The organism is Janthinobacterium sp. GMG1 (assembly GCF_034427795.1).
Classification (GTDB): domain Bacteria; phylum Pseudomonadota; class Gammaproteobacteria; order Burkholderiales; family Burkholderiaceae_D; genus Janthinobacterium.
In genome coordinates this window covers 55,279-112,949 of sequence record NZ_JAXQNT010000003.1, presented here as the reverse complement: position 1 = coordinate 112,949, position 57,671 = coordinate 55,279, and the positions used below count along the sequence as shown (strand labels likewise).

The following is a 57,671-nucleotide window of genomic DNA, read 5'->3' as shown; positions in this document are numbered from 1 at the left end:
ACAGGCGCACCAGCAGCACGGGCATGGGTCCCGTCCTGCGCACGTCGAGCGACAGGGTGTAGCGCGTGGCCGGCTGCACGGGCACGCGTTGCAGAAGCCGCAGCAGTTCGCCATAGCCGGCGCCATAGCCGGGACTGGCCAGGCGCACATAGCGGTTTCCCAGGTTGCCGCCTTCTTCGGCATAGGCGATGCTGGCCGGCACCTCGCGCTGGGGATTGTGCCAGTAATAGGTGGCGGGAAAGCTGCCGCTGCCCATGCCGAACAGGCGGTCGCCCCAGTTGGGCGGCTGCATGGCCAGCGCTTGCCGCCAGTGACGCAAGCGGCCCTGCATGTCGAAGGCGGTGGTGGCGAAACGTTCGGTGGCGTAATAGCTGGCCGACACGGGGATGGCCAGCAGCAACAGGATGCCGGCCGCGCCCGCGAGGCTGAGGCTGGCCCGGTCCAGCCGCCACAGCGGCGGGCGCAAACGTCCGTTGCACAGCATCAGCATGGCCAGCAGCACGACCAGGCCGGCCGGCAGCAGGGCCGGCGGTCCCGCCCAGTGCCAGCCTATCCAGGCGAGATTGCATGCCAGCATGGTCCACGCCATCATCGCCAGGCCCAGTCTGGCTGCCCCTTTTCCGCTCGCCTTACTCGGCCACAACGCGCCCGCCAGCAGCACGGCGGCCAGCAGGAACAAAAAATAGGGGCCTTTCAGCCAGCCTGCCGTGTGCTGGCCAACCGGCTCCGGCCACCAGGCGGCCAGCAAGCCTTGCAGGCACAGCGCGCACAGCAGGCTGGCCGGCGCCAGGCGCCATGGCAAGGGCCGCGCCGCCAGCACGAAGCTGGCCGCGAGCAGGACGACGGCGGCGATCAGGCCCCGGTAGCCTGCCAGGTTGAACATATATAGGAGCAGGGCGGTACCGAGGCCGGCCAGCAACAGCTTGAGTAAAGGTTTGCGCCAGGACGGCTGGCCGGGCGATTGCCGCGCCGCACCGGGCGCCGTCCGCAGGGCCTGCCAGAATACCGGCAGCATGGCCGCCGCCAAGGCCGCGTACAGGCCCCGTGAAAAGGTGGTGAACGCCGCGTGCAGGGCCAGGCCCAGCAGCAGCAAGGCCAGGGCCGCCTGCCAGCGGCCGCGCGCGTGCGCCAGCCACAGGCCGGCGAAAGGCAAACTCAGGGCCAGGTAACCGTCCAGCGCGGCGCCGCCCGTGTGCATGGCGGAAAATGGCGCCGTGATGCGGTAATCGCTGGACAGGTTCAGCAGGCCGGGAAACACGGCCCGTTCCCACAGGGCGAACAGCGACACCATGGCCAGCCCGGCCAGCATGCCCGGCAACGCGTAGCGGCGCAAGGAGGAAGGGTCCGCGTCGCGCAGCAGCATCGGCAGCAGCAGCATGCTCCAGGCCCAGGCTTTACCGAGCCGCAAGCTGTTGTAGGGGCTCAGATAATTGTCCCAGGCATTCAGGTCGAGGGGCGCAAGCGGCAGGACGCCGCGCAGCAGCGCCGCCAGCCAGGCCAGGCTGCACAGCAGCAAACAGGCGCGGGCAGCGGGCGACAGCCGCGCCGCTGCCGGCTGGCCTGACCCGCCCAGGCGCCAGTAACCGCAGGCCAGCGTCAGCAACAGCAGCACGTCGATTTCTTCGAGGAAAAACCAGCCCGTCCACGGCGCCAGGTCCAGCACGGGCAGCAGGGCGGGCACGCAGAACAGCCAGCTGGCGGGACGCCAGCACAGCAGCAGGAAATACGCGGGCAGCAGGATGGCAAACAGCAGGCCGGGCCAGCCGTGGCCCAGCGGATAATGGCGCAAGGCCGCCACGCAGGCCGCGCCCGCCAGCAGGGCCAGCGGCCGCGCCGCCACGCCGGGCATGGCCGCGTGCACAGCCATGGCCTACAACTGGGTCAGCAAGGCCTGCGCTGCGGCCCGCTGGGGAAAGTCCTTGTTGGCGGCCAGCAGTTGTTCCAGTTGCTTGCGCGCGCCGCCCTTGTCGCCCGATTTCGCTAGGGCCGCACCCAGGTGGTACTGCACTTCGAGCGCTGCCGGCGCCAGGCCCGCCGCCTTGCGCAGCAGGGCCGTGGCGCGCTTGACATCGCTTTGCTCCAGCACGATCCAGCCCAGGGTGTCGAGCACGGCGGGATTATCGGGCGCCAGCTTCAGCGCCTGCTCGGCCGTGGCCTGCGCGCGCGGATCCTTTTCCTGCTGATACGCCCAAGCCAGGTCGTTCAAGGCCACCACGTTGCCCGCATCCCTGGCGACGACATACTGAAAATGCTCGATGGCGGCGCGGTATTGCTTCGCTGCCAGCCGGGTGCCCGCCAGATAGGTGCGCGTCGACAAGTCTTCCGGATGCGCTTTCAGCCAGGTGACCATGCGCGTCTCGGCTTCGCGCTCCTGTCCCGACGCCTGCAAGGCGCGATACAGCTGCACCTGCAAGGGGCCGATGGGGCTGATGCCGAAGGCGTGCTGGTACAGCTTGACGGCTTGCTGCGGCAGCTTTTGCTCCATCAGCACGTCGCCCTCGAGCTTGTAGCCGGCCGCCAGCTTCGGCTGCTGTTCCTGCACTTGCCGCGCCACGGCAAGTGCCTCGCGCTGGCGATTCAGGGTCAGCAGCATCGCCACTTCCACCACGCGCGCTTCCAGCAGGGCCGGGTCAAGCGCTTGCGCCCGCTTGACGGCTTGCAGCGCATTATGCTGGTCGCCCAGCGCCAGGTGCAGGCTGGCGATGCGCATCTGCAAGGGCGCGGACGTCGTCTGTATGCTGGCCAGCTTGTTGTAGCTGTCGAGCGCGGCCGGTGCCTGTCCGGCGCTGTACTCCACTTGCGCGCGCAGGGCCAGCGCATCGGCGTCGCCCGGATGGCCCGCCTGCAAGGTGCGCGCCAGTTCCAGCGCCTTCTCGGGCGCGCCCGTCTTCAGGTAAAAGTTACTCAGCAGCAGGGCCGGCGCGACGCTGTCGGGATTGTCGCGGTGGGCGCGTTCGAGCCAGCGCCGCGCCTCGTCCGTCTTGCCCTCTGACGCGGCCAGCTTGGCCAGCGCCGCGCACAGGTCGGCATTTTTCGGCGCCTTCGCCAGCGCTTTTTCGAAGCGCTGTTTCGCCTGCACCGGCTTTTTCTCGACCAGGTCGATCTGCGCCAGGTTGTTCAGGGCGGGCAAATACACAGGGTCCATGCTCAGGGCCTGCTCGAAGCTGGCGCGCGCAGCCGGCACATCGCGCAAGGCCAGGTAGACGCCGCCTTTCAGATTCAGCAGCAAGGGATTCGTGCCTTTCTGCTGTTGCTCCATCACCTTGACGCTGGCCAGGGCCTTGTCGTTCTGTTTGTTGCGCAGCAAGGTCATCACCAGCATGGTGCCCGCTTGCGGCGTGCTCTTGTCGAGCATGCTGGCGCGTTCCAGTTCATTGATGGCGCGGCTGTTCTCGCCCATGCCCAGGCGGCTGATGCCCAGCGCCGCGTGCAGCCTGGCCGTGTCCGGCGCCAGGGTGATGGCCTGTTCGAAATACGCCGTTGCCTTGTCGTACTGGCGCGCGCGCAAGTGGGCTTCGCCGGCCAGCGACAGCAATTCCACGTCTTCGGGAAAGGCGGCCAGCATCGGTTGCAGCAAGCCGATCGCCGCGTCGGTCTTGTTGCGCATCAATTCGATCGACGCCATCATCTTGACGGCATATAAATGCCGGGGATACACGGCCAGGAAGCGCCGCAGGTAGTTTTCCGCCTGCGGGGGCGAGCCGAGCGCCAGTTGCACGGCGCCGGCCAGCAGGATGGACGGCATGTGATCGGGCGCCGCCTTGAGCACCAGCTGCAAGCCTTGCAAGGCCGCTTTGTGCTTGCCCTGGCGAAAATCGAGCAGCGCCTGGGCTTGCAGCAAACCCAGGCTGTTGGGCGCCGACTTGCGCGCCGTGGCCAGCTGGGCGGCCGCTTCCAGGTAGCGGTTTTCCACGATGTCGAGGTTGGCCAGGTCGATGTGCGCCTGGGTATTGTCCGGTTTGATTTTGAGGATCTGCATGTAGGCGAGCCGTGCCGCGCCATTCCTGCCTTGCAGGCGCAGCAGGTCGCCCTGCAGGCGCAATGCGTCGAGGTTGGCGGGCGCGCTTTTCAACGCTTGCGCCAGGAGCAGCTCGGCCGCGGTCACCTGCTGCTGCAGCGCCGCCAGGCGTGCCAGGCCCAGCAAGGCTTCGACCTGGTCGGGATGGGCTTCGAGCAGGCGCGAGAACAGGGCGCGCGCCTCGTCCTGGCGGCCCAGGGCCAGCAAGGCGTCGCCGCGCAGGGCCAGCACGCTGGCGGGCTGCGCCGCATCGTCCGCGATCTCGGCCAGCACCTTGTCGAACTGGCCCAGCATCAGCCAGGCCTTGCCCAGCAATGGCAGCACTTGCTGCGAGGCCAGGCCCAGCGACTTGGCCTTGCGCAATTCTTTCTCGGCCGACAGCGCTTCGCCCGTGTCGATGTAGATGCTGCCCAGCAGCAGGCGCGCAGCCGCGTTGTCCGGCTCCTTTTGCAGCAGGTTCTTCAACTGGATGATGGCGGCCCGCGCTTCGCCTTTCTGGCGGTATTGCTGCGCATCGGCCAGCAGGGTCTCGCTGCTCTGCGTGCCGTGGCACGCCGTCAGCAGGGGCAGCAGCAGGGTGCAGCACAGCGCGGCGGCCGGCAAGCCAGGGAAAGGGCGGGACAGGGAACGGGCCATGGAAGTCTCCGGTAGCGGCGTGCATGAGGGATAGGCATGGCCTAGCTTAAAAAGATGGCCGCCGGTCTCCTTGATTGCGCTCAACAAGCCGCCGATTGTCAGCGCGCCTGCTGGCTGTCGCCCCGTGTTTCTTGTTCCCGCTCAAGAATGGCCAAACCGGCAACCGTAGAATTTCCCGGACGGCGCTGCTCGGGCCGCAACCCTTCGGAGCACAGGCATATGGACAGCAAAGTCGATAGCAAGGTAGATGGCAAGGCGGGCGTGGTGGCGGTGGTGGGGCTCGGTTATGTGGGCTTGCAGCTGGCCGTGGCGTTCGGCATGCGCCAGCGCACGATCGGCTTTGACTTGTCGGCCCGCAAGGTGGAAAGCTACCGGCGCCACATCGACCCGACAGGCGAAGTCAGCCATGAACAGTTGCTGGCGGCGCAAGGGCTGAGCGTCGGTTGCGATCCGGCCGAGCTGCAACTGGCCGATTTTATCGTCGTGGCCGTGCCCACACCCGTCGACAGCGCGCACAATCCCGATTTCTCCGCCCTGGCCGGCGCCAGCGCGGCCGTCGGCCGCCACATGCGGCGCGGCGCCATCGTCATCTACGAGTCCACCGTGTATCCGGGCGCCACCGAAGAAATCTGCATACCCCTCCTGGAACAGCATTCGGGCCTGCGCTGGAAGGAAGACTTTCATGTGGGCTTTTCACCCGAGCGCATCAACCCCGGCGACCGGGACCATACGCTTCAAAGCATCCGCAAGGTGGTCTCGGGCGACGATGCTGCCACCCTGGACAAGGTGGCAGCGCTGTACGAAGGCGTGGTCGAGGCCGGCGTGCACCGGGCGTCGAGCATCAAGGTGGCCGAGGCGGCCAAGGTGATCGAAAACACGCAGCGTGACTTGAATATCGCGCTGATGAACGAACTGGCCATCATCTTCGACCGCATCGGCATCGACACGCTGGAAGTGCTGCAGGCGGCGGGCACGAAATGGAATTTCCTGCCGTTCCGCCCCGGACTGGTGGGCGGCCACTGCATCGGCGTCGACCCCTATTATCTGACGCACAAGGCGGAAATGCTTGGTTACCACCCGCACGTGATCCTGGCCGGACGCCGCATCAACGACGGCATGGCCAAGTTCGTGGCGGAAAAAACCATCAAGGAAATGGTGCGCGCTGGTTTCAAGCTCAAGGGGGCACACGTCAACGTACTGGGCCTGACCTTCAAGGAAAATTGCCCGGATCTGCGCAACTCGAAAGTGGTCGACATGATCCACGAACTGCAATCGTATGGCGTGCAGGTGCATGTGCACGATCCCGTCGCCGATGGCCGCGAAGCGCTGGAAGAATACGGTCTATCGCTGGAAAGCTGGGAACAGCTGCCGCGCGCCGAGGCTATCATCAGCGCCGTCTCGCACCAGGCCCTGCTGGCCCGCCCGCTGGCCGATTTCCAGGCCAAGGTGCAGGAAAACGGCTGCTTCATCGACATCAAATCGCATTTCGACCCCCGTCCGCTGGCGGATGGCGGCTTGCACGTGTGGCGGCTGTGATGGCGGCCGATGCCTTCGAGCGGGCTGCAAACACGGCTCAAGGTGCCGCCGCTGGCGCCCCCTCTGGCGCCCCGGCTGCTGGCGCGTATGCGCTGGCCTGTGCGCAGCTGGCCGGCGCACCGCGCCGCTGGCTGGTGACGGGCGTGGCCGGTTTCATCGGTTCGCACCTGCTGGAAACCTTGCTGAAGCTGGGACAGGAAGTGCGTGGCCTGGATAATTTTCTGACGGGCCACCGGCACAACCTGGAACTGGTGCGCGCCAGCGTGGGCGAACAGGCGTGGCGGCGCTTCACCTTCATCGAAGGCGATATCCGCGACCCGCAAGCGTGCGCGTGGGCGTGCGGCGCACCGGTACAGGCCGCCAGCAGCATTGACGGCGGCGAGGCAGACGGTGGGGCAGACGGCGGGACAACTGCGGCCGACGTTGGCAGCAGCCCCAGCGGCCCCAGCGGCAGCTTGGCCGGGCGCGGTCGTGCCGGTCCGGGCGGCCCCGCCGTCGATTATGTGCTGCACCAGGCGGCGCTCGGGTCCGTCTCGCGTTCGCTGGAAGACCCGCTGCTGTGCCACGCCGTCAATGTCAGCGGCTTCCACAACATGCTGGCCGCCGCGCGCGACGCGGGCGTGCAGCGCTTCGTGTACGCGGCCTCCAGCGCCACATATGGCGACCATCCGGCCTTGCCAAAAGTGGAACAGCACATCGGCGCGCCCTTGTCGCCGTATGCCCTAAGCAAGTATGTCAATGAACTGTATGCGCAAGTGTACGCGCGCTGCTACGCCGTGCAGACGGTGGGGTTGCGCTATTTCAATGTCTTCGGTCCGCGCCAGGACCCGCTGGGCGCCTATGCGGCCGTCATTCCCCGCTGGATCGCCGCCATGCTGGACAATCAGGCCGTGCACATCCATGGCGATGGCGTCACCAGCCGCGACTTTTGCTTCGTGCACAATGCCGTGCAAGCCAATATCTTGGCCGCCACGTGTGCCGATCCGGCAGCCGTGAACCAGGTCTACAACGTGGCCGTCAACGCCCGCACCAGCCTGACGCAGCTGCACGCCACCATGCAGCAGATGCTGCTTGCCACCCGCCCGCAGCACGTGCCGCAGCCTCCGCAATATGGCGAGTTTCGCGCCGGCGACGTGCGCCACTCGCAGGCCGACATCGCCAAGGCGGCCCGCTTGCTCGGTTATGCCCCCACGCACGACCTGGCGCAAGGCTTGCGACAGACCATCGCCTGGTATGTGGCGCAGGCGGGCCGGGCTTGAGGGCCGGGCCGGCGAGAGGCACGTGCCAGCCGGTCAGTTGGCCAGCCGTGAGGCAGATGCCGGCCGGCCAGTTGGCCAGTGTGAGAAACAGGCAGCCCAGGCCGAGGTACACGCTGGCCGGACACGCTGGCCGTGCGTGAGCGTTCAGTGTTGCACGGGCGGCGCTGTCGGCGTTGCTGACGTTGTTGATGACGCTGCCGGCGCGGGCGGTTCCGGTATGCCCTCGCTCTTGCTGCGCAGAACCCGCGGCGTGCCCCGAAAATCGGCCGTATGCAGCGTGACGGGACGGCGCCAGATGCGGGCGATATACGCCAGCACCTGTTCCGCCCGTTCCAGGTCGAGGCCGCGCCCATCGCGCTGGTGATCGTGGCGCAGCACCAGGCTGCCGTCGTCGTTGAGCAGGGTGACGGCGATGCACGGCGCGCCATAGTTGTATTTGGGCGCCAGGATGGCTTCGCGGATGGCTTGCAAATCGCGGCTGGCCAGGCGCGTTTCGCCATCGCGGCGGCTTTCATGCACGAACAGGCCCAGGCGGTCGGCCAGTTCCCCGTCCAGATAGTTGCGTACAAAACTGCAGTCATCGTCGTCGCGGCAAATCTGGCGCGCCCGCGCCAGTCCTTCGCGCTCGATGATGTGTTCCCACATGCAAAAGCCCAGGTGATAGGGATTGACGGCCAGCGCCTGCTGGTGCTCGCCCGCATAGGGGCGCACCACGTCCGAATGCGACTTGATGGCGGCCAGGTACAGGGCCGGCGGCAGGAAGTCGGCTTCGCGCAGCAGCCGCGCATGCCAGTATGAGGCCCAGCCTTCGTTCATGATCTGGCAGGCGTACACGGGGTAGAAGTAAAACGACTCTTCGCGCACGGCGAGGAAAATGTCGCGTTCCCAGTCGGCCAGCTCCGGCCCATGCTGTGCAAGGAACCACAGCAAATCGTATTCGGGCTGCGGCGGCAAGAGCGGGTGCTGTGTCACGCGCGCACGCGCCGCCGCGCGCGCCGCCAGCGCGGCCGCTTCACCGGGCAAGCGCCGGTAGCGTTGTGCAAAAGGATCGTCCACGGCGGTCCTTTCCTGCTTGCTGGCCAGGCTCGCCGGCGCGGATGGTACGGATGGTACGGATGGTACGGAGTATGGCGGGCGGTGCAGCTCGGCGTGGATATCCACGTGCTGCTCCAACGCCAGTGCCGCGTCGAGCACGGCTTCCACCTGCTCCTGTCCGTGGCGTTGCAGCGCCATTTCCAGACGTTGCGCCCGCGCCGCGCTCTGTTCCAGGATGCGCTGGCCCGCCATGGCGCCGAAACGCAGGAACAGCGCATTGCGGCTGGCAAAGTCGGCGTGGCCCAGCACGTGCGCTGTGACGAGGGTGTTTTCGGCAACGGAATTGTGTTCGGCCATGTAGGCATGGCAAGGATCGCCGGGAAACATGACTTCGAACATATGCGAGTTGCCCATCTTTTGATGCACGAGCTGGTGGATATAGCGCACGCCGAACGACCAGTGGCGCATGCGCACTGGCAAGCCATAGATGGCGATCTCGGCCATGAAACTGTCCGGCACCAGTTCGAACTCGACGGGGGCGAACTCCAGCCCCAGTTCCCGCGCCAGCGCTTCGATGCGGGCCGCGTAACCGTCCAGGCCGGCTGTGTCAGCCAGCGTCATGGGACTTCTTCCGTATCGGCCGCCTCGTGCCGGAAAAAGGTGCGGATGGCTTCCCACACGTCGTCAGTCCTGCTGAGGATGCTGCTGTGCAAGGGCAAGCCGCGCCGTTCCAGCTCGGCGAACAAGCTGTGCATTTCCGTTTCCAGGCTGCGCGGCACGCCGGGGATGGTTTCCACATAGCCCATATAGTTGAGCAAGGCGGCCAGTTCGCCCAGGGCCTGGCTGGCAGCTCCCCGGTCTTCGCTGAAATTCTCGCCATCGGAGGCATAAAACAGGTAGGCGTTGTAGCGGCCCGGCGCGTAGTGTTGCTGCAGCAGTTCGCGGCTCAGGCGAAAGGCGGTGGAAGCCATGGTGCCGCCCATGCCATTGACCAGGAAGAACTCGGCTTCGGAAAATTCCCAGGCCCGTGTCGTATGGGCGATAAAGCGCGTTTCCACGCGCGCATACCTGCGGCGCAAGCCTTGCAAGGCAAAGAAAAAGAAGGATTTGGCCAGCCTGCGCTCGGCCTGCGCCATGCTGGCCGACACGTCCAGCACGAAAAACACGACGGCGTTCGTGCTGGGCCGGGGCTGTGGCAGCACCTGGCGGTAACGCAAGTCATCATTGGTGAAGGGCACGGGCTGCGCTTGCAAGGCGCGTCGCTTGATCGCTTCCTTGACCGTGCGCCGCCGGTCCAGCCGGGAACGGGCGCCATGCCGGTCCAGGCCGCTACGCACGAGCCGCACGTCGTCGGTGGCGCCCAGGTGGCGGGGTTTGAGGTGCGGCAATTCGAAGGCGTCCCACAGCCAGTCGAGTATGTCGTCGATGGGAAACTCGAGCAGCAGACGCACGGCCCCCTCGCCATCGCCGCCTTCGCCTTGCGTTCCTGCCCCGCCCGTGGCGGCGGGCCGGGCCGGGCGCAGGATATCGCCAGGCTGGCCGTCTCCCTGGCCCGCGCCCACGCTGTTGCGCGCGGGCGCCAGGCGGAAATGCGCATGTTCGAGCAGGCGCATGGGCACTTGCACCGTGCGCTGCTGCGGCCCGCCGATCAGGTCAGGCGTGGCGACCAGGTCGGGCAAGTGCGCCTGCACGGCTTCGCGCACTTTCTGGTTGTGGCGCAGCCAGTCGCGCGCGCCGCGCGAGAACAGCGCGTACCACGGCCGGGCCAAGGCTGGCGCGGCGGAAGCGGGCGAGGTCGCGACGGCCATGGCTATTCCTGCGCCAGCAAGGTGGTCACGTAATTGAGCGCTTCACGCGCGCTGTGGGCGTCATAGCCATATTCGTCGACCAGGCGCTGCTCGACGGCGGAGATTCTCGCCCGCACGTCGTCGTCGGGGCGCTTGGCCGAGCCGACGAGGCGCAGCACGTCGCGCCGCTGCTCGAACAGATATTGCTGGATGGCGTCGTGCAGTTGCGCATGGCTGCCCAGGCCAAACGCCTCGCCCCGTTTGAAGGCGCTCATGGCCTTGCGTACCACTTCTTGCCGGAACGATTGCTTGCCCGAGTCGCTGATGTGGATTTTTTCTTCCACGGCGCGCAGGAAGCGCTCATCGGGACGGCGTTCTTCGCTGGTGATGGGATCGCGGATCTGACGGTTGTCGAGCATGGCTTCGACTTCATCGAGGTATTTGTTCAGCAAGTCTTGAGCTTCTTGCTCGAACGACACGAACAGGGCCTTGTGCACGTCGGCCTTGACCCAGCGGTTATAGAAATCCTTGCGCGTGAGCACCAGGTAATCGACCCACTTGCGCTTGCGCCGCGGTTCGATGCGCGCATCGTTCTCGATGCCGTCCTTCAGGGCCAGCAGCACGTCCATGGTGGACAGGCTGTTGCGCTGTGCGGAAATGATGGCGTGCGACAGGGCATTGATGACGAAACGGGGCGACACGCCCGACAGGCCCTCGTCGGGCGATTTGTCGCGCTCGCGCATGCGGCGGATGTCGGCCGGCTGCAAGTCGTCCACATCTTCGTTGGCGTAGATGCGCAGTTTCTTGACCAGGTCGGCTTCCTTGTCGTCGCCCTCTGGCAAGCGGCTGAGGATGGCAAACACGGCCGCCGCATGCAGCACGTGGGGATCGAGGTGCACGTCGCGGAAGGCGGGGGCGGCAGCCAGGATCAACTTGCGGTAAATGCGCGCCTCCTCGCGGTAGTTGAGCGTATAGGGCACTTGCACGATGACCATGCGGTCGAGCAAGGCCTCGTTTTCGCTTTCTTGCAGAAATTTGCGAAATTCGGCCAGATTCGTGTGGGCGAGGATGGTTTCATCGAGGTAAATCAGGGGGAAACGCGACACCTTGACATTCTTTTCCTGTGTCAGGGTGAGGAGTAAATAGAGGAATTCCCGCTTCACCTTGAGGATTTCGATCATTTCCAGCATGCCGCGGCTGGCCGCATACACGGCGCCGGACCACGACCAGGCGCGCGGATCGCCCTCGTCGCCGTATTGCGCCACTTTCGACAGGTCGACGGAGCCGACCAGGTCGGCCAGGTCGGCCGTGGTGGGATCGTGCGGCGCATACGTGCCGATGCCGCAACGGCCCGCTTCCGACAGGTGGATGCGCTCGACGGGCATGCGCAGGAAGTCGCCACCGTACTGTTCTTCCAGGCGGGCGCGGCAATGGGGGCACAGTTCGCCCTGCAGCTCGGCGTCATAGCTGGCGCGAAAGTCGGCGCGCATGCTGTGCGGCACCAGATGCAGCGGCGATTCGTGCACGGGACAGCCGGCGATGCCGTACAGCGCGCCTTCGCTGCTATGGCTGTATTCTTCCAGCCCTCGCTTGAGCAGGATCACCATGGTCGACTTGCCGCCCGATGGCGGGCCCAGCAACAGCAACATGCGCCGGCCCACTTCCGAGCCGGCGGCGGCAGCCTTGAAGTAGGCGGCGACCCGGTCGATCGCCTCGTCGATGCCGAACAGCTCGTCGTCGAACAGGTGGCAGCGGAAGCGCCCGTTGTCATCCGTCTGGCCATTCCAGCGCATCATGTCCCACAGGTACTGGTGCGCGCTGCGCGTCAGCAGGGCGGCGCGGCCGGGCAGGATTTGCTCGATGAAGTCGGCAAAACTGCCGCGCCAGGGGCTGATGCGGTGCTTTGCCGCCCAGGCCGCCATGCCGTGCACAAAATCCGCATGCTGGCCTGCCTGCTCGCCCGCGGGCGCGTCGTCGTGGCGTGTCATATCAGGGCTCGTCATTGTTTCCCCATCCATACCGTTGCTGCCGTGGAGCAGGCCCAGTGCCAGCCTGTCGGCCAAGTATACGGCGGCGCCTCTGCCCGCACGCCTGATCTCGCTCAACCTTGGCGAGGGAACTATTTTTGCACTCGTTGCCGCCATGGGGGCCGGGTCGCCATGCGTGGGCGCGGTTCAATCCAGATCAATACCGGCCCGCGCGGCCCGTCCACACTGGTGGCTTGCGGCGACCCACGAGGAGAACATGATGATAGGCAACGAGAATGGTTTCAGCGCCCCGCCCGGTAGCAGCGGCAGGGGACAAAGCGCGGACGATGAAGAGGCCGTCGGCCAATTTTCCGTCCCGGGCGAAGACGACAATACGATCGAGAGCGCGTCCGTCGCGGAGGTGCCCGACGCCCTGAGCGGCGTCAGTATGGAATTGCTGGAAATCAAGCGCAGCATCGAAGACGGCATGCGCCAAAGAATTTCCCAGGCGGGCGGCGTGCGCGCAGCCGACGCCTTCAGCGACGGCGGCAATATCCAGGGCGTGTCCATCGGCCTGGGCGAGGGCGCCAGCGACAGTTCGTCCGGCGAGCCGGGCTTGCCTGCCCTGACCCTGTACGTGGCCGAGCCCACTTCCGTCGACCGCGCCAAGGCCGCCATCGTGGCGGCCATGGGCGTGCGCGCCGTGGCCAGCGACAGGGTGCCCGTCAACATCGTCGTCACGGGCGTGATCGATGCGCAACCGCACCGTTTCCGCTTGCGCCCGGCGCCGGGCGGCGTGTCGGTCGGGCATTTCCGCATCACGGCCGGCACCATCGGCTGCCTGGCCGTGGGGCGCAGCGCGCCGCGCAACAGCCGTTTGATGATACTTAGCAATAATCACGTGCTGGCCAATTCCAACGGTGGCGTGTTCAACGATTGCATCGTGCAGCCTGGCCCCATCGACGGCGGCCGCTGCCCGCAAGAGCAGGTGGCCGTGCTCGAGCGCTTCGTGCCCATCAATTTCAGCGGCGGCGTCAATTTCGTCGATTGCGCCACCGGCTGGGCCTGGCCAGACCGCGTGCGTCCCGAACTGGTCTACCTGAGCGGCGGCGTGCCGGCGTACTTCCGCATCAGCAATGCGCTGGTGGCGCCCGCGCTGGGCATGGTGGTCGGCAAGTCCGGCCGCACGACGCAATTGACGCAGGGCCGCATCACGGGCCTGGGCGCCACCATCAACGTCAATTACGGCAGCGGCAGGATCGCGCTGTTCCAGGACCAGATCGCCATCACGGGCATGAGCGGCGCGTTCAGCGCGGGCGGCGACTCCGGCTCGTCCATCTGGACCTGGAACCAGCAGCGCAATCCCGTCGGCCTGTTGTTTGCCGGCGGCGGCAATATCACGTTTGCCAACCAGATGCGGCGGGTGGTGGCGGCGCTCGATATCAATTTGTATACCTGAGCACGCTTTCAAGACCTGGCGGGGCGCCTTGCATATCGCTGCCTTTTGCACGATGATGATCTTGGGCAAGGGCCGCCGCCACGCCTGGTTCGGGCTGGCGAAGCGTGCTGCAGCGCCGGATAGGCGGGTGTATCATGGAAAGCATCAGGAGGGTGTGTCATGACTAACAGTAAATTCGCACTATCGCCATCTGCCGTCTTCGAAGACGCCGCCATGCCGTATTTGCCGGATGCGCCTCCTGGACAGGGCATGGGACAGTATGCCCCTGCCGCCCCCCAGGGCCATCTGGAAGCGGCAAAGCGGCGCAACGAGCGGGCGCTGATGGCCATCGACGGCGTGGAAGGCGTCAGCCTGGGGCAGACGGCCGTGGGCAAGGAAGCGCTCGTCGTGTACCTGCGCGACTCGTCCGTCAAGCGGCGCGTGCCGTTGCAGGTTGAAGGTTATCCGGTAGAAACGAGCATCACGGGCCAGATCGATATCCAGCGCTGGTAGCAGGCAGGCCGGGCGACTTTTGCGTCATGCCGCGGATGGCTGCGGCGGAAGGCCTGTCGCCAGGCCTTCCGGGTTGACTTTTCGCCTGCCTTATTTGCTCAGACGGGCTATCGCTTCGGCCACGCCAGCGCCATAGGCGGGGTCGCACAGGGTGCAGTTGCCGATGTGGCGTTGCTTGACTTGCTCCGACGCGCCCGAGATGGCGCGCGCCGTGTTGTCGAACAAGGCTTGCTGCTGCGCCGGGGTCATCAGTTGGAACAGGGCGCGCGGCTGCGAATAGTAATCTTCGTCGACGCGGTGGTTCCAGTGGTCGGCCGCACCCTCGATGCTGAGCGGCGGCTCGCGGAAATCGGGCTGCTCGGCCCATTCCTGCTCGCTGTTCGGTTCATAGCCCAAGGTTCCGCCCTGGTTGCCATCGACCCGCATCTGGCCGTCGCGGTGATAGCTGTGGAACGGGCACTTCGGCGCGTTGACGGGAATATGGCTGTGGTTGACGCCGAGGCGGTAGCGCTGCGCGTCGCCATACGAAAACAGCCGGCCTTGCAGCATCTTGTCTGGCGAAAAGCTGATGCCAGGCACCACGTTGGCCGGATTGAAGGCGGCCTGTTCCACTTCTGCGAAGTGGTTGTCGGCATTGCGGTTCAGTTCCAGCACGCCCACTTCGATCAGCGGGTAGTCGCCGTGCGGCCACACTTTCGACAGGTCGAACGGGTTCAGGTGATACGTGCCTGCCTCTTTTTCCGGCATGATCTGCACATACAAGGTCCAGCGGGGGAAATCCTTGTTTTCGATGCTTTCATACAAGTCGCGGTGCGAACTTTCGCGGTCCTTGCCGACCAGTTCCTCGGCTTGCGCATCCGTCAGGTTTTGGATGCCTTGCTGGGTTTTAAAGGTGAACTTGACCCAGAAACGCTCGTTTTGCGCATTCAGGAAGCTGAAGGTATGGCTGCCGAAGCCGTGCATGTGGCGGAAGCTGCGCGGCAAGCCACGGTCGCTCATCACCACCGTGACCTGGTGCAGGGCTTCCGGCAGCGAGGTCCAGAAATCCCAGTTGCTGTTGGCGCTGCGCAAGCCCGTACGCGGGTCGCGCTTGATGGCGTGATTCAGATCGGGAAATTTCAGCGGGTCGCGCATGAAAAACACGGGCGTATTGTTGCCGACCAGGTCCCAGTTGCCTTCTTCCGTATAAAACTTCAGGGCAAAGCCGCGGATATCGCGTTCCGCGTCCGCCGCGCCCCGTTCGCCGGCCACCGTGGAAAAGCGCGCGAACATCGGCGTTTGCTTGCCGACCGCGCCAAAAATCTTCGCTCGCGTATAGCGCGTGATGTCGTGCGTGACGGTAAACGTGCCGTGCGCACCGGAACCCTTGGCATGCATGCGGCGCTCGGGAATGACTTCGCGGTCGAAGTGGGCCAGCTTTTCCAGGAACCACACATCTTGCAGCAGGGCGGGGCCGCGTGGCCCGGCCGTCTGGATGTTCTGGTTATCGACAACAGGCGCGCCAAAGGCGGTGGTCAGCTTTTTCATTGGACTCTTTCTTTATAGGGGAGGTCAACGGACGAGCCAGGGCCTACCCAAACACTGGCTGGGTTGAGCGTGTACGACGTGCTCACCGAGGCTGGTCCAGAGTAACAAATTTCTAAAAAGCAAATTCAGTGTAATCGATTTCGGGGCCGGCAACAGCCCCGCCGCCGCCTTGGAGGCAGCGCGTCCATCATAGCCTCTGGGAAAGAACTAGCTCAACACGATTGCCCTGTGCCAGATTCCTGATGCTTGCAAGTGGCGCGCTGTCTTGTTTCAATGAATGGATCAGGCCGCTTGGGTCAGATCCAGCGCCGGGTAATCCGTGTAGCCGCGAGCCGTGCCGCCAAAGAAGGTGGCGCGGTCCGCTTCGTTGAACGGCGCATTCGTCGTTAACCGCTCGACGAAATCGGGATTGGCCAGCACAGCCTGGCCATACGATTCCATGTCGGCCAGGCCTGCCGCGATGTCCTCGCCCATCTGTTCGCGCGGGCGTCCAGGCCGGTTCACCATCAGCGGCTGGCGCCACAACTGGCGTATATCGGCCAGCAAGGGTTCATTGCCTTGATGCATGACGTGCAGGTAAGCCAGGTTCAGCTTGTCGAGTTCCGCCACCAGGTAGCGGTACAGCGCCGGGCCATCCTCGCCTTCGTCGATGCCCCACATGGTGGTGCCGGGCGACAGGCGGATCGCCGTCCGGTCGGCGCCGATCTCGTCGGCAATGGCGACGGCAACTTCGATGGCGAAGCGGGCGCGGTTTTGAATCGAACCGCCATACGCATCGCTGCGCACATTCGCGCTGGGGGCGAAGAATTGCTGGACCAGATAGGCATTCGCGCCATGGATTTCCACGCCATCGGCACCGGCCTCGATGGCGTGCCGGGCGGCAGTACGGAAATCCTGTACGGTTTGTCGCACTTCGTCCGTGCTCAGCGCGCGCGGCACGGGTATGGCTTGCATGCCCGTGGCCGTAAACATGTCGGTACCCGGCGCGATGGCCGATGGCGCCACCGGCTGGCGATGGTGGGGCGTATTGTCCGGATGCGCCATGCGGCCCGCATGCATGAGCTGCATGAACAGGCGGCCGCCGCGCGCATGCACTGCCGCCGTGACTGTTTGCCAGCCGGCCACATGCGCCTGCGTATGGATGCCGGGCGTGTTCAGGTAGCCCTGGCCATCGGCGGATGGCTGCGTGCCTTCCGTAACGATCAGGCCGATACTGGCGCGTTGCGCATAGTAGTCGGCGGCAAGCAGGCCGGGCGTGCCGTCGCTGTCGGCGCGCGAACGGGTCATCGGCGCCATGGCCAGGCGGTTCGGCACGCTATGGCGGCCAACATGAATGGGGGTCAACAGGGGCAACATGGTTATCCTCAAAAGGTGAAGGTTCAAGATGGGAACATCATCGCCTGCTTTTCGTTTGAGACAAATATGGTAAATTGAGAATCATTGGTGCAAAAATGGAGCAATCAAGACGATGGAGTTGCTGAACGATATGGCCCTGTTCGTGGAAGTGGTCAAGGCGAAAGGTTTTCGCGGTGCGGCGCAGGCGATCGGCATGTCGAATTCGACCTTGTCGCGCCGCATCAGCGCGCTGGAAAAGGCCATCGGCCTGCGCCTGCTGCACCGCACGACGCGCAAGGTGGAATTGACGGAAGCGGGCCAGCAGTATTTCGAGCGCTGCAAGCGCATCGTCGATGAGGCGAGGTTTGCCCATGAGGAATTGGGCGGCATGCTGGCGCAACCGACAGGCGTTCTGCGCGTGTCGTTTCCCGTGGATTTTGCCGTGACTTACCTGGCGCCGCTGATCGCCGAATTTGCCGCGCGCTATCCGGGCTTGAGCTTTGATTTCGACTTCACGCCACGGCGGGTGGACCTGGTCAGCGAACCGTTCGACGTGGCCATCCGCATCGGGCCATCGGCCGATTCGCAATTGATCGCGCGCCAGTTGGCCTTGCTGCCCACCAATCTATACGCGTCACCGGGCTATCTGGCGCACGCGGGCGAACCGCATGAGCCAACAGACTTGCAGCGGCATGAATGCCTGAGCATGATCAAGGCGGGCAGCTGGAGCTTGCAAGGTGGGGAGCAGGGCGGCGGACAAGGCGTCACGGTGCCCGTGGGAGGCCGCTTCGCGCTCAACAGCGTGGGCATGAGCCGGCGCCTGGCCGCGCTGGACATGGGCATCATCCTGATGCCCGAACAAATCGTTGCCGACGAGCTGGCGAGCGGCCAGCTGCGCCGCATCCTGCCGCTATGGCAGGGCATGCCTGCCTCCGTGTATGCCATGACGGAAACGCGCTTGCTGCCGGCCAAGACCCAGCGCTTCATCGAATTCCTGCGCGAGCGGCTGGCCTGAAACACAGGCCCGAGCGGCTGGCGCGTCAGAAACGGTTCCAGTTATTGTGCCGATGCTCCGTCGCTTCCTTCATCAGGTGGCCGGCGCGCAGGGCGTCGTCGGCTTGCACCGTCATGGCCAGTTCCTGTAGGGCGGGCGGGTATTCATGGTGGGCCGCTTCTTCCAGCAATGCACGGCCCTTGGCCGGGTCGCGCGGCACGCCGCGGCCTTCGCGGTAGGCGTTGTACAGCAGGAACATGGCGTGAGGATTACCCAGTTCGCTCGACTTGTCCAGCCAGTGCGCGGCGATCACGGGATCTTGCGGCACGCCTTCGCCATTCGCCGCTAGCAAGCCCAGCATCAGGGCCGCCTTCGCATGACCTTGCTGCGCCGCCTGCCGGTACCATAGCCAGGCCTGGGCTGGCGTGGCGGCGCGCAGCATTTGTCCCAGCTCGAACGCGGCTTCCGTGTCACCGGCGCGGGCCGCCTGTTCAAACAGGCTCAAGGCCTCGGCGCGGCGTTCGGGACGGGGTTGGTAAATCAGCGCCAGTTCGCGCTCGGCAACGGGCATGTCCTTGCCGGCCCAGCTGCGCACCTTGCGCTCGGCCTGGTGGTCGCCCGCCTGGCGCGCATGCATGGCGACGGCTTCGATTTCCGCCGCCGTGGGCGGTGGCGACGCCTGGCAGGCGGCCAGAACCGTGGCCAGCACGACGGCAGGGAGGGAGAGCGCGTGTTTCATCTTGTTCACCTTTCATCAAAACAGGCCGGCACATCGTTCGTGCCGGCCCATGGACCTTATTTGCTCAGGTCGATGCGGTACTTGGCAAATCCGCTGGCGTCGAGGCCGCCTTCGGACGCCACGTTGGCGATGCCGCTCGCTTGCGCCAGCGCCAGGTGGCCCGGTGCCGAGCGCAGGATCACGGGGCCGGCCGTGGCCGTCTTGACGAAGCTCCAGCTGCGCGCGCTGCCATTCGCCGCCAGGGTCACCTTGCCGCCCTTGGTGCTCAGCGACGCCAGGTAATTGCTGACCACGGCCTGGTTCGCATCGGGCGACTTGATGATGGTCTTGCTGCCATCGATGCCCGGCACGGCGCCGCCGCCGCCGGCACGGTAGTCGTTGGTGGCGACGATAAAGTCATCGCCATCGGCCACGGGTGCCCCCTTGTACGTGAGGTTGACGATGCGGTTGCCCAGCTTTTTCGTCACGTCGATCTGGTACGTCAGCGCATTGTTTTCCGCATAAAACACGTCATAGTTATAAATCGTGCCATACGACGGCACCAGGTCTTGCTCGGCGCTGCTGGCCGGGTCAATCTGGTTGAATTGCTTGGCCGACGTTTCCAGCCACGCTTTCAAGTCCGAACCCTTGATTTTCACGGCTTGCAGGTTGTTATTGCTATATAAATACAGGTCGCCCGGATTGCGCACTTGCAAGCCGACCGGTGCGGCAGGCGTCGCGCCGGAGGCCACGTCCGTGAAGTCCGATGGCCCGTTGCGGCCCGCCTTGAACGGCGCGCTGCAAGAAATGACGGGGATGTTCTTGTAGCTGGACAAGGTCGCATCCGTGCTGGTGGCGATGAAATTTTTCACGTAATCGAGCTGCGCCTGGTTGACCAACTGGATGGCGCTGACGTCGCCCACCAGCGCAAAATAGGCGGACATCTCGAAGTCCGTGCTGATGCCCAGCGGCTGCTTGGCGTAGGCGATGGTAGCTGCGTGCTCGGTGGCCACCAGCGGCGCGATGGCCGGGTCGGCGTTCACGAGGGTCTTGCCATCCGTGTACTTGAAGCCGCGCGATTCGACCGACGTCTTCGCTGGCTGCACCACCCATTTACCGCCCTGGTACACCATCGTCAGCTTGATGATGCCCAGGCGGCGGCCCCAGCTTTGTGCCATGACGGTGGGCACGCCGTTCACGAAGCCGTTGACGGCGTCGATCTTTGCGCTGGCCGGGAAGGCGGCAAACGAAGCGTCCAGTGCGGCCGCGCCGTCTTCCTTGCCTTTCGGGAAGATCAAGTGCGAGTGGCCGATCATCAGCGCGTCAATGCCCGTGCTGGTCAAGTGATAGCTGCCGTTTTCCATCTTCGGGCTGTAGGGAGTGGTATCGAGGCCGCCGTGCGACAGGGCCACGACGAGGTCGGCGCCCTTGCTGCGCAATTCCGGCACGTATTGTTTCGCCGCTTCCTGCACGCCCGTCACGCTGACTTTGCCGGCGAGCACTTTCTGGTCCCATTCGAGGATTTGCGGCGGCACAAAGCTCAGCACGCCCACATTGATTTTCACGGTCAGCTTGCTGCCATCGGGCGCCGTGGCGGCGAAATCGCGGGGCAGCAGGGTATAGGGCTGGAAAATCGGCTTGCCGCTGGACACGCCGACGACATTGCTCAGCACGGAAGGGAAGGCGGGCGCGCCGCAGGTACCCGTCGGCTTGGCCACGCCGGGTATGCCGAAATCCGTGTTGGTGATCTGGCTCAGGTAGGGTAAGCCGTAGTTGAACTCATGGTTGCCCATGCCGCCCGCGTCATATTTCAGCGCGTTCATCGCCTTGTGCACGGCCAAGGTGCCGGGGCAGGGCACGGGCGCGGCCACGGCTTGCAGGTCGGCCAACAAAGTGCCCTGGATGACGTCGCCATCGTCGAGCAAGACGTTGTTCGGATTTTCCGCGCGCGCCGCCTGGATCAGGGTCGACGTGCGCTCCAGGCCCAGACTCGTGTCTTCGGCCAGCGCGTAATAGTTGTAGCTGAGGACGTTCGAATGGATATCGGTGGTTTCCAGCAAGGCCACGGCGACCGTCGTGCCCTCGGGAATGGCCGGCGCCGCCGGGGTATTCGAACTGCCGTTGCAACCGACGAGACCTGCACTTGCCAGCGCCGCCAGCATGACCCAATTTGTTTTCATTACCGCCCTCGGAGAGATTCAAAGGACGCGACTGTAACGCCTGCATATGACGCCACCATGACAGTGTGGCAGGGCGCATGGCGTCGTGCCGGCGTGTCAATGCGCCGGCAGCTTTTTCAGCACCTCATTGCTGAAGTATGGTTCATCCTCCACCCAGAAAATATAGTCCAGGCCCAGGTAGTTGCGGGCAAAGTCGAGGACATCCTCGAGCGAATTTCTTTTCCCGGTGCGGGGATTGATCTGGCGCAGATTGCCGTCTTGCACGGCCATGCCTTTGACCAGATCGGCCGGATAGTCCTTGATGAAGCGGTAGCTTTGGCCCATATGGCTTTTTCGATACGGCATCAGGTCGGGGCCGCCCACGCCCATCTGTAGCGTTTGCGCTTGCGCAAACACGCTGCGCATATAACCCTTGTCGCTCCACGGCAACCATTCACCTGGCAAAAAATTCAAATACACCATGGTGGTGGTGTGAGGAAAGGCGCCGGCCAGCACCCGCATGTTTTCCTTGATGGCATCGACATACTGTTGCGGCTTGAAATCATCGGGAAAAATCGTATTTCCTTTACTGTCCTCGACACCGATGTCGATCGAACTTTCGCTGAAATTAATGCCCTCGATTTTTCCGTCGAATTCCTGGCCCAGCGCCCGGATCAAGCGCTGGTAACGGTCGCGCACCGGTTGTTCCCACATCTTTGGCGACCAGCCGTATTCATCATCCGTCACCGGTTTGTGCGGGTCGCGCTCCGGCGCCGAGAGCATGCTTTGCTTGATGATGCCGCCCTGATATAGGGGATCGCTGAGTAAATAGGCCGGCACATTATGGCGCGGCGTGAAGGATTTTTCCTGCAGTTGTATCCACAGTTTTTTGCCGATTGAATCGAGATGGGCGATGTCGTGGCGGATCGCCGCAAAATCATACCGGTCCTGTTGTGGCTCCAGGCTGCGCCAGGTGTAGACGATTTGCGCGCCACGGAAGCGGGGATCGTTTAACGCTTTATCCGAGCGGATGTTTTCCCCGTTCAGTTCACGGTGATTAAAGTAAAGATAGTGTTGGATCGGCTTTTGTATGTCTGCGGCAATGGCACTGCCCATCATTAAAACAAGTACGGCAAGAAGCCTTGTGGAGTTGCGTAAGAACATCGATTCCTTGGTGATTGTGAAAATTGAACTGTGGCAACATGGAGTATCTTCACGCGCCATGCAAGCACAATTGATCAAGCGCGACAAGAATCTAATTTTGTATCAAATCTACATCTTCTGCTGAGTTTTTGGCTAATTCAGGATTACCGCTATTATTTAAAACCCAGAGTACAAGATTGCCATTTTCAATAATTTCTTTTTTGGAATAGATTGAACTAAAATAATCCAGTAGTTTGATATGGTCTGCCGGTAACGGCAAATTTTTCATATCTTCAGGGATATCTTCGAAGTAATACCTTGATTTTTCCAATGAAGGATACTTCTTCAGTAAATAATCATTCATGGTATATGGCTCATAATTTCCAACGAATAAGTCTTTTGTTAATATTCCTGTAACTGTAATTTCATTGATATGTTTTTTTAAATATTCAAAATGCTCTTTTGTGGTCGAGAAGTCGGATTGTGAAATGGTGTTATTTTTCGACAATTGCCTGACAACAGAAAGCCGAACATGATCGCCATTGATCTCTATTACTTTGAAAATGTAATGATCCGTTTGAATGCTTTGGCTTCCACCATTCACCCCTGTTCTTTTGTTGAAAATAAAACTTCCAATTTGCAATTTATGCTCAGGGCTGTTAATGGTTTGTTTCCATATGTAGGGGTTGTAAATCATTTGCTTAAAAACATATATGGAGATGAGAGCGAGCAGGCTTATTATCAGTATTTTTTTCATTAGGCTAGGCAAGAATAAAATAGTTAAGAGCGGCTTGCTAAGGGCTAATACAATCGAAGCCAGCCGATGTGATGCTCACGCGGCCGCGCGGCTGAGAAGCACGGCTGTATGTCTGCACGAGGGGCAGAAGCAGTCTTCATCGCATCATCCAGGGGCTGCCGACAACAGTCAGCCCCCATGCGCTTACTTCGATGGCATCGCCGACGAGCTTGCACTCTAGCACGTCGAGGGCCGGGATCCTGATCCTGCTGGTAGCGCATGGATTCCTCTTTTTCACGGTGGCAGACAAAGATCGCCACACAAATGCAAGTTTGTTGCATTATAATTTGAAAACGCAATTCATTTGCATTAATGCGACCATCGCCAACTCAGCAACTCAGCCAGCCGAAGGAATCCCCATGACCCAGCGCAAACTCCCCGTCACCGTCCTGTCCGGCTTTCTCGGCGCCGGCAAGACCACCTTGCTCAACCACATCTTGCGCAACCGCGAAGGCAAGCGGGTGGCCGTCATCGTCAACGACATGAGCGAAGTCAATATCGACGCCTCGCTGGTGAAAGACAGCGCGGAAGCGGCTGGTGCGGCCCTGTCGCGCACGGAAGAAAAACTCGTGGAAATGTCGAACGGCTGCATCTGCTGCACCCTGCGCGACGATCTGTTGCTGGAAGTGCGGCGCCTGGCGGCGGAAGACCGCTTCGATTATTTGCTGATCGAATCGACGGGCGTGGGTGAGCCGATGCCCGTGGCCGCCACCTTCGACTTCGAGGATGAGCACGGCGACAGCCTGAACGACGTGGCGCGCATCGACTGCATGGTCACCGTCGTCGACTGCGCCAACTTGCTGGCGGATTTTCACAGCGAAGACAGCCTGGAGCAGCGCGGCGAGATCGCGGGCGAGGGCGACGACCGCCAGCTGGCCAACTTGCTGACGGAACAGATCGAATTTGCCAATGTCATCGTCCTCAACAAGGTCGACATGGTCGACGCAGACGAGCGCCTGCGCGTGCTGGCCATTTTAAAAGCCCTCAATCCCGGCGCGCGCATCATCGAAACCAACCAGTCCATCGTGCCGCTGGACGCTATCCTGGGCACGAACTTGTTCGACCTGGAGCAGGCGGCCGGCATGCCGGGCTGGGCCCAGGAGCTGGCCGGCACCCACACGCCGGAGACGGAAACATATGGCATCAACAGCTTCGTTTACCGGGCGAAAGAGCCGTTCCACGCGCAACGCTTGCATGACTACATTGCCCAGCCGATCAAGGGCGTGGTGCGCAGCAAGGGATATTTCTGGCTGGCCAGCCGTCCCGAATGGGTGGCTAGCCTGTCCGGCGCGGGCAAGCTGATGAATATCGAGCCCGTGGGCTTGTGGTGGGCCTCCGTGCCGAAGGAGCGCTGGCCCACGGATGCGGCCTCGCTGGCGGAAGTCAAGGCGGGCTGGAGCGAAACGTATGGCGACCGCTACCAGGAGCTCGTCTTCATCGGCCAGGACATGGACCAGGCCGCCATCGAGGCGGACTTGAGGAAATGTCAACTCAACTACACGGAAACGCGCCAGGGCATGGCCGCCTGGCGCAAGCTGCCCGACCCGTTTCCCCAATGGCAGCGCATGGAAGAACTTGAAGATTAACCATCGATAGGAATGCACTATGACAGAACTGATCCCCGTTACCATCATCACGGGTTTTCTCGGCAGCGGGAAAACCACCTTGCTCAAGCGCATATTGCAGGGCGATCACGGCGTGCGCATTGCCGTGATCGAAAACGAATTCGCCGCCGAAAGCATCGACCATGGCTTGCTGGTGCAGGATAGCAACGAGCAGATCGTGGAAATGAACAATGGCTGCATCTGCTGCAGCGTGCGCGGCGACCTGATCCGCATCCTGGGCGAATTGCACGCCAGGCGCACAGCGGGTAGCATCGATTTCGACCACGTGATCATCGAAACGACGGGCCTGGCCGCGCCTGGTCCCGTGGCGCAAACCTTCTTTGCGGAGCCGTCCGTCAGCGAGTTTTACATGCTCGACGCCATTTTGACGGTGGTCGATGCGCGCCACGCGCAGCAGCAATTGACGGCGCACAAGGAGGCGCAGGAGCAAGTAGGCTTTGCCGACCGCATCCTGCTGTCGAAGACGGACCTGGTCAGCAAGGACGAGCTGGCCGCGCTGCGCCAGCGCTTGGTCGCCATCAATGGCCGCGCCAGCATCCAGAAAGTAAGCTTTGGCAATGTGCCGCTGCGCGACATCCTGAACATTCGCGGTTTCAACTTGAACGCCATCGTCGAGCTGGAGCCGGATTTCCTGGGGGAACTGGGCCACCGCCATGGCGACGGCGTGCAATCGTTCGTCTACCACCAGTCCCAGCCCCTGGATCTGCTGCAGGTGGAAAATTTTCTGGATGCCGTGGTACAGCTGTTCGGCGCCCAGCTGATGCGTTACAAGGGCATCTTGTATGTTGCCGACATGCCATGCCGCGCCGTGTTCCAGGGCGTGCACATGCTGATGGGCTCGGAACTGGGTGCGCCGTGGCGCGACGGGGAAACGCGCGCCAGCAAGATCATCTTTATCGGCCGCGACTTGCCGCAGGATATGCTGATCCGGGGCCTGGACCGCTGCGTGACCACGCTGGCCACGGCGGACAGCCCCGGCGAGGTGGCCGCATGAGCGTGGAAGCGGGCTTGCCCGCCCTGGCGCTGATCTTTCTGCTTGGCATGCGACATGGGCTGGAACCGGACCACCTGGCCGCCGTCGATGGTCTGACCCTGCGCAGCCAGGCGGCAGCGCCGCGCTGGGCGCCGTGGATGGGGGCGCTGTTTGCACTGGGCCATGGCCTCACCGTGCTGGCCATCGTGGCCGTGGCCGCCGTCGCGTCGCAGCAATTTACGCCGTCGGAGGCCGTGTTTGGCTGGCTGGAATGGCTGCCCATCGCCTTGCTGCTGCTCATCGCCGGCATGAATGCGCGCAGCTTGCTGGCTGGCGCGCAACTGGCCGACGTGCGCGGCCGGCTGTTGCCACGCTGGTTGCGGGGCGCATCGGGGCCGCTGGCCGCCATCCTCGTCGGCATGCTGTTCGCGCTGGTGTTCGACACGGCCCTGCAGGCGGCCGCCTGGGGCTATGCGGCCGTCGCGCTGGGCGGCATGCAGCCAGCCTTGCTGACCGGCCTGGTGTTTGCCGTCGGCATGGGCGTGACCGATACCTTCGATGGCTGGGTCACGGCGAAAGTCATGCGCACCGGCCAGGCGGATATCGTGCGCGCCTTCCGGCGCCGCCTGGGCTGGCCCATCGTCGCCATCTGCGTGGCCATGGCTGGCACCATGGCGGCCGGCAAGTTTGACTCCGCCTGGTCGCTGCCGGAAAGCTGGACGGCGGCCCTCGGCGCGGCCATGGTGCTGCTGATGGCGGCCCTGTACGGCTGGACCTTGCTGGGTTTGCGCCGCGTGCGTGCCTGAGACGGGGGCGTGGGTATAATGGAAAAAAACTGCCGGATTCCACCATGCCCGCACCTGAAATCGTCATCCGCCTGCTGACGCCAGCCGACACCGCCGCGTTTTGCGCGCTGCGCCTGCGCGCCATCCTTGATTCGCCCAGCTCGTTTTCCTCGTCGCGCGAGGATGAGCTGGCGCGCACGCCGCAAGAACATGTGCAGCGCATCGCCGGCGGCCCGCTGCACAGGGCTTTCGGCGCCTTCGATGGCGAACGCCTGGTCGGTTTTGCCGGCTTGCGGCGCGAATCCATGCGGCAACTGTCGCACAAGGCCTTGCTGTGGGGCGTGTTTGTCGATGTGACGCAACGGGGCAAGGGCGTGGCGCGGCGTCTCGTGAACGCCTGCATCGAACAGGCCGAGACGGACCCTGCCGTCATGCAAGTGCATTTGAGCGTAAATGCGGAAAACAATGCTGCCTTGGGCCTGTATGAATCGCTGGGATTTATCGCGTATGGCACGGAACCGCGCTCGATGCGCGTGGGCGACTTATTCTATGACGAGCATCACCTGGCTCTATTGATCAGGTGATGTCTTTTTGAGAATTACTTGCAGCGCGGGCACAGGCCCTTGATCAGGTAATCGACTTCGCCGCCGCTGAAACCTTCCGGCAAGAGCACGGGCGGCGGCAGCTTGACTTCATTGAAGCAGGTGACGTTCGCGCATTTGGTGCACTGGAAATGCGCGTGTTCGTGCGCCTGGTGGCCGGCGCCCGCGCTGAAGCGCCACACCTGGTCGGCGCTCGCGATGCGGTGCACCAGTTCATTTTCCGTCAGCCATTCCAGCACCCGGTACAGGGTGACGGAATCGATGTCGCTGTCCTGCGACAGCGCCTGCTGGATTTCATGGTGGGTCAGCGAACGGCTTTGCGCCATTAAAAAGTCGAGCACCTTCACGCGCGTCTTGGTGACGCGGGCGTTGGTGTTGCGGATCAGCGATTCTGCTTGCGGTGTAGAAGATGATGTCAACATGATAGGCCTGCTTGCGGGGGATCGGCTGGCGGCGTCATCGCCGTGCCTTTGCCACCCTCTGGGCCGTATCTTAGCATGCGTGCCGCACTCGATGGAACGGCGTCATGGTTTGAACGTCCAATAGCGGCCGGCCACCGTATCGACGGGGTCGAGAAAGCGCTGGTCGGCGCGCGCATGGTTGCGTATCAGATAAAACATGTCGGACAGGGCGGAGCGCTTTTCCGCGAAATACGCATGTTTCATGAAACTCGTGTCGACCCCGGTGGCGTCGATGGTTTCCACGCCCGCCACGATCAGCATGCCGGCGCCGCTGTCGCCCGCGCGCGCGTAGCCGTGCACGGTTTTCGAGGCGGCCAGGGCCAGGTCTTGCGACGAGGCATACAAGGTGACGGGATTGCGCGCGCCGGCCAGTTTCGGCGCGATATCGTGCTTGAAGATGGCCGCGTCGATATCGGGCGCGGACAGGATGATTTCCGTGATCTTTTGCGCCAGCTGCGGCTGCGCGGCCAGCAAGTCGGCCACGGCCCGCGCCAGGCCACGGCTGCCCATGCTGTGGCCGACCAGATACACTTGCGCCGCCTCCGTGCTGGCAAGAAAGTCGGCCAGGAAGTCGGTGAGGTGGGGCGTGCTCCACTCGATATTGTTTTCATCGATCGTGTAGCCGGCCACCTCGCCGCGTGACGGCCAGCTGTAGAACACGGGCGCGCCGTCAAAGCCCAGGTCGTAGGCCATCTGTCCCGTGCGCCGCGCCGCATCCTCGAAACTCACGTTGTAGCCGTGCACGAAGACAAAGGTGCTCTTGCCGGCCGAAGCGCGGATCTGCGTTTTTAATGCGGCAAAGAAGTTGTCGCGGTCTTGCACCTCGGCGGACAGCAGCACCACGTGCTTGGCCGGATCGTCGCGAAATTCCAGGCGCCACAGCGACGGCGATTCCAGCTGGCCCATGCGGTGGTCGCGGGGGATGCTGATGTCGCAGCTGCCATAGCTGAGCGGACCATTACCACTCTTGATGTTGCGTTCGCCGCTGAAGCGCTGGGCCGGCGGCTTGCCCACGTCGCGCTGGCGGTCCGTGGCGAAATACACTTTGACGACGGCATAGTTCGACACGACGGCGCCTTTATCGGCCGGCGCGGGCACGGCTTCCACGTCGGGCGCCTGGGAAAAAGACCGCTGCAGCGCATCGAGCAAGCCTTGCGCGGCAAACAGGGTTCCCATGTCGTCCGGCACTTTCGCGCCGGACAGGGCGGCCGACAGGGCCAGTTGCAGCTGGGTATTGGCGGGCTCGGCTTCCAGCGCGGCGATCGCGGCCAGGATGGCGGCGGCGCCGTCGAACCTGGCGATGGCCTGCTTGAGCCGTTCATAGTGGCTGGCCACGGCTTCGGGAGCGTGGCCCGGCGCGCCATGCCCGATGGCCGCCACGACAGCGGAAGTGATCAAGTCCATGCGCCACCTGCCTTTCATGTCAATCTGGATTGAATGTCAACCCATATTGCCATAAAAGCACGCGAAAAGCGATTTGTCCAGCGCCCCGCGCAGCGGGTGCGGCTAACATCAATGCTGTTTGTCGTCGCTGAACTGCTGCGCCAAGGATTGCAGGGGCGCCACGGTCAGGCCGCCGCGGCTCACGTGCTCGGGGATGGCTACGCGCACGGGCTTGCTGTGCATATTGGCCGATGACAATACGTTCGTCGTCGTTTCCGGCGCGGCGTTCCACACGGGATCGACGATGCCTTCGAACACATGTTTCAACTGTTCGCCCCACGTGTCGCGGATCATGCGGAAATACTGGTTCTTTTCATCGATGGTGACGAAGCGCGTGACGGCCAGGCTGCCCGTCTCGTAGACGAGCAAGTCCAGCGGCAAGCCGACGGAAATGTTCGAGCGCAGGGTCGAATCCATGGAGATCAGCGCGCACTTGGCCGCTTCGTCCAGGCGCGTGAACGGGTTGATGACACGGTCGATGATGGGTTTGCCGTATTTCGCTTCGCCGATCTGGAAATACGTGTTTTCATCGTGCGATTCGATGAAATTGCCGGCCGAATACACCTGGAACAATCGGCAGCGCTCGGCGCCTATCTGGCCGCCTAATATAATGCTGACATTGAAATCGATGCCGCAGTCGGCCAGGGCCTTCGCTTCGCGCAAGTGCACGGTGCGTACGGCTTCACCCACGATGCGCGCCGCATCGTACATGCTGGCCACGTTCCAGATGCTGCGTCCGTCCGCATCGACGTGTTCGGAAACGATCTGACGGATCGCCTGCGAGATCGACAGGTTGCCGGCCGTCATCAGGACCAGCATGCGGTCGCCCGGGTTTTCGAACACGCTCATCTTGCGGAAGGTGCCCACCTGATCCACGCCGGCATTGGTGCGGGAATCGGACAGGAAGACCAGGCCTTCGTTCAGGCGCATGCCTATGCAATAAGTCATCGTCGTAAATCAAGTCAAAGGGGAAGCATTCTACACCAGCCGGGCCTTGCCACCTGCTGGCAAGGCCCGGCCAGCCTCATTCCTGGCCATTTTAGACAGGCACGATCTGCACATCGACCCGTAACGTTTCCGTGCCGCCACCCTGGCGCACGCCACGCACGGGCGCTGCCGAATCGTAGTCGCGCCCGATGGCCAGGCGGCAATACGCATCCGTCATCAGCCGTGCATGCGTGACGTCGATGCTGACCCAGCCCGCGAAATCCGTGTCTTCCGTCCATGCGTCGACCCAGGCATGGCTGGCCGCATGGCCCGTCGTGCCCGGATCGATATAGCCGGACACATAGCGGGCCGGGATGCCCCAGGCGTGGCAGCAGGCGAGGAACAGATGCGCGTGATCCTGGCACACGCCGCGCCCCAGCGCCAGCGCGTCGCCAGCCGTGGTGGTGACCATGGTGGCGCCGCTTTCATACGCCACCTTGCCGACGATGTGCTCGGCCAGGCGCAGCAAGTGGCCCGTGCCGGCCGTCACGTCCCGGTCCGGCAGGCTGGCGGCCGCCAGGTCGAGGATGGCGGGATTGGCCAGGGTCAACGGCGTCGGCATGGTAAACAGCAGCGGCGACAGGGTATCGACCAGGTTCAGCCGTCCCTTGTGCGGGTAGATGGTTTCCACCACGCCGTGCGCTACCAGGCTCAGGGAGTGATGGCTGCCGTTAATCGTCAGCATGTGCGACAGATTGCCGTAGGCATCCGTGTAGGCGTGGCACTGGCCTGGCGTGGAAATCTGCCAGGAGAGAGCCCGCTGCTGCGGCTCGATACGCGGCGTCAGGTGCAGCTGCTGGATGGTGTAGGCCAGCGGCGCACTGTAGGCGTAATGGGTTTCGTGGCGGATAGTGAGCTGCATCAGGCCGCCAAGGGAACGAGGAAGTCGCGGCTGACCCGGTTGCCCAGGTCATAGATGTTTTCGAGAAATTCCGTCAAGGTATGGTGCAAACCCGCCTTCATGATGTCGTCGATATGGCCGAATTTCAGCTCCGCATGCAATTTCCCGGCGAAACGCTCCGTATCGGCCGACACATCGTTGCGAATGTGTTTCAGGTTTTCCACCACGTCATCCATGCAGGCCAGCAGGGAGCGCGGCATGTCGCCGCGCAGCATCAGCAATTCCGCCACCCGTTCCGGGGTGATGACGTCGCGGTAGACCTTGCGGTAGATCTCGAAGCCGGAAACGGAGCGCAGCAGGGCCGCCCAGTAGTAGAAATCGCGCTGGGTGATGTCTTTCGACGTGTCGCGCGCGCCGTGGAACTTCACGTCGAGGATGCGCGCCGTGTTGTCGGCCCGTTCCAGGAAAGTGCCGAGGCGGATGAAGTGAATCGCCTCGTCCTTGAGCATGGTGCCCAGTGTCACGCCGCGCGACAGGTGCGAGCGGTACTTGACCCACTCGAAGAACTGGCTGGGGTCCGTTTCCAGCAAGTTGCTTTTCAGGCGTTTCTGCATGTCGAGCCAGGTGGCATTCTGGATTTCCCACACTTCCGTCGTCAGGGTGCCCCGTACGGCGCGGGCGTTTTCGCGCGCCCCCGTCAGGCAGGCGAGGATGGACGACGGGTTGTTCGGGTCGCGCACCATGAAGTCGAGCACGTCGCGCGTGTGGAAGCGGCCATATTTGTGGTCGTACGCGCTTTGCAGCTCGGAAATGCCCAGGGTGGCGCGCCAGCCTTGCTCCGCGTCCTGCTCGGACTGCGGCAGCATGGACGTTTGCATGTTGACGTCGAGCATGCGCGCCGTGTTTTCCGCCCGCTCCGTGTAGCGGGCCATCCAGAACAAATGATCGGCAGTGCGGCTCAGCATGTTTTTTCTCCTGCAAAAGCGGATGTGGCTTCCAGTACCCAGGTATCCTTGGTGCCGCCCCCTTGCGAGGAGTTGACCACCAGCGAGCCTTCGCCCAGCGCCACGCGGGTCAAGCCGCCGGGCACCATGGAAATCGTCTTGCCGGATAGCACGAACGGGCGCAAATCGATGTGGCGCGGCGCGATGCCGGCGTCCACATACGTGGGGCAGGCGGACAGGGCGAGTGTCGGCTGGGCGATGTAGCCACCGGGATTGGCCAGCAGGCGCTGGCGGAAATCCTCGATCTGCGCCAGGCTGGACGCGGGCCCCACCAGCATGCCGTAGCCGCCCGCGCCATGCACTTCCTTGACGACGAGTTTCGCCAGGTTCGCCAGCACGTAGGACAAATCGGCAGGCTTGCGGCACTGGTACGTCGGCACGTTGTTGAGTATCGGCTCTTGCGACAGGTAAAACTTGATCATGTCGGGAACAAAAGGATAGATCGACTTGTCGTCGGCCACGCCTGTGCCGATGGCGTTGGCCAGGGTCACCCGGCCGGCGCGGTACACGGACAGCAGGCCCGGCACGCCCAGCGAGGAATCGGAGCGGAAGGCCAGCGGGTCGAGGAAGTCGTCGTCCACACGGCGGTAGATCACGTCGACGCGCTTCGGTCCCCGCGTGGTGCGCATGTACACGGAATTGTCGTTGACAAACAGATCCTTGCCCTCGACCAGTTCCACGCCCATCTGCTGGGCCAAAAAGGCGTGCTCGAAGTAGGCGGAGTTGTACATGCCGGGCGTCATGACGACCACCGTCGGGTCATCGATGCCCATCGGGGCGACGGAACGCAGGTTGTCGAGCAGCATGTCCGGGTAGTGGTCGACGGGGGCGATGCGGTTGCGGGCGAACAGTTCCGGGAACAGCCGCATCATCATCTTGCGGTCTTCCAGCATGTAGGACACGCCGGACGGCACGCGCAGATTGTCTTCCAGCACATAGAATTCGCCCTGTCCCGCGCGCACGATGTCGACGCCGGCGATGTGGGCATAGATGTCGGAGGCGACGGCAATGCCCTGCATTTCCGGGCGGTACTGGGCATTCTTGTAGATTTGCTCGGCGGGAATAATACCCGCCTTGATGATGTTTTGTTCATGATAAATATCATGGATGAACATGTTCAAGGCTTGCACGCGCTGCACCAGGCCTGTCTGCATCTGCGCCCATTCGGCGGCGGGGATGATGCGCGGGATGGTGTCGAACGGAATCAGGCGTTCCGTGCCGGCATCGTCGCCGTAGACGGCGAACGTGATGCCGACCCGGCGGAACGTCAGGTCGGCTTCGGCCCGCTTGCGGGCGATGGTCTCGGGGGATTGCTGTTCCAGCCAATTGCTGAATTCACGATAGTGTTCACGTACCTTGCTGTCCGTACCCACTTCATTTGCAGTCATTTCATTGAAAAAATTTGCCATGTTGTGATTTCCCTTGAGCCGTGTCTACGTATAGCTCAGCAGGAAGCGTGCCAACAGGGGGAGCCGAGGGAAGGTGTAAAGATGACCACTTTTGTGGCGTTGCGCCATTCTTTGCACTAATTTGGTGCGCTAAGCGTCACTCTTGGGGACGTCGGCGGGCTGGACGAAGGGCCGGCAATCGACGGGCACGTCGAAGATGAAGCTGGTGCCCGTTTCGGGCGCGCTGTCGACGGCGATGCTGCCGCCGTGGCTTTCGGCCACGCTCTGCACGAAGGGCAGGCCGATGCCCCAGCCTGGGGCGGGGCTGTCGTTCTCGCGGCGCAAGTAGTCGAAGATGCGTGCGGCCTGTTCCGGCGCGATGGCGTGGCCGCCATTGTGCACGGTGACGATCAGGCGTTCGTGGACCGCTTCCACGTGCACGCTGATGGGTGCGTCGTCGCCATACTTGAGGGCATTGCCGACGAGGTTTTCCAGCGCGCGCCGCAGCGAGTTCTCGCACCACCAGCCGACGACGGCTTGCCCGCTGACCTGGCATTTGTCCGGCCGCTGCAGGTTGACCTGGCCGGCCACGGCGTGTACCAGCGGCAGCACGTCAAACTGCCTCAGCACCAGCGGCAACTGCTGGCCCTGATGGTAGCTGAGGCCATCGAGCAATTCCTCGATCATGCTGTCGAGCCGCTTGCTGTGTTCGACAATCTTGTGCGCCAGCAATACCACCCGTTCCGGGTCCGCTGGCCGCAGCAGCAACTGGGCGCTGGTGCTGATGACGGCCAGCGGATTGCGCATGTCGTGCGACAGGCCGGCCGCAACGCGGCGCCGGAAACCTTCGTGCATGCTGGTAAATTCGCGTATCGATTCGCGGATGCCCACGTCGATCGACTTGTTGATCACTTGCCAATCCTTGCTGCGCAAGGTGATACCGGACTCATGCGCGGTGGCGGCGAAGCAGTCGCGGAAGATCTGGTATTCCTGGATCACCTGTTCCGGGCCGTAATTGGTCATGCGCGCCCGTTCGTTGCCATGCACGGCGGGTACGTTGCTGTTGCTGGTCGCATTGTCGCGCGGGTGACCTGGGGTGAGGGCTTCGGCCAGGTTGTCGAAAAAGGCTGGCAAGGTGTTGATGAGGATGGGTGTGAGCAAGCGGTCCGCGCCGCGCACGCTGGCGCGCACGCGCTGTTCCCAGGCGCCAAGGACGGCGTCGCGTATGGCAAAGATGCGCTGCGCGCGCTGCAATGGCTGGCGCACGCCGGCCTGGTGATCCGCCTGATGATCCGTCGCAATATTCACCTGAACTCCCTGACAGGAATGGCTATGCTCTTAATAGTATGCGCCAATTCAGCCGTCAGGGAAACGCTTTATTGTCCAGTTTCGGCCAGCCGCAGGGCCGCATGCAGGCGGGAAAGCGAGGTTGACCATTCGGCCAGGGAAAAGTTCTGTGGGTCATCATGACCATTCGCAAAGCCCGTATCGAGCACGGCGTGGAAGGCGGGGATCAGCCACGTCCCCTTGCGCACGCTGGCGGCGATATACAACAGGGCCAGGCGCTCGTATTGCGCAGGCGTAAAGCCCGGATCGGGCGCCAGGCCATCGTTGCCCTTGCCGCCGCTGGGCACGGAGTGGCGCGGCTGCACCAGTTCCACGTGCAGGAACAGGCCCGTCAGCGACGGCTTGTCCTTTTCCAGCTTGCTGGCATAGCTGGCCGTGCCAAAGTCGCGCACGGCCAATGAATCACCGAGGCGGTTGACGTAGACATGGCCTTTCGGACCGCCGCCCAGCGCCGGATTGCGCGTCGTAAAATCGTTGAAATCCCAGCTGGCGTCGTTGATATGGGCGGGAATGGATTCCAGCAGGAAATTCGGGTAGCTGGTGTCGTGGATGACGAAATAGCGGGCCATCGGTGCGGCCAGCCGGCCCACGGCGCGCGACAGCGGGGCGTCGACGGCGCCGCCCACGTCCGCCTCGGCGATCCCCTGTTCCGCCAGCCAGGCGCGCAACCGGGCCGGGTCGAAGCCCGTGCGCTGGCCGATGCGGGCGGCAAGAAAATCCGGCAGCGGCGCGCTGTCGCCCAGGCGCGCATACAGCTTGACGGGACGCAGCAAGCACGTGGCTTGCGCCCGCGCATCGCCCTTGAAGCCGCTTTTCCAGGCAGCATACGGGCAGGCGGCTTGCTTCTGGGCAGCGGCCGGCAGGGACAGGCAAAGCAAAAGTAGCAGGGCAGGGAGTCGTTTCATGCGGGCATTGTCGCCGAAGCGCCGCTTGCGGCACAGGCGCGCACGAAAAAAAAGCTGCCCCAGGGAAGGGGCAGCCTTTGTGCAGGTGAACGGAAAGCTTTAGAAGTCCACGGACGCCGACACGACGACGGTGCGCGGGGTGCCCAGCACCAGATAACCCGCGCCCGATGCGCCGCCAGCGGACGCCCAGTAGTTCTTGTCGGTCACGTTATCCAGGCGCGCACGCAGGGTGACGGCGCGGTCGGCGATGGTGGTCAGGTAGCGTGCGCCCAGATCCAGGCGTGTCCAGGATGGCACTTTCTGCGTATTGGCGCCATCGAGGTATTGCTTCGACGTATACAGGGTGCGCCCCGTCAAGGCCAGGCCATGTACGCCGGGCACATCCCACTCCGCACCGAAGTTCAGCTGGGTGCCTGGCACGCCGAGGGCATCCTTGCCCACATTGGCGGGGTCTTTGGCGCTGATCTGCTGTGTGTCGAGCAGGGTCAGGCCACCCAGCAGGCGCAGGCCCCGTGCCGGCGTGCCGAACACGGACAATTCGATGCCTCGGTTGCGCTGTTCGCCAAACACGCCAAAGATGCCGTTCTCCACATAGGCCGATGGCTGCTTGGTGGTAAACAGCGCGAGGCTGGCGCCGATGCGGCCAGCGTCATACTTGACACCGATTTCCTTCTGCTTCGATTTGTAGGGCGCAAATGCATCGCCGACATTGGTCACGCCCGCGCCGCCCGCGACCGCGCCTTTTTGCAAGCCCTCGATGTAGTTGGCATAGAGGGATACTTCCTTGATGGGGCGATACACCAGGCCCAGCACAGGCGTGGTAATGCTTTCGTCGTAGCTGCTGCTGTCAAAACGCGCGCCCGTGTTGTAGTCGTAGGAATCATCCTTGATGGTCTGGCGGCGCACGCCCACGGTCAGCAACACCTTGTCATCGGCAAAGGCCATGGTGTCGGCTACGGCAAAGCTTGACAACATAGTGCGGGAAGTCACCAGCGGATGCGCGAGGTCGCCGCCCATGAACCAGGTTGGCGCCGGTGCTGCCACTTGCACGGGAGCATAGATGTTGGTGCCAAAACCTGTCACAAAATCGCTCATGCCGTAGGCGTTCTTCGATTGCGACCAGAACGTCGACGCGGTGGCGCTGATGGTATGGCCGACGCTGCCCGTGCGCAGCTTGCCGCGCACGCCGATCTCGCCCGTACGGACGCTATCGTGGCGGGTATTGTCGAAGCGGTAGGAGCCGGCGGCGCCGGATGCACTGTTTACCGTGGGCGCTGCCAGCACGTTCGATTCGTCGCCGTTGCGAAAGCCCATGGCTGCCCACGCCACGACATCCTTGGCGATATCGTATTCCCCGCGCAAGGTGCCGAACGTATCGCGTTCGTTGGAGTGCGTCCAGTTCTGCGAGAAATTGCTGCTGGCATCAGGCGCGGCGGGCACGGCCACACCGCTGGCCACACTCACGCTCGGGCGTGGATTGCGCAGCTTGTGTTCCTGGTAGCCGGCGTCAGCCGACAGACGGAAATCGCGGCCGCGGTAATCGGCGCCGATCGAGAATACGCTCAGTTCGCGCTTTTCGCGGTCGACGGCCGTGTCGCCATCACGGCGTACGGCATTGATGCGCACGCCGATATTGTTGTCAGGGCCGAAGCGGCGGCCGATATCCGCTGCCACATAGCCCTGGCCGCCGCTTTCCGTGCCGACCGTAATTTGTGTCAGCGGCGTATTGGTGGCGCGCTTGGGCACCAGGTTGATGGTGCCGCCGACGCCGCCACCGCCGGGCGCCGCGCCATTGATGAAGCTATTCGCGCCACGGAACACTTCCACGCGCTCCAGCAACTCGGAAGCGACAAACTGGCGCGGCAGCAAGCCATACAGGCCGTTATACGCGAGGTCGTCCGAGTTCACGGCGAAGCCGCGGATCATGTACATCTCCTGGAAATTGCCGAATCCGCGCGTGACGCGCACGCCGGCATCGTTTTGCAGTACATCGCCCACGCCTTGCGCCTGCTGGTCCTGGATCAGCGCCTGCGTATAGTTGGTGCTGTTGAAAGGCGTGTCCATCATGTCCACATTGCCCAGCAAGCCCAGACGTCCGCCGCGCGCAACCTGTCCACCCGCATACGCCTTCGACAAGCCTTCCGCCGACGCATCGGCCGACGCGTTGACGACCACTGTCGGCATGGTTTGCGCGTCGCCGGCCGGTGCGGTGGAGGTGGTTTGAGCGTGGGCGGCGGTGCTGGCCAGCAGGAAGGCGGCCAGGGCGAACGGGGTAGGGGCGAGGTGGAAGGTGCGCATGGAGTTATCTGGATATTAATGAGAATGATTATCATTATATTCCAGCGTGGCGCAGCGCGTGGGAAAGTGTGAGAAAGCGATCAAAAAAGTCGCCATTTGTACAACACCGGGCCAGCCAGGGACTGGAATCTGGCGGAAAAAGGCGCGCCAGGCGATACCTTGTGGATTTATTAATGCGCATATCCAAGTTTCGCTAAAATGTGCCGTCGCGCCCCGCGCCCACAGGAAACAGCATGCCATTGCACCGCCATCTACCGTCCGCTTCCATGCGCCTGCGCATACGGGACGGCTTGAGCCTGAAAGGCGCGGCCGTCGCGCTGATCCTGGCCATGCACGTGCTGGGCCTGTATTTCCTGCTGCTGCCGGCGCGGCAACTCAAGCAATACACGGAAGTGGCGTTCATGACCTTGCTGCCGTCCCGTCCGCTGACGCAGACGCCGCCGATGGCCTTGCCCATGCCCATGCCGGCTCCTTTGCCACGCGCGCGGGCCAGTGCGGCGCCCGCCGCGCCGTCCGTCATCTTCGCACCGCCCGCCGTGGCAGCGGAGGCCGTCACCGTACCGGCCGAGGAGTTCCCTGTCGCGCCGGCCACGGCACCTTCCACGGCAGACTTGCGCACGCGCGCCCGGCTGGCGGCGGGCGCCGCCGACAAGGCCCTGCGTGGAGAACTGAAGCAGGACCAGCCATGGCTGGCCGCTGCCGACATGAAGAGCGAAAGCACTTTCCAGAAGCTGGTCGCCTCCGCCTGGCGCGGCGGCCCTGTCATCCGCGTGGAGGAATTTCTGACGGCCGATGGCCGGCCCGCCACGCGCGTCGTCAGCGCCGGCGGCGCCACGTGCTATGGCATGGCCGAGAATCCCGGCGCCGGCGCCGATCCGGCCAGGACTGGCGGCAAGGTCAAACGCGTGCCTTGCCCGGGCTGAAGACCGCGCAGACTGCAGGGGCATGACGGCGATTGCGGGGCAGCCGCCCCCGGCCAGGCGTCAAATATGCTAAGTTGCGTCTGCACTTCATGTGACATGACCCAGGACTCCCATGCTCCCCGAACTCCTCATCCTCGCTCCCAGCCCTTCGGCTGCCGTCAACGCGCAGCTGGAACAGCAATACACCTGCCACCACGCCTGGCAAGTGCCGGCGCCAGAGCGCCACGCCTGGCTGGCCCAGCGCGCTGCGGCCATCCGCGCCGTCGTCACGACGGGCGCGCTGGGCCTGAACGCCACCGACATGGCCTTGCTGCCGAATCTGGAAATTGTCGCCGTCAATGGCGTCGGCCTCGACGGCGTGGCGCTGGACCAGGCGCGCGCGCGGGGCATCGCCGTCACCACCACGCCGAACGTGCTGACGGATGACGTGGCCGACGTGGCGCTGGCCTTGCTGCTGGCCAGCGCGCGGCATATCGTGGCGCTCGACCGTTTCGTGCGCGACGGCGGCTGGGAACGCCGCGAGGCCATCGCCCCCGCGTCCAGCCTGCGCGGCAAGACGGCCGGCATCTTCGGTTTCGGCCAGATCGGCCAAGCCATCGCGCTGCGCCTGGTCGCCTTCGGCGTCCACGTGCGCTACTTCCAGCCGCGCGCCATTGCAGGCACTACTGTGCCGCGCGCCGCATCCTTGCTGGCCCTGGCGCAGGAAAGCGATTACCTGATCGTCTGCGCGCCAGGCACGCCGGCCACGCGGCAGATCATCGACCGCAGCGTGCTTGACGCGCTCGGCCCGCAAGGCACGCTGATCAATATCGCTCGTGGCGCGCTGATCGACGAAGTGGCCTTGATCGCCGCCTTGCAGGACGGCCACCTGGGCGCGGCCGGCCTCGACGTGTTTGCCGATGAGCCGCGCGTACCAGCCGCCTTGCGCGCCTTGCCGAACGTGGTGCTCACGCCGCACGTGGGCAGCCTGACCGTGGAAACACGCCATGCAATGGGGCAACTGGTGGTCGATAACCTGGCCGCCCACTTTGCCGGCTTGCCGCTGCGCACCCCCGTGCCCTGACGCTGCGCCGCCGCGTCAGGGCCGCACCACCCAGCGCACGTCTTCGAGCGACAGCAGCAGTTGCTCGGGCGCGCCGTCCGTAAAGAAGCTCAGGCGGAAATCCATGGCGGCGCCGCCACCCGTGGTCGGCTGCTGCTTGTCATACCATTGCTGCACCTGGGCCACCAGCGCCATCGGCGCGGCGGGAGGCTGGGCCGCATCGATGGGCGCGAGCACGGCCGGCAACAGGCTGACCGGCAGCGAGGTGCGGGGGAAGCCCGCCACGGCCGGCATCACGCTGTAGGAATAGCTGCCATCCATGGCGATGCGCACGCTGCCCGAGGCGCCCGTGAAGAGGGCGTTGAAGAAGCCTCTCATGTAGGCGGCCACGTCGCTGCCGCCCACCGGTGCGACTTGCCGCAAATCATAGCCTTGCCAGCTCAGGCGTGGCAGGATGGGGTCACTGAACTTGACGACCGGCGTCTGGTACAGGAAGGCCTGCATGGTCGACACCTGCGTCTGGCTGGGCGGGCACAGGTAGCGGTTGCGCTGCACGTACAGCGAGGCCTGGGCGTTCTTGTACACCATCACGTTCAGCCCCGGCATGCGCACCTCGCGGCCGGTATTAGCCAGCGCGGCGGCAAACGACAGGTCGGGCGCGTCGGCGGCGATGGCCGCGTAGCGGTAGGCCAGCAGCGCATCGGGCGGCGTGGGCGTGGCCGGCGTGGCCCGGTACTGCTGCGCATCGATGTCGAGCACGGGCACGGGCACGCTGACGGCGCCGTTGCTCAGGGTGCCGGTCAGCGGGTCGTAGGTGGCGGGCGCGCCGCCAACGGTGACATTGAGCAGCGCATACCAGGCGTCGCCGCCATGGTCTTCCAGGCGCGCGTCGAATTCCACGGCCACGCTGGTCTCGCCTTGCGCCGCCGCCAGCTGCGCTGCGCCGAAATGCTGGCCATAGCTGGCTGCCACCTGGGTCACCAGCTGCTGGAAGGCAGTGGTGGCCTGTGTTGCCTTGGCGATACTATCGGCCGTGTCCTGCTTGCCATCGAGGGGCGCGAGGAACGCGTCGAGGTCAGCCGAAATGAGCGGATAATTGCTGACGAAGGCGGCCAGCGCCGTGAACAGGTCGGGACCGGCCGCCGCGTACAGTCTGGCCGTCTGCGGCGGTACGTTGAGCACGACGCTGACGTGCACGGCATCCTGCGCCGCCTGGCGATAGGTATAGCTGAAGCCGTAATCCCACTGGGCCAGCTGGGCCGGCTGCAAGCCAGCGGCGGCCAGGCGCATGCGACCGGCCTGCGGCGCGGCGGACGCGGTGGCGGTCTGCCGGTTGACCGTGGGCGGCACGGGCAGGGCACGGTTCAGCACGGGGATATATTGCGTGCCATTGCCCAGCGGTACCTCGAACGGACCGGTAATGAACAGCAGCCACTGGCTTTGCATGTAGTTTTCGATGCCGGGCACGGCTTGCTGGTCGAATTCCATGTGCGTGATCTGATAGCGCAAGTCCAGCGGCACATAGGCCTGGCCTTCGACATTCTTCGAGATGAAGTTGAATGACAGCCGGCTCTGGTCTGGCGCGGCCGTGCCTGGCAAAGGCAGCCGGGTCGGGAACAAGGTGTAGTTCTGGTTGCCGTCACCGACCGCGCCGTCGGCTGTGCCGGCGCCGGCGGGCTGGCCGTACAGCGCGGGCGGCCCATCCTTGTCTTTGCCGTCCGCGCCCGTGACCTGGTCCACGCCGTACACCACCACGGCGCCGGCGGCAAAGGCCGGCCCCAGGGTGGTCAGCAACTGCTGTCGCATGGTGGCGGCCGCGCTGACGCGCGTGGCCTCGTCCGCCGCGCTGCTGCTGAGCACGGGGCTGACTGTGGCGCTGATGGCGTCGGCCAGCGTCTGCTTCGCCTTGAGTACGAGGCCCAGTTGGCCGCTCTGCAGCGGATCGGCGATGCCGTTGAGGCGATCGAGAATGTAGGCGGGCGGCGCATAGGTGGCCGAGAGGAACTTGTCGATGGCGTCGAGACAGCTTTGCAGCCACAGGTTCAGGTCGACGCTATTGAGCGTCAGCGCATGCGGCGTATTGCTCGGATAGGCGTCGATGCTGACCGTGCGGCTTTCCAGCGAATTGGCGACGGGCAACGGCGCGTAGTAGCTGGCCTGCTGGCCCAGGCGGAAATGGATGCCCTGGCCGGGCGTGTCGCTGAAACGCACGGCGAACAACTGCTGCGTCTGCTGGCCGGCGCTGCCCACGCGCGTCAGCCCCGCGCCCGCGCGCATCGACCATTGCGGCGTCTTCAGGCACGCTTCGAGCGCCTTGGCAAACGTGGTGTAGCTGGACGCGCCGCCATTCGTGTCGGCCTGCGGCAGCACGGCGCTGACCACGCTGGCGCCGTCCGGCAGGGCCGCCAGCACGGGGTCGAGCAGGATGGCCTGGCGCGTCAGCACCAGTGCCACGTCGAGCGCGATGCGGTTGACGCTGGCCAGTTGCGCCAGCGGCACCGGCACCGACAGCGTGGCGGCGGGCGCCGTGGCGCTGCCGCCGCCGGCCAGGACCTGCAAGTAGATGGCGCAGGCGGCGACGAAGTCGCGCACCTGCCGCGACTGGGCCTCGCCCAGCGGCTGCAGCGGCGTGGCCAGCAGGGAGTTGCTGAGGGAGATGCTCACCGCATTGCCGCTCAGTCCGGGCACGCCCAGGCCCGTATAGTCCTGGTGCAGCTGGAAGTACAGGCGCTGGTAGGTGGGCAAGTCTTGCGCCGCGTCGGCTGGCGTGGCATAGGCCAGGCCATCCATGCGCAAGGTCAGCAGCAGCGCGGGCGCGCCGCCCGCATCCGTGTCATACAGGTAGCTGGCCTGGACTTTCGGCCAGGCGGACAGGCCCAGCAGGCGATCCGTGTAGCGCAACGCGGCGGGGGCCTGGTCCAGCGCACCCGTGTAGCCGGCTGGCGGCGCCTCGAACGGCGTGACGGTGGTGTTGCCGAACAGGTCTTGCCAGCGCATGGCCAGCGACGCATGGCCGCCCACGCCCAGGTAGGGATTGTCGGCTGCGGGCGGCAGGCCGGCCGGCGGATTGGCAGGCGCCGCATTGAGCGTGGCGAACGGCCGTCCCTGGCTGTTGTTGCCCAGGTAGCCCAGCGCCTGGCGGTAGTCGTAATCGGCCAGGGCCGCGGCCGCATAGCGCCGGCGGTGGGCTTCGCCATCGTCGCCGCCATCGCCGTCGCTGTCGTTCGCATGGTCCTGCGGTCCGAAGGGCAGGCTGTAGGGACTGGGCAGGAAATACGGGTTGGCGCCCAGGCCGGCCGACAGCGTGTTGTACAGCGCAGACAGGGTCGCCTGCGCATATTGCTGCTGTTGCTGCGGCGTGGGATCGGGCGGCAGCACGGGCACGCCGTCGTTGGCTCGCTTGAGCTGGAACGACAGGTTGCCCGGCGCCAAGGTCGCTTGCGCATCGAAGGCCAGGCTGTCGACGTCGAGCACGGCGCCATCGGCGTACAGGCCTGCGGTGGCGGCCGCGCCCAGAGCCAGGGCGTCCACCGACAAGCCATAGTAGGCGGCCAGGGCGGCGAAGGTATTGCCGGGAGCGTCAGCCGTGGCTGGCACGCGATAGACGAGCGGCGGAATGCGCATGGTCGCGCCCAGCGCCACCGTCACGCCGGGATTGTAGGCGGCGATCTGCGCCGCGCTCAGCGGGGTGGCGCCGGCCGAGTAATACGCGGCCAGCTGCGCCAGCGCTTGTGCGGGCGCGGCCATGTCTTGCTGATTCAGCTGGTGCAGGATGCCGGCCACGGGCACGCTGGCGCCGGCGCGCAGCGGCCGCACGGCGTTTTGCCGCGCCAGCTGTCCCACACCCATGCCATACGTGGCAGCCAGGGCGGCCAGGGTGCTCGTGGCCGCCAGGGCCAAAGGCTGGGTCCTGGCCGGCTTGCTCAGCGATTCGAACACCAGCACGTCCTGCTGCGGATCGATCGCCTGCGTCGTCAGCAGGGCGTTGACGAAGTTCGGCACGGTGTCGGCGGCACCCGCAGCCGGGCGCGCCAGCGGAACCACCAGGGTCAGCGTGGCCGTGCCCGTGGCGTCGAAGACGGATGGGGGCAGGCCGGCGCCCGACACCATGTCCTCGAAATACAGATAGTAGCCGCCGCCGCGCACCACCGATTGCTCCCACAGCAGCTTGATGAATTGCGAGGGGCTGTTGGCTATGCCGCGCGGCAAGACCGTCTGCGCCGCATCCAGCAGCATGCGGCTGGCCGGCGGATGGCTTTCCGTGGACAGATTGGTTTGCGTCAGGAAGCACAGGTAGTCGGCATCGGCCTGGCCCGTCAGCGCCACCTGGTCGCTGCCGCCTTCGCTATACAGCAGGAACAGGCCAGCCACCAGGGTTTCGCCCACGGCGGCCATGCCGCTCAGCAGGTATTGCAGGCGCTGGGCATCGGCGGCCGACGGTCCCACGAGCTCGTAGACGTGGGCCAGGGTGGCGGCGCTGGCCAGCGCGGTGCCGCTGGCGTCGTTGGTGGCCACGGTGGCGGCCGGCATGCGCGTGATCTGGAAGTCCACGCGCGTGGCGTAGGCATAGGCGCTCAAGTCCTGGAACACCGTGCTGCTGCTGTTGGGCGGCGTGTTGCCGATGCGGGGACGATAGGCGGGCATCAGGGCCAGCATGTCCGCGTATTGCGCCTGGGTGTACAGCGCCTGCAGCGTATCCTGGCGCTGGGCGATGCTGGCCAGCATGGCGTCAGGCAATTGCCACAGATACGGCGCGGGCGCGGCCTGGCTGGCGGCGCGCGCCGCTTCAGCGGCGCCGGACGTCACGGCCGTCAGGCGCGCCAGGTCGGCGGTGATCCAGGCGGCGTAGCCTGCCGCAGGAAACTGCCGTGGCTGCAAGGAAGCCAGCGGCAGGATGTCCAGCGCAGGCGACGGCGCGAAGCTGCCCGCCTGCGCATACGCCAGCACGCCCGACAGCAGGCCGTACGCGGCGTCCAGGTCGATGGGCAGGCTGGTACCGGGCGCGCCGGCGAAGGTGATGAAATCGAGGGCGACGCCATGCGAAATGGCATTGCGTCCCAGGCCGATGCGGTAGCCGCCGGCGGCGCTGGCGGGCGTGGGAAATTGCTGGCCCGTCAGTTGGTACAGCGCGTAGTCGGTCTGCGTCTTGCTATACAGGAAGGATGGCGACAGGCTCAGGCCCGGCGCCACCGGCAGGCGCAAGCCATAGGTGATGAAGCGCGCGACCTGGCCGGCGGCCTGGGCCACGGCGCCGCTCGCCTGCACGCCGTTCCACAGCTGCTCCAGCGGCAAGGCGTCGAGGCGGGCAATGGCCAGCCGGCCCGGGGCCGCGGCGAACAGATTGGCGACGCCGGCATTGTCGCGTCCCAGCCCGGCGGCCGTGGCGGCGAAGCGGCTGGCGATGCCGGCCAGGGTATCGCCGGCAACCGAGGCATACGCCAGCGGCGGCACGGCGAGGATGGCCGTCGGCAGCAGCAGGTCGGCGCGCGCATACAGCGATGCCTGCTGCGCCAGGGCGGCCAGCGGCACGTCCAGCGCGGCGGCGATGGCGCCGAAGCTGTCGCCGGGCGCGGTGACGTGGCTGACGGTGCCGGCGCCGAAGTCGAAGACCAGGGTCACGCCCGTGCGCAGCGCACGCGGCGCCGCATTCGCGCCGATGAGCTGGGCCGCGGTGGTTTGCCAGCGCCCGCCAGCGCCGGCCGGATCCGTGTAGCGGGCGGCGATGGCCGCCAGCGTATCGCCGGCCTGGATCACGGCGGACAGGCCGCCGACCTGCAGCGGCAGCGCGCCGTTCAGCGGATACGTGGCATTCGGCAGCGACACGTCGTCCGCATCGATGGCGTTGCCGGCAAGGTTGAAGGCGGCGACGATGCTGGCGATGCTGTCGCCGGGCTGCAGCGCATAGCTGTAATTGTCGAAGGCATCGATGGCCGATTGCAGCAGCGCGCGACCGATCAGGCTGAAGACGTCGACGAAGATGAAGGCTGCCATCGATTCGGCGCCAGCGTCGTCCTGCGCCAGCAGCGCGGGCCTGGCGGGCGCCTTGCCCACCTTGGCGGCCACCTGGCGCAGCACGCCGGCCACCGTGCTGCGGTACTGTTCCGTCGCCGTCGCGTAGGTCTCGAGGTCGATCGCTTGCGTGCCGGTGCCGCCTTGCGGGGCGGGCACGTCCAGCCGCAGCCCGTCGAACAGGGGGAATAGCGTGGCGCCGTCCATATTGGCGCCCGGCGCGCTGATGTTCACGATGAAGCTGTCGGCGAGAAATTGCAGCAGGTCGCCCATGCCGAATGGCTGCATGGCGGGGTCGGCCAGCACCTGGATGCCCGCCACCAGCTGCTCCAGCGTCACGCTGGCAGTCGCGGCGGCAGCCAGGTCCAGCGCCGCGCCGTCGGCCCGCGCCGCCGGCTGCAACGTGTCGAGCAGCCACGGGAAATACGCCTTGCACAGCAGGTCGAACGAGGTCGTGCCTGTGCCCGCGCCGCCGGCGGCCGGGTCCGGCGCATCCATGGCGAACAGGCAGACGAACGCGCCTTGCTGCGCGCTGTTGGCGGTGGCGCCCTGCGGCGCCAGCACCGTGAATTGCGGCGCCGTCACCAGTTGCAGCACCGGCTTGGCATCGGTGCGCAGCACGCGTCGCGGCTGGCGGCGCGGCCCGGCGCGCAGCATGGCGGCCTGCAGTTCCATCGGCAAGGTGCGCGCGCGCCCCCGCGCCAGGCTTTCCAGGCGCAGCGCGCCGCCGCCATCCCACGGCGCGCGGCTGTCGCTGCCGATGCGGAATTGCGCGCTGACGGTGGCGGAAAAACCCACGGAAATGGTGAAGCTGAAGATGCCCAGGTCGATCTTGACGCGCAGGCTGATGCGCACCGAGGCCGTCACGGACAGGGGGATGGCGCGGTAGGATTCGTAGCCGATCTGCACCGATACGGTGATATTGACGAGCAGCGAAGCGCTGATGATCTTCAAGTCCACTTCGCCGTACAGCATGCCGATCACGCCGAACGTGCCCGTCAGCTTGAAGTAGCTGCTGTCCTGAACGCTGCCGGACGCGCCGGCGTTGGCCAGCGCGACGGCGTTGCTGCGGTCGTACGGATGGTAGGTGGCGATTACGCCTTCGATGATGCCGAACACGGTCAGCGCGAAGCCGGCTTTCAGCGGCCCCTTGACGAAGTTGTAGCCCAGGCCCAGCTGCAGGCCCAGGCCGAAGACGATGACGGGATTAAAATAGCCGAGATCGGTTTTCGGCACCTGCGTTGCCGTCGCGCTCGACAGCTTGCCGAAATACACGCCGCCCGAGCCCATCACCGGCACGCCGTAGACGATGGCGCTAAAGCTGAACGAGCGTGTAAAGTCCATATTGTAGGGAAAGCCGATGTCGATCAGGAAATCGCCATTCGTGTAGATCTTGATGCCTATCATCGGCAGCACCACGCTGACGGCGCCGAAGTTCAGGTTGCGTATGCTGTCGGGGAAGGTGAAGTCGATCTGGAACAGGCCCACGTCGTCGCTGATTTTCTTGTACAGGATATCGACCACCAGGCCGGCCAGGCCGCCCATCTTGGGGCTGCCCAGGGTCAGGCGCAAGCCGTACAGGTTGGGATCGTTGAAGACGATCTGTACGTCGACGGCCCACACGCCGGCTGTCTGCAGCACGCCGAAATGCGCGGCGATCAGCCAGTTGCTGTCCGGCTGGTAATATGGTTGGCCCTGCACGCCGCTGCCCGGGTTGACGGGATTGTTCTTGCCCGTGGTGGGCGGCACGCCGGCCAGCGCGTCGATGACGGCCTTGGTCGAGCTGAAGTCGGACGCGCCGTTGATGGCCACGCGCTGGCCCAGCATCAGCAGGAAGACCTTGAAATAGCTGGAACCGGCGCCCGGCACGCTGGGCATTTCTTCCACGTCCTGCCCCTTGTTCGGGTCCAGCAAGTCGCCCATGCTGCCTTTGAGCAATGGCGGCACGGTGGCGTCCAGCGCCAGGGTCACCTTGCCGTCCGTATTGCGCTTGAAGACGATGCTGCGGATGACGATGAAGCCGAGGTTGAGGGGGGAACTGAGCGTGTAGGTGGCGCTGAGGCGGTTCTTTTCGCCGGTTTTCAGCGACACGTTGATGGACAGGCCATCCAGCGTGACCTGGTTCAGCAAGTCCCAGGGCGACGGCAGCACGAAATATGGATCGCCCAGCGTGCGCACGAGCGCCTGGATCAGGCTGCCCAGAGACCAGCCCGCCAGGGTGAAGCTGAGCATCTCGTTGCCGCTGGTATAGGTTGCCGTAAAGCCTTCCCAGCTCACGTACAGCGTGTGGTTCGGCCCCTTGTCCGTCGGCTGGAAGGCATAGCCGAAGCCCAGTTTCAGATTGATGGCGGTATAGATCCATACGGCATCGGCCTTGCCCGAGAATTGCTGCGCGGCCGGCTTGGCGCCGTCATACTGCACCGAAAGCGTGGCTTTCTGCAAGCCGATCTCTTGCTGGCCAAGCATGAACAGCCAGGTAAACGTCGTGTCGACCGTGTAGCTGGTGGCCAGGTCCGTGCTGGGCTTGCCGCTAGGAATGACCGCTTCGATGGCGAACGCGGAAATCTTCAGGTTGCCCGGCAAGAAGAGGGGGAAATCATAGATGCCGCCGGCGGCAAAGAATTGCTTGATCATCTCGCCCACGTCGAGTTCTTGCGCGAGGGAGGCGGAGAGGGTCCAGCGGGGCGGCGTTTCCTGACTGCTGTAGGCCACGCTGACGGCCGCCTGCAGGCTGGCGCCCACGCCCAGCAAGCCGGAAATGGACCCGGCCCAGGCCGTGCCGGCGCCCGCATTGCCGGCCTCGACAAGGGCCAGCGCGCCTTCCTGCTTGTCCGCGGCCACCGTGGCGCTGATGCCCGACAGGCTGATCTGGCCGTCCGAAATGCTCAGGATGGGCGCGCCGCCCACCGTCAGGAAGGACAGGCTGATGGCGTAGTCGCTGGAAAACGCGAAGGACTGGGCCGCGCCGTCTATGCTCAGCACAATATTCGACACCTCGGCCTGGATGCTGTCAGGCAGGCTGACGAGGCCGTTCGAGACGACGGACAGGAAGTCCGACAGCGTGGCCTTGCCGGGAAAGCTGGCCTGGAACAGCTGCGCCGAGTTGAACTGCACGTCGAATTCGCCGCCCGGCGTGCCGTCGAGATTGCGAAATACCGTGGGCAACAGGGTGAAGGTGGTGCCGAACAGGTATTCATAGCGCGACTTTCCGCTGGCCTTGCTCGCCAGCGGCTGGTAAGCCGTCCAGTCGAGGAAGAACGAGGTGACGGTAAAGCTCAGCGCTGGCGTGGGCGCCGGGATAGGCTGCCAGCTGAGATCGCGCACGCTGCGCAGCTGCAGCGTGACCTGGTCTACCGTGGGCGCCGCCTTGGGCGGGAGGCTGCCGCTGATGGTCATGCCGCCGAGGCCGAACGAGGTCAGGAACTCCTGCAGCACGGCCGGGGTGGCGCGGAAATAGCTGGCGCCCCCGCCGATCAGGCTGATGGCGGCACCGGGACTGAGGGGCTGCCCGTCGCTGCCCGCTTCCAGGCTGACCACGTAGTTGCCGTCGCCATTGGCGTTCGATGGCTGCAGCAGCAGCGACAGCGTGTAGTCGGTGGCGCCCGCGCCTTCCACGCTGAGCGTGGCCGTCAGGGCCAGCGTGGCGGCCTGGTCGCCGTCGGCCGCTTCCTCGTCGGCCCCTTCGCCGGCGCCGCCCAGCAGTAGCTGCATGCCGCCGTCGAGCAGCAGGGCGTCGGGCGGCGGCGCATCGACGGGCGGCGGGATCGTCACGGTCAGGCTGGGCGCAGCCACGCGCAGGTAGCCGGCGAAGGTGCAGTCGAGCTCGCTGAGCGTGGCCGACAGCACGCCGCTGGGCATCAGGCCGCCCAGTTCGAACGTCTTGCCGTCGTACAGCGCCATGTCCAGGTAGCCGCCGATCTGCAGCTTGCCCGGCGGCGCCGCCAGGTCGGAAAACAGTTCCAGAAATGGCGTCACAAAGGCGGGCAGGGCCACACTGGCGCTGAGGTTCTGCTTGGCGCCGCCCGTGACGGACAGCGTGCTGTCGCCGCCCCATGGATAGACGCCGTCGGCGCTGGAAAACACCAGCAGCGCGCCCGACAGCGGCAACTCGCTGAATGGCCAGCCGCCCATAAAGGGAAAGCTGCTATCCCAGTTCCAGTCGGCGGGACTGGCGGCCACCTGCACCACCAGCACGGCTGCATCATCCCCGTCGTCATCCCCGTTCTCGCCCGGCGTGCGCGCGGCGGCCGGCTGCGTGGAAAACACCAGCGTGGCCGGAGTTTGCAGCAGGCCGCCGATAAAGGGCAGGCTTGCCTTGCTGACCGTAAAGACACCGTCGCTCACGGCGCCCACGTCGGCTACCGCGCAGCTGATCAGGAACTGTGCCGCGTCGATCTGGAATGCCTGGCCGATGATGGCGTCGAATTTTTCGGGCGGCGCGACGTCCGGGTCGGCCAGGCCCGCTTCCAGGAAGGCGGCATCGAGGGCGAACGGGCCACTGCTGGCGGCGTTGACGATGGCTTGCTGCAGGTTTTCCAGCGCGGTATCTGTGGTGGCCATACGAACTTGCTCCTTGAATCAGTCATGATGTCCAGGGCGGACGCTCGCACCCGCCCGGACGCTCTGTCTACAGCACGGCAAACAGCGCCAGGTGGTCGCTGGTGCTGCGCAGGTAGCCGTAATTGGCCCAGCCATTCAGCGTGCGCGCCTGGCCTACGGCATACACGGCCGCCGGCGATTGCGGCCAGGCCATGCCAACAGGCAAGTTCGGAAATTGCGCGGCCAGCGGGCGCGTGCCGATGGGCACGCCCGCTGGCATGCCGCCCACCAGCGTGAACGGCGTGCCCGACACGGGATTCATCACCGTGAACTGGTAGTTATTCGCCAGCACCAGCGGGTTGACGAGCATATTGTCGATCGAGAAAAAGTTGCTCACCATATCGCTGCCGATATAGTTATAGCCCGGATACGGGGCCGCCAGCAGCGCGCCGCCGGCCGTATTGTCGGACCACAGGAAGCGCGATTGCTGCGTCAGCTGCGGCTTGGTGCGCTTGGGGCGGATATGCGTGGCCAGGTAGCCCTGATACGCGTCCAGCGTCAGGTTCGCTGCCACCGGCATGGCCGGCGGCGGGTCCAGCAGCGGCACGTATTTAATCGCGCGCAACTGGTCGTAGGCCGTGGTCCGCCCGCCCGCCCCGGGCGGCTGCGCGTAGATGGCGTTCAGGTTGAAGTCGCCGCAGATCAGCTTGATTTCATTGTGCGGCGGGCCGGCAGGCGCCGCCGCCACGTCGTTCACGCCGCGCAGCAGGATATTGATGAAATTGGTGGCGCCGCCGTGGTTGGGCGGCGCATGCACGGCAAACAGGGTCAGGTTGCGCGTGATGACGTTGGCCTGGTTGGTTTCCACGAAACTGACCATGAAGGGCTGGCGCAAGCCGTTGAAATTGACCAGTCCGCTAACGACGGGCGGCGCGGCCGGCGCCGGCGCGGGCGCGAAGGCGATGCGCGCCGCTGCCATGCCCTCGGCCAGGCCGCCGTTGTACTGCGCGCCGGCCGGGATGGTGCGCGCCTGCTGGCCTTGCGGGTTGAGAAAATCCTGGATGTTGGGCGCGCCGGGCCCCCCGGCCGGATAGGCGGCGGGCACGGCGCCGGCCGCCACAGCCGACACGCCGCCGCCCGTCCACACGTTCGGCCCCGTGAAATAGCGCCGCACTTCCGTGGCCGTGCCAGCCGTGCCCGATATGCCGCGGTACAGCACGGCGACCGATTCCGTGCGCCCGCCCGTGCCCACTTTCAGCGGCGGCACCATGCGCCAGGCATCGCGGTTGGGGTCGGCGGGGTCGCTGCGCAGCTGTTGCAGCAGGAAGATCGCGCCCTGCAGGCCGCCAGTGGCGGGCGCCAGGTCGCCGACGCCGGCCGCGCTGGCCGACACCTCGATCAGGACGAAAATATCGGGCTGCGTTGCGCGCAGGATGGTCAGGATGTGGTTGCGGCGCTGCAGCGCGGCCACGGCCGGCAGGTTACCGCCGCAGCGGCCGCCTTCGCCATAGCGGGGCCGCTTGCGGCTGGGATTGTTGACCTTGTTGATGCCGAAGTTCTCGATATTCCAGTACACGACGTTGGTCATGCTGCGCTCCCCAATGAAATGGCTGGCAATGGCAGCGCGGCCAGTGCCTGCTCCTGCCGGGCGGCCGCATCGGCGATGTACGCGGCATACCAGCCCAGGCTGCCCGTATTCTTCGGGTCGCCAAACAGGAAGAACTGGATGTTCGCGTCGGGCGGCAGCTTGGCAATGCCGAGGAACTTGATGGCGATATTGTCGAGCCGCAGGCAATAATAGTAGGAGTCGCCGTCGGGCACTTTTTGCCGCATCAGCCCGATATTGTCGATGGCCAGCTTGAAGATGCCTTGCAGGCTGATCAGCCTGGCGCCCGGCGCCGCGCCGGGCAGCGACAGACCGACGAAGACGGCTTGCTCGTCGTCGCCGGCGGTGCTGGCGGGCGACCAGGCCAGCAGCAGGGTCGAATGGAAGCCGGCGGCCGAGACGAGCGCGCCCGGCCCGCCCATGGTGACGTCATACACGACGCCGTGCCAGGGCCCGTCGAGCGTGCTCAGGTTCAGTGCCGTGCTGACGGGCAGGAAGCCGAAATCGGCCGGTTTCTGCCCATCGGCGGCAGCGATAAAGCCCGACAGTTCCAGGCCGAAGCCCTTGAACAGGCTGTCCGGCCTGGCCTGGCTGGCGTCGAGGTCGTAGGCCAGGTTGGCCGTCACCTCGTCAAAGCGCACGGCCGACGGCGTCGTCTGCGGATAGCGCATGTCGATCACCAGGTTGGAAAAGGCCAGGCCTTCGCCGTCCGGCGGCAGGTCCGGCGCCAGCGCGCCGAACGACAGCAGATCCAGCACGGCGCCCGTGCGGTCGTCCAGGCTGGCGAAGTCCAGCGTGCCCCAGACGGAAAAGCGGTTCAGCACGGTCGCGCCCGCATCGATGGTGCCCAGGCAGTTGAACTGGATGCGCTGGAAAGCCACGTGGCACAGTAGGTTGCTGTCGAGGCTGAATATCGACGGCGTGGCTTGCTCGAAGATGTAGATGCCGGTGCCATTCTGGTCGATATAGCTGCCGTCGAGTACCACGCCGTTGTTCGGCATCGCATTGCCGCCGAAGGTGGTGGCCGTCACGGGCGAGCCGAGCAGCTCGTTGACGGCCAGCTGCACGTAGCTCTTGAAGGTCTTGATGACGGCATTGTCGAACAGCACCTGCAATTGCAGCACGCGGAACGCATAGTTGTCGGTGTCGGGCAGGGCGATGGGGGTATCGGGCGGCAAGCCGTTGCGCTGGCCTGCGGCGAAGGCCGGGTCCTGGTAGTCGACCAGGCCGAATGTACTGGAATTGCCGTCGAGGGTGATGCTGCCGTCGCCATGCACCGTCACGCGGCTGGCCGTGAAGCCGAAATGGTGGGCGACGAAGCGCGTCAGGTCGAGGCCGGCCGCGATGCCCTGCAGGCCAGCCGGCAGACTGGACGGATCCAGATCCGCCTGCAGCACCAGCACGCCCGTCCAGGCGGGATCGCTGACCAGTTCCAGGAAATGCCGGTACGGCGATTCGGGATTGTCCGCCGCCAGCACCTCGGCCGCTTCGATGACATCCTGCAGCCACTGCGACAGCCCCGTGTAGGCGATGCCCTGGACGCCGGGGCCGGCGTCGGCGGCCAGCGAAAAATCGGGCGCGCCCGACCAGGCGTTCGGATTGGTGACGCGTTCCCTGACGCTGCCGCTGCAATACTTGAGCAGCATCACGTTGCGATAGGACGTGGGCGTCACGCCGAGCCCCACCTGCGCTTGCATGGTCCAGCCGGCGATGCCCACGGTATTGTCGAAGCGCGCGCCGCCGTCCGACAGGTGGGCTGCGTTGACGGCCACCAGGAACAGCTGGTTGGTCTGCAAGGCATCCTGCAAGGTAGCGTCCGGGAAGCGGAAGCCGAACGGCAAGATCTGGCCGCCGTCGCCCAGGGTCTGGCCCAGGGTCACCGACAGGAAGGCGTCCTGGTCCTGCTCCTGGCTGGACACGGTGGCGACAGCGCCCTGCGGCGTGGTGCGGTAGTGCGGCGCTTCCGCCACCGCCTCGCCGGCAGCCAGCCCGCGCACGCGGTGGCTGGCGGCCGCGCGCGCCTGCCAGGTGGCGCTGGCGCCGCTGGAAATGACGGCCTTGCGCGTGGCGGCCACGATACTGCTTTCAAAGCTCGACAGCAGGGAGGCGCTGATCTCCAGCGGGCCGCCGCTGACGGCGCCGCCATACGGCAGCAGGGGAAAGGCGTGCGCGGCGCCCTGCGGCACGGGCAGCGAGGGCGGGGTCGAGGCCAGCACGGTATCGGCGGCTACGGCGCGCAGCAAGGCGGCCGCCCGGGCGGCCGGCGGCAGGCCGTACATGGGACTGCCCGCCGGCTCCGCATGGTATTGCGGCATGGCCGCGCCGCCCTTGAGCACGCTGGCCCAGCAACTGAGGTAATCGGCCGTCAGCGGCGTGGCTACATTACCGGAATCGGGCAAGTCCAGGGTCGCGGCCTGGAACGGGAAGACGGCCGCGTAGGCGGGTGAGGCGGGCACGAACAGCAGACTGTCATTTTCCGGCGAGGCGCCATCATAGGTGGTCATGCTCAGCTGTTCCGAGCCAAAGATGCCGCATAACAAGTTTGTCTGCGTCCCGACAGCCTGGCCGCTGGCGCTCAGGCCGAAGCGCCCGGCTGGCGTCAGCAGGGCCTTGCTGGTAACGGGCCGAGAGGGAGACGGCGCGGCGCAGCCAAAGGCCAGGGCGCCCGACTGCAGGCCGACCACGGGCGGCTGCCCGCTGGCAGCGCCCAGCGGCAGCAAGGCCGTCGCATGGCCCAGCGCCGTGCGGTAGGTGGACGGCAACGCGGGCCGGCCGGCCGGCAGCAAGCCGCAGCGCAATACGCCTTCCAGCCTGGCCTTGGCGGACAGCTTCTGATTGTAGGGATCGAGCGGGTCGACCGTGCCGACCCACGCCAGGTTGGCCGGCAAGGCGGCGGGCGCGCTCAGCGCCGGGTAGAACAGCTGCTGCAGCTGGCCGCTGGCCGTGTCGCGCGCGCTCATCGGGAAGCCGACGGCCAGGCCGCTTGGGCCGAAGGTGACGGCAGGGTTGACGGTGGCCGTAAACGTCAGGCAGCCCGCATTCGGACCCGTCAGCGGCACGAACGTGCGGATCGTGTTGCCGCTGCCCGTGACGCGTATGCCGATATCGCTGGCGTTGCGCTGGAAGGCCAGCGCCGGCGGCGTGGCCAGCGGCGCGGACAGCCGCAAACTGCCGCTGACGGCGTCGATGGACAGGCCGACGCTGGCCAGCACGTTGAACAGCAGGTCCTGTCCCAGCCGGAAATTGACATTGGTGCTGGTGGCAAAGCCCTTGGTCAGCTGGTTATAGCTGTAGCTGCAGCCGTAGTTCTTGAAGGAATCGGCCGGCGCAGCATCGGCGTCGCGCAGCCATAGCAGCGCGTTCAGGTTCAGTCCCGGCGCCGACGACTGCCGGTCGATATACGCGGCGAGAGCGGCGATGAAGGGGCCGGGCGCCGCGTCCAGCGCCGCCGGACGGCCACTGGCAAACACGTAGCCGCCCATGCGCTGCGGCGACAGGCTGTCGGCATAGCTGATGCTGTCCGGGGGCGTGGCAGGCGGCGCGACGGGCGGCAGCAGGTAGCCGGCCCACGCATGGTCCGGCTGCGGCGGCGATTCATACAGGCTGACCTTGCTGGCGGGATCGGTGGCGACGAAACTGAAACCCATGACTACCTCCACTCAAGACGCGACTCGGGCTGCGATGCGGCGGCATGGCGGCCGCGCGGCTTCGCAATCGTTTACAACGGGTGGGCCCGGAAGGGCGTCGGATGGCCAGGCGGCTTGCCTGGATGCGGTGGCGGGCGGCCATCCAGAGCGCCCGCCCGCAGGCGGGCGCGGAACCGCCGCTTACTGCGAGTTGGAGGTAAAGGTGGCCAGCACGAAGCCCGTGTAGCTATACACGGTGCCGCCGTCGACGATGTCGCCGGAGAGCAGCACGTTATACAGCCCCGTGCTTTGCGGCGAGTAGGTGACCGTCAGGCCGGCTTTCCACGTGACGACGCCGTTGCCCGTGTCGCTAGCCAGCTTGGCCGTGGTGAAACCCGTGGTGACGCTGGGATTCCAGTACGTGGTGCGGCCCTGGAACTGGAAAGCGATGCCGGTCTGGTTGTTGCTGTCGCCGCTGGCGATGGACAGCGCGATGCTGTTCGGCGTGGTGTTGGTGGTGACGCTTTGGCCGGAGGCCAGCGTATGGTTGGTGACTTCGACGCGAGGTAAGTTAGACATGACATTCTCCATGAGGTGATATCGGCCTGCACTTGCGGTGGGCGCCCCGTGGCCGACAGGTTCGGGGCAGTTGGGTAAGTCGGTAGAAATGGTATTGCGACGGCTTTGCGACCATGCCATAAAAATATGGCGGGACAATACGCAATTTCAAATAAAGACAAGACATTTGATATTAATCAATCCGGAATTGATTAATATATTTCGTATTTGCTTATTCAAAAAAGTAGTTTCCGGCTATTCGTAATATAACCATGCCGGCTCTTGCGCATGACGAGTAGCGATTCTATGCCTATTTTTTTGCGCGATTCTCTCGAATTGTCGCGAAGGCAAGAATAATGCGGTTTCCGGACGCTGCGCGGGAATGCGCCGCCGGCCATTTTTCGCGGCGGCATGCAAGTCGGATAGGGAATGCAATTGAATATAAACGGTTTATTGATTTAAATAGATGGCATGCGCGGCTTTATTGCGCGGCAGGCGCGGGCAGGGCCGGACAGCGCTCAAAAACGGCTACCACCTTGCCAGTCAGCGTGTATTGCGTGCCGTCATCGAGGATGGGGCCATCGATGAGGATTTGATATTGCTGCGGACCGAGTGCCTGGAAACGCAGGGTCAATCCTTTCTGGAATGTCACGATGGTATCGCCGCGGTCTGCGCCCAGTTGCAGCATGATATTCGCTGTCGACAATAAAACCGTCCAGTACGCGGTGCCGTTGGCGCGCAGCGCCACCAGGGTGTTGTCATTGATATCGTTGCTGGCCGTGGCGATGGCGTCGCTGTTGACCGTCAGCGCCATGGTTTGCGGTGCCCGGCACGCGGGGGCCGGTTCGGCCAGCTGGCGCGCCAGCGCCGGGGCGTCGCCACCGAGCGATAGCAGCAGCACGGCAGCCAGCCAGGGGCCGCGCCAATTCAGCTGAAACATGGTGGAGGTGGTGTGCCGCGCATGCGGCCCATCGTAGCGAAATTCCGCCGGAAGAGCAAACGCATGCCGACCGCAGCGCGTCACCATGGCCGCCATGGCCGCCATCCCCATCTGCTATCATCGTGCCGTTTTGGCCGGTGCCGCGGGCGCCGGTCCGATATTTATGCAAGGAAAAAAATGAATAATCGCATTTCCCTGCTGCGTCAGCGCGGCGCGCAGGACAGCGGCAAGGTGGGCATGATCGAGCTGTTCTTCGACCTCGTGTTCGTATTTGCCGTCACGCAACTGTCGCACGGCTTGCTGGCGCATCTGAGCGCCATGGGCTGGCTGCAGACGGGGCTGCTGCTGATGGCCGTCTGGTGGGTGTGGATCTTCACGTCCTGGATCACCAACTGGCTCGACCCCGAGCGCATTCCCGTGCGCATCAGCCTGTTTGCGCTGATGCTGGGCGGCCTGATCATGTCGGCCTCGATTCCCGAAGCGTTCGGCACGCGGGGCCTGGGCTTTGCCGGCGCCTACGTGGCCATGCAGGTGGGCCGGCCCCTGTTCGCCTGGTGGGCCGTGCGCCATGAAGAACTGTCGCGCCGCCGCAATTTTCAGCGCATCGCCCTGTGGGCCGTGTTGTCCGGCATCTTCTGGATCGCCGGCGGCATCGCGTCGCCCGAGCAGCGCATCTTCTGGTGGGTGCTGGCACTGGCGATCGACCTGGCCGGTCCCTGGATGCAGTTCGGCATTCCTGGCCTGGGCCGCTCCTCGACGGCCGACTGGGATGTCGACGGCGGCCACATGGCCGAGCGCTGCGGCCTGTTCGTCATCATCGCGCTGGGCGAATCCCTGCTGGTGACGGGCGCCACCTTCGCCGGGCTGGAATGGACGGCCGCCAACTGGCTGGGCTTTTTGTCGGCCCT

General features: G+C 64.8%; 37 protein-coding genes (2 of these 37 only partly in view). 12 read left to right on the top strand and 25 right to left on the bottom strand.

Going from position 1 to position 57,671, the window contains the following annotated elements; all coding sequences use genetic code 11:
• Both SJI03_RS09355 and prsT read right to left on the bottom strand, forming a co-directional pair.
• Nucleotides 1–1,867, bottom strand: partial view of a hypothetical protein gene (locus SJI03_RS09355; RefSeq protein WP_322426964.1) — the 5' portion only. 605 nt of this gene lie to the left of the window's left edge; only the first 1,867 of its 2,472 coding nucleotides appear in the window; the start codon lies at nt 1,865–1,867; the stop codon falls past the left edge of the window.
• A gap of 3 nt (nt 1,868–1,870) precedes the next feature.
• Entirely contained in the window at nt 1,871–4,654 is a 2,784-nt protein-coding gene (gene prsT, locus SJI03_RS09350) for an XrtA/PEP-CTERM system TPR-repeat protein PrsT (protein ID WP_322426963.1), read from the bottom strand.
• A 219-nt stretch (nt 4,655–4,873) separates the two neighbouring features.
• On the opposite strand from prsT, the gene SJI03_RS09345 reads away from it, so the two are divergent.
• The gene (locus tag SJI03_RS09345) at nt 4,874–6,190 is read left to right on the top strand and encodes a nucleotide sugar dehydrogenase (RefSeq protein WP_322426962.1); all 1,317 of its coding nucleotides are present in this window, start codon (nt 4,874–4,876) and stop codon (nt 6,188–6,190) included.
• On the top strand, nt 6,190–7,449 hold the full coding sequence (locus SJI03_RS09340) for an SDR family oxidoreductase (protein WP_322426961.1): 1,260 nt from the start codon (nt 6,190–6,192) through the stop codon (nt 7,447–7,449). The genes SJI03_RS09345 and SJI03_RS09340 overlap by 1 nt, the downstream gene beginning before the upstream one ends.
• A gap of 144 nt (nt 7,450–7,593) precedes the next feature.
• On the opposite strand, the gene SJI03_RS09335 is transcribed toward SJI03_RS09340, so the two are convergent.
• Genes SJI03_RS09335 through SJI03_RS09325 form a run of 3 tightly spaced genes read right to left on the bottom strand, consistent with a single transcriptional unit; the run spans nt 7,594 to nt 12,259 of the window.
• A complete protein-coding gene (locus SJI03_RS09335; RefSeq protein ID WP_322426960.1) occupies nt 7,594–9,105 on the bottom strand; it encodes a SpoVR family protein in 1,512 nt (503 codons plus the stop codon).
• Nucleotides 9,102–10,292 (bottom strand): DUF444 family protein, encoded by a 1,191-nt coding sequence (locus SJI03_RS09330; protein WP_322426959.1) that lies wholly within the window; start codon nt 10,290–10,292, stop codon nt 9,102–9,104. Before SJI03_RS09330 ends, SJI03_RS09335 begins: the two co-directional genes overlap by 4 nt.
• 2 nt (nt 10,293–10,294) lie before the next feature.
• On the bottom strand, nt 10,295–12,259 hold the full coding sequence (locus tag SJI03_RS09325; RefSeq protein WP_322426958.1) for a serine protein kinase: 1,965 nt from the start codon (nt 12,257–12,259) through the stop codon (nt 10,295–10,297).
• Nucleotides 12,260–12,515: 256 nt separating this feature from the next.
• Here SJI03_RS09325 and SJI03_RS09320 point away from each other — a divergent pair, with 256 nt between their 5' ends.
• Together SJI03_RS09320 and SJI03_RS09315 are read left to right on the top strand one after the other, a co-directional pair.
• Nucleotides 12,516–13,697, top strand: a complete 1,182-nt coding sequence (locus tag SJI03_RS09320; protein ID WP_322426957.1) for a hypothetical protein — start codon at nt 12,516–12,518, stop codon at nt 13,695–13,697.
• A gap of 159 nt (nt 13,698–13,856) precedes the next feature.
• Nucleotides 13,857–14,189, top strand: a complete 333-nt coding sequence (locus SJI03_RS09315) for a hypothetical protein (protein ID WP_322426956.1) — start codon at nt 13,857–13,859, stop codon at nt 14,187–14,189.
• A gap of 90 nt (nt 14,190–14,279) precedes the next feature.
• Here SJI03_RS09315 and SJI03_RS09310 read toward each other — a convergent pair whose 3' ends face one another.
• The gene (locus SJI03_RS09310) at nt 14,280–15,716 is read right to left on the bottom strand and encodes a catalase (RefSeq protein WP_322426955.1); all 1,437 of its coding nucleotides are present in this window, start codon (nt 15,714–15,716) and stop codon (nt 14,280–14,282) included.
• A 282-nt stretch (nt 15,717–15,998) separates the two neighbouring features.
• Complete coding sequence (locus SJI03_RS09305) at nt 15,999–17,072, bottom strand: alkene reductase (protein WP_322426954.1); 1,074 nt, start codon at nt 17,070–17,072, stop codon at nt 15,999–16,001.
• Nucleotides 17,073–17,184: 112 nt separating this feature from the next.
• On the opposite strand from SJI03_RS09305, the gene SJI03_RS09300 reads away from it, so the two are divergent.
• A complete protein-coding gene (locus tag SJI03_RS09300; RefSeq protein WP_322426953.1) occupies nt 17,185–18,066 on the top strand; it encodes a LysR family transcriptional regulator in 882 nt (293 codons plus the stop codon).
• Nucleotides 18,067–18,091: 25 nt separating this feature from the next.
• Here the strand turns inward: SJI03_RS09300 and SJI03_RS09295 are convergent, their stop codons facing one another.
• The 4 genes from SJI03_RS09295 to SJI03_RS09280 form a co-directional block, all read right to left on the bottom strand.
• On the bottom strand, nt 18,092–18,784 hold the full coding sequence (locus tag SJI03_RS09295) for a tetratricopeptide repeat protein (protein ID WP_099376810.1): 693 nt from the start codon (nt 18,782–18,784) through the stop codon (nt 18,092–18,094).
• A 56-nt stretch (nt 18,785–18,840) separates the two neighbouring features.
• Nucleotides 18,841–20,943 carry a bifunctional 2',3'-cyclic-nucleotide 2'-phosphodiesterase/3'-nucleotidase gene (locus tag SJI03_RS09290; protein ID WP_322426951.1) on the bottom strand — a complete coding sequence of 701 codons (2,103 nt, stop codon included), beginning with the start codon at nt 20,941–20,943 and terminating at the stop codon, nt 18,841–18,843.
• Nucleotides 20,944–21,039: 96 nt separating this feature from the next.
• Nucleotides 21,040–22,086 (bottom strand): hypothetical protein, encoded by a 1,047-nt coding sequence (locus SJI03_RS09285; protein WP_322426950.1) that lies wholly within the window; start codon nt 22,084–22,086, stop codon nt 21,040–21,042.
• Between the two features lie 91 nt (nt 22,087–22,177).
• Entirely contained in the window at nt 22,178–22,822 is a 645-nt protein-coding gene (locus tag SJI03_RS09280; protein ID WP_322426949.1) for a hypothetical protein, read from the bottom strand.
• A 398-nt stretch (nt 22,823–23,220) separates the two neighbouring features.
• Between SJI03_RS09280 and zigA the strand changes: the two genes are divergently transcribed.
• Genes zigA through SJI03_RS09260 form a run of 4 tightly spaced genes read left to right on the top strand, consistent with a single transcriptional unit; the run spans nt 23,221 to nt 26,828 of the window.
• Complete coding sequence (gene zigA / locus SJI03_RS09275) at nt 23,221–24,447, top strand: zinc metallochaperone GTPase ZigA (RefSeq protein ID WP_322426948.1); 1,227 nt, start codon at nt 23,221–23,223, stop codon at nt 24,445–24,447.
• Nucleotides 24,448–24,466: 19 nt separating this feature from the next.
• Nucleotides 24,467–25,480, top strand: a complete 1,014-nt coding sequence (locus SJI03_RS09270; RefSeq protein ID WP_322426947.1) for a GTP-binding protein — start codon at nt 24,467–24,469, stop codon at nt 25,478–25,480.
• Nucleotides 25,477–26,265, top strand: a complete 789-nt coding sequence (locus tag SJI03_RS09265) for a hypothetical protein (RefSeq protein WP_099376805.1) — start codon at nt 25,477–25,479, stop codon at nt 26,263–26,265. The genes SJI03_RS09270 and SJI03_RS09265 overlap by 4 nt, the downstream gene beginning before the upstream one ends.
• Nucleotides 26,266–26,309: 44 nt before the next feature.
• Nucleotides 26,310–26,828 (top strand): GNAT family N-acetyltransferase, encoded by a 519-nt coding sequence (locus SJI03_RS09260; protein WP_322426946.1) that lies wholly within the window; start codon nt 26,310–26,312, stop codon nt 26,826–26,828.
• Between the two features lie 14 nt (nt 26,829–26,842).
• Here the strand turns inward: SJI03_RS09260 and SJI03_RS09255 are convergent, their stop codons facing one another.
• The 9 genes from SJI03_RS09255 to SJI03_RS09215 all read right to left on the bottom strand — a co-directional run bounded on the left by SJI03_RS09255 (nt 26,843) and on the right by SJI03_RS09215 (nt 37,520).
• The gene (locus tag SJI03_RS09255; RefSeq protein WP_322426945.1) at nt 26,843–27,268 is read right to left on the bottom strand and encodes a Fur family transcriptional regulator; all 426 of its coding nucleotides are present in this window, start codon (nt 27,266–27,268) and stop codon (nt 26,843–26,845) included.
• Between the two features lie 102 nt (nt 27,269–27,370).
• Nucleotides 27,371–28,711 carry an alpha/beta hydrolase gene (locus SJI03_RS09250; protein WP_322426944.1) on the bottom strand — a complete coding sequence of 447 codons (1,341 nt, stop codon included), beginning with the start codon at nt 28,709–28,711 and terminating at the stop codon, nt 27,371–27,373.
• Nucleotides 28,712–28,819: 108 nt separating this feature from the next.
• Nucleotides 28,820–29,698 carry a peptidase gene (locus tag SJI03_RS09245; protein WP_092604876.1) on the bottom strand — a complete coding sequence of 293 codons (879 nt, stop codon included), beginning with the start codon at nt 29,696–29,698 and terminating at the stop codon, nt 28,820–28,822.
• A 91-nt stretch (nt 29,699–29,789) separates the two neighbouring features.
• The gene (locus SJI03_RS09240) at nt 29,790–30,599 is read right to left on the bottom strand and encodes a transglutaminase family protein (RefSeq protein ID WP_322426943.1); all 810 of its coding nucleotides are present in this window, start codon (nt 30,597–30,599) and stop codon (nt 29,790–29,792) included.
• A complete protein-coding gene (locus SJI03_RS09235; protein ID WP_099376800.1) occupies nt 30,599–31,543 on the bottom strand; it encodes an alpha-E domain-containing protein in 945 nt (314 codons plus the stop codon). Before SJI03_RS09235 ends, SJI03_RS09240 begins: the two co-directional genes overlap by 1 nt.
• A complete protein-coding gene (locus SJI03_RS09230; protein WP_322426942.1) occupies nt 31,537–32,991 on the bottom strand; it encodes a circularly permuted type 2 ATP-grasp protein in 1,455 nt (484 codons plus the stop codon). The genes SJI03_RS09235 and SJI03_RS09230 overlap by 7 nt, the downstream gene beginning before the upstream one ends.
• 129 nt (nt 32,992–33,120) lie before the next feature.
• On the bottom strand, nt 33,121–34,278 hold the full coding sequence (locus tag SJI03_RS09225) for a HAMP domain-containing sensor histidine kinase (RefSeq protein ID WP_322426941.1): 1,158 nt from the start codon (nt 34,276–34,278) through the stop codon (nt 33,121–33,123).
• 68 nt (nt 34,279–34,346) lie between these two features.
• Nucleotides 34,347–35,222: a hypothetical protein gene (locus SJI03_RS09220; protein WP_322426940.1), complete on the bottom strand. Its 876-nt coding sequence runs from the start codon at nt 35,220–35,222 to the stop codon at nt 34,347–34,349.
• Nucleotides 35,223–35,321: 99 nt separating this feature from the next.
• Complete coding sequence (locus tag SJI03_RS09215) at nt 35,322–37,520, bottom strand: TonB-dependent receptor (RefSeq protein WP_099376796.1); 2,199 nt, start codon at nt 37,518–37,520, stop codon at nt 35,322–35,324.
• Nucleotides 37,521–37,753: 233 nt separating this feature from the next.
• Here SJI03_RS09215 and SJI03_RS09210 point away from each other — a divergent pair, with 233 nt between their 5' ends.
• Nucleotides 37,754–38,443 (top strand): hypothetical protein, encoded by a 690-nt coding sequence (locus SJI03_RS09210; protein WP_322426939.1) that lies wholly within the window; start codon nt 37,754–37,756, stop codon nt 38,441–38,443.
• A 112-nt stretch (nt 38,444–38,555) separates the two neighbouring features.
• Complete coding sequence (locus SJI03_RS09205) at nt 38,556–39,506, top strand: 2-hydroxyacid dehydrogenase (RefSeq protein WP_322426938.1); 951 nt, start codon at nt 38,556–38,558, stop codon at nt 39,504–39,506.
• Between the two features lie 15 nt (nt 39,507–39,521).
• Here SJI03_RS09205 and SJI03_RS09200 read toward each other — a convergent pair whose 3' ends face one another.
• The 5 genes from SJI03_RS09200 to SJI03_RS09180 all read right to left on the bottom strand — a co-directional run bounded on the left by SJI03_RS09200 (nt 39,522) and on the right by SJI03_RS09180 (nt 56,763).
• Nucleotides 39,522–50,054, bottom strand: a complete 10,533-nt coding sequence (locus SJI03_RS09200; RefSeq protein WP_322426937.1) for a LysM peptidoglycan-binding domain-containing protein — start codon at nt 50,052–50,054, stop codon at nt 39,522–39,524.
• A gap of 67 nt (nt 50,055–50,121) precedes the next feature.
• Nucleotides 50,122–51,621 carry a hypothetical protein gene (locus tag SJI03_RS09195; RefSeq protein WP_322426936.1) on the bottom strand — a complete coding sequence of 500 codons (1,500 nt, stop codon included), beginning with the start codon at nt 51,619–51,621 and terminating at the stop codon, nt 50,122–50,124.
• Complete coding sequence (locus SJI03_RS09190; protein WP_322426935.1) at nt 51,618–55,286, bottom strand: hypothetical protein; 3,669 nt, start codon at nt 55,284–55,286, stop codon at nt 51,618–51,620. The genes SJI03_RS09195 and SJI03_RS09190 overlap by 4 nt, the downstream gene beginning before the upstream one ends.
• Before the next feature lie 180 nt (nt 55,287–55,466).
• Nucleotides 55,467–55,844, bottom strand: coding sequence for a hypothetical protein (locus tag SJI03_RS09185; protein WP_077404342.1), 378 nt, complete (start codon nt 55,842–55,844; stop codon nt 55,467–55,469).
• A 460-nt stretch (nt 55,845–56,304) separates the two neighbouring features.
• Complete coding sequence (locus SJI03_RS09180) at nt 56,305–56,763, bottom strand: hypothetical protein (protein ID WP_158301098.1); 459 nt, start codon at nt 56,761–56,763, stop codon at nt 56,305–56,307.
• Nucleotides 56,764–56,940: 177 nt separating this feature from the next.
• On the opposite strand from SJI03_RS09180, the gene SJI03_RS09175 reads away from it, so the two are divergent.
• Nucleotides 56,941–57,671, top strand: the 5' portion of a protein-coding gene (locus tag SJI03_RS09175) for a low temperature requirement protein A (RefSeq protein WP_099376790.1). Its footprint extends 460 nt past the window's final position; 731 of the gene's 1,191 nt are visible here — the first part of the coding sequence; it begins with the start codon at nt 56,941–56,943; its stop codon lies beyond the right edge, outside the window.

Excerpts from the sequence above, each read along its gene's own strand:
- SJI03_RS09260 (WP_322426946.1), top strand. The coding sequence starts at position 26,310 with ATGCCCGCACCTGAAATCGTCATCCGCCTGCTGACGCCAGCCGACACC.
- SJI03_RS09250 (WP_322426944.1), bottom strand. The coding sequence starts at position 28,711 with ATGGACTTGATCACTTCCGCTGTCGTGGCGGCCATCGGGCATGGCGCG.
- SJI03_RS09270 (WP_322426947.1), top strand. The coding sequence starts at position 24,467 with ATGACAGAACTGATCCCCGTTACCATCATCACGGGTTTTCTCGGCAGC.
- zigA (WP_322426948.1), top strand. The coding sequence starts at position 23,221 with ATGACCCAGCGCAAACTCCCCGTCACCGTCCTGTCCGGCTTTCTCGGC.
- SJI03_RS09345 (WP_322426962.1), top strand. The coding sequence starts at position 4,874 with ATGGACAGCAAAGTCGATAGCAAGGTAGATGGCAAGGCGGGCGTGGTG.
- SJI03_RS09340 (WP_322426961.1), top strand. The coding sequence starts at position 6,190 with ATGGCGGCCGATGCCTTCGAGCGGGCTGCAAACACGGCTCAAGGTGCC.
- SJI03_RS09315 (WP_322426956.1), top strand. The coding sequence starts at position 13,857 with ATGACTAACAGTAAATTCGCACTATCGCCATCTGCCGTCTTCGAAGAC.
- SJI03_RS09320 (WP_322426957.1), top strand. The coding sequence starts at position 12,516 with ATGATGATAGGCAACGAGAATGGTTTCAGCGCCCCGCCCGGTAGCAGC.
- SJI03_RS09240 (WP_322426943.1), bottom strand. The coding sequence starts at position 30,599 with ATGCAGCTCACTATCCGCCACGAAACCCATTACGCCTACAGTGCGCCG.
- SJI03_RS09305 (WP_322426954.1), bottom strand. The coding sequence starts at position 17,072 with ATGTTGCCCCTGTTGACCCCCATTCATGTTGGCCGCCATAGCGTGCCG.
- SJI03_RS09235 (WP_099376800.1), bottom strand. The coding sequence starts at position 31,543 with ATGCTGAGCCGCACTGCCGATCATTTGTTCTGGATGGCCCGCTACACG.
- SJI03_RS09280 (WP_322426949.1), bottom strand. The coding sequence starts at position 22,822 with ATGAAAAAAATACTGATAATAAGCCTGCTCGCTCTCATCTCCATATAT.
- SJI03_RS09285 (WP_322426950.1), bottom strand. The coding sequence starts at position 22,086 with ATGTTCTTACGCAACTCCACAAGGCTTCTTGCCGTACTTGTTTTAATG.
- SJI03_RS09220 (WP_322426940.1), bottom strand. The coding sequence starts at position 35,222 with ATGAAACGACTCCCTGCCCTGCTACTTTTGCTTTGCCTGTCCCTGCCG.
- prsT (WP_322426963.1), bottom strand. The coding sequence starts at position 4,654 with ATGGCCCGTTCCCTGTCCCGCCCTTTCCCTGGCTTGCCGGCCGCCGCG.
- SJI03_RS09330 (WP_322426959.1), bottom strand. The coding sequence starts at position 10,292 with ATGGCCGTCGCGACCTCGCCCGCTTCCGCCGCGCCAGCCTTGGCCCGG.
- SJI03_RS09185 (WP_077404342.1), bottom strand. The coding sequence starts at position 55,844 with ATGTCTAACTTACCTCGCGTCGAAGTCACCAACCATACGCTGGCCTCC.
- SJI03_RS09310 (WP_322426955.1), bottom strand. The coding sequence starts at position 15,716 with ATGAAAAAGCTGACCACCGCCTTTGGCGCGCCTGTTGTCGATAACCAG.
- SJI03_RS09265 (WP_099376805.1), top strand. The coding sequence starts at position 25,477 with ATGAGCGTGGAAGCGGGCTTGCCCGCCCTGGCGCTGATCTTTCTGCTT.
- SJI03_RS09295 (WP_099376810.1), bottom strand. The coding sequence starts at position 18,784 with ATGAAACACGCGCTCTCCCTCCCTGCCGTCGTGCTGGCCACGGTTCTG.
- SJI03_RS09255 (WP_322426945.1), bottom strand. The coding sequence starts at position 27,268 with ATGTTGACATCATCTTCTACACCGCAAGCAGAATCGCTGATCCGCAAC.
- SJI03_RS09215 (WP_099376796.1), bottom strand. The coding sequence starts at position 37,520 with ATGCGCACCTTCCACCTCGCCCCTACCCCGTTCGCCCTGGCCGCCTTC.
- SJI03_RS09325 (WP_322426958.1), bottom strand. The coding sequence starts at position 12,259 with ATGACACGCCACGACGACGCGCCCGCGGGCGAGCAGGCAGGCCAGCAT.
- SJI03_RS09190 (WP_322426935.1), bottom strand. The coding sequence starts at position 55,286 with ATGGGTTTCAGTTTCGTCGCCACCGATCCCGCCAGCAAGGTCAGCCTG.
- SJI03_RS09210 (WP_322426939.1), top strand. The coding sequence starts at position 37,754 with ATGCCATTGCACCGCCATCTACCGTCCGCTTCCATGCGCCTGCGCATA.
- SJI03_RS09300 (WP_322426953.1), top strand. The coding sequence starts at position 17,185 with ATGGAGTTGCTGAACGATATGGCCCTGTTCGTGGAAGTGGTCAAGGCG.
- SJI03_RS09245 (WP_092604876.1), bottom strand. The coding sequence starts at position 29,698 with ATGACTTATTGCATAGGCATGCGCCTGAACGAAGGCCTGGTCTTCCTG.
- SJI03_RS09205 (WP_322426938.1), top strand. The coding sequence starts at position 38,556 with ATGCTCCCCGAACTCCTCATCCTCGCTCCCAGCCCTTCGGCTGCCGTC.
- SJI03_RS09335 (WP_322426960.1), bottom strand. The coding sequence starts at position 9,105 with ATGACGCTGGCTGACACAGCCGGCCTGGACGGTTACGCGGCCCGCATC.
- SJI03_RS09230 (WP_322426942.1), bottom strand. The coding sequence starts at position 32,991 with ATGGCAAATTTTTTCAATGAAATGACTGCAAATGAAGTGGGTACGGAC.
- SJI03_RS09200 (WP_322426937.1), bottom strand. The coding sequence starts at position 50,054 with ATGGCCACCACAGATACCGCGCTGGAAAACCTGCAGCAAGCCATCGTC.
- SJI03_RS09290 (WP_322426951.1), bottom strand. The coding sequence starts at position 20,943 with ATGAAAACAAATTGGGTCATGCTGGCGGCGCTGGCAAGTGCAGGTCTC.
- SJI03_RS09180 (WP_158301098.1), bottom strand. The coding sequence starts at position 56,763 with ATGTTTCAGCTGAATTGGCGCGGCCCCTGGCTGGCTGCCGTGCTGCTG.
- SJI03_RS09195 (WP_322426936.1), bottom strand. The coding sequence starts at position 51,621 with ATGACCAACGTCGTGTACTGGAATATCGAGAACTTCGGCATCAACAAG.